Source organism: Nocardioides agri (genome assembly GCF_013778305.1).
Taxonomy (GTDB): Bacteria; Actinomycetota; Actinomycetes; order Propionibacteriales; family Nocardioidaceae; genus Nocardioides; species Nocardioides agri.
Genome location: NZ_JACEIC010000001.1, coordinates 52,719 through 104,699 on the forward strand (window position 1 = coordinate 52,719; position 51,981 = coordinate 104,699).

66 protein-coding genes and 1 other RNA gene (2 of these 67 running past the window's edge) are annotated in these 51,981 nt (G+C 71.6%); 30 read left to right on the forward strand and 37 right to left on the reverse strand.

Annotated features, from left to right (window positions below):
- The 23 genes from HZF07_RS00340 to HZF07_RS00440 all read right to left on the reverse strand — a co-directional run.
- Nucleotides 1-192, reverse strand: partial view of a DnaB-like helicase N-terminal domain-containing protein gene (locus HZF07_RS00340; RefSeq protein ID WP_396954795.1) — the beginning only. It extends 1,398 nt beyond the left edge of the window; only the first 192 of its 1,590 coding nucleotides appear in the window; its start codon is at nt 190-192; its stop codon lies off the left edge, out of view.
- Nucleotides 193-378: 186 nt separating this feature from the next.
- On the reverse strand, nt 379-1,035 hold the full coding sequence (locus tag HZF07_RS00345; protein WP_157346108.1) for a hypothetical protein: 657 nt from the start codon (nt 1,033-1,035) through the stop codon (nt 379-381).
- Nucleotides 1,032-1,253, reverse strand: a complete 222-nt coding sequence (locus HZF07_RS00350; protein WP_157346111.1) for a hypothetical protein — start codon at nt 1,251-1,253, stop codon at nt 1,032-1,034. Before HZF07_RS00350 ends, HZF07_RS00345 begins: the two co-directional genes overlap by 4 nt.
- Entirely contained in the window at nt 1,250-1,600 is a 351-nt protein-coding gene (locus HZF07_RS00355; RefSeq protein WP_157346113.1) for a MerR family transcriptional regulator, read from the reverse strand. Before HZF07_RS00355 ends, HZF07_RS00350 begins: the two co-directional genes overlap by 4 nt.
- Complete coding sequence (locus HZF07_RS00360; RefSeq protein WP_157346115.1) at nt 1,597-2,418, reverse strand: hypothetical protein; 822 nt, start codon at nt 2,416-2,418, stop codon at nt 1,597-1,599. The genes HZF07_RS00355 and HZF07_RS00360 overlap by 4 nt, the downstream gene beginning before the upstream one ends.
- Nucleotides 2,415-3,338 (reverse strand): ParB/RepB/Spo0J family partition protein, encoded by a 924-nt coding sequence (locus HZF07_RS00365; protein ID WP_157346117.1) that lies wholly within the window; start codon nt 3,336-3,338, stop codon nt 2,415-2,417. The genes HZF07_RS00360 and HZF07_RS00365 overlap by 4 nt, the downstream gene beginning before the upstream one ends.
- Nucleotides 3,338-3,469 (reverse strand): hypothetical protein, encoded by a 132-nt coding sequence (locus HZF07_RS23570; protein ID WP_258562466.1) that lies wholly within the window; start codon nt 3,467-3,469, stop codon nt 3,338-3,340. Before HZF07_RS23570 ends, HZF07_RS00365 begins: the two co-directional genes overlap by 1 nt.
- Nucleotides 3,466-3,657: a hypothetical protein gene (locus HZF07_RS00370; protein ID WP_157346119.1), complete on the reverse strand. Its 192-nt coding sequence runs from the start codon at nt 3,655-3,657 to the stop codon at nt 3,466-3,468. The genes HZF07_RS23570 and HZF07_RS00370 overlap by 4 nt, the downstream gene beginning before the upstream one ends.
- Nucleotides 3,654-4,007, reverse strand: coding sequence for a hypothetical protein (locus HZF07_RS00375; RefSeq protein ID WP_157346120.1), 354 nt, complete (start codon nt 4,005-4,007; stop codon nt 3,654-3,656). The genes HZF07_RS00370 and HZF07_RS00375 overlap by 4 nt, the downstream gene beginning before the upstream one ends.
- Nucleotides 4,007-4,561: a hypothetical protein gene (locus HZF07_RS00380; RefSeq protein WP_181644580.1), complete on the reverse strand. Its 555-nt coding sequence runs from the start codon at nt 4,559-4,561 to the stop codon at nt 4,007-4,009. The genes HZF07_RS00375 and HZF07_RS00380 overlap by 1 nt, the downstream gene beginning before the upstream one ends.
- Nucleotides 4,561-4,695, reverse strand: a complete 135-nt coding sequence (locus HZF07_RS23575) for a hypothetical protein (RefSeq protein WP_258562467.1) — start codon at nt 4,693-4,695, stop codon at nt 4,561-4,563. Before HZF07_RS23575 ends, HZF07_RS00380 begins: the two co-directional genes overlap by 1 nt.
- 67 nt (nt 4,696-4,762) lie before the next feature.
- Nucleotides 4,763-5,179 carry a hypothetical protein gene (locus HZF07_RS00385; protein ID WP_157346122.1) on the reverse strand — a complete coding sequence of 139 codons (417 nt, stop codon included), beginning with the start codon at nt 5,177-5,179 and terminating at the stop codon, nt 4,763-4,765.
- Nucleotides 5,176-5,397: a hypothetical protein gene (locus HZF07_RS00390; protein WP_157346124.1), complete on the reverse strand. Its 222-nt coding sequence runs from the start codon at nt 5,395-5,397 to the stop codon at nt 5,176-5,178. Before HZF07_RS00390 ends, HZF07_RS00385 begins: the two co-directional genes overlap by 4 nt.
- Nucleotides 5,394-6,311 carry a 3'-5' exonuclease family protein gene (locus tag HZF07_RS00395; protein WP_157346126.1) on the reverse strand — a complete coding sequence of 306 codons (918 nt, stop codon included), beginning with the start codon at nt 6,309-6,311 and terminating at the stop codon, nt 5,394-5,396. The genes HZF07_RS00390 and HZF07_RS00395 overlap by 4 nt, the downstream gene beginning before the upstream one ends.
- Nucleotides 6,308-7,420 carry a recombination directionality factor gene (locus HZF07_RS00400; RefSeq protein ID WP_157346128.1) on the reverse strand — a complete coding sequence of 371 codons (1,113 nt, stop codon included), beginning with the start codon at nt 7,418-7,420 and terminating at the stop codon, nt 6,308-6,310. Before HZF07_RS00400 ends, HZF07_RS00395 begins: the two co-directional genes overlap by 4 nt.
- A gap of 1 nt (nt 7,421) precedes the next feature.
- Complete coding sequence (locus HZF07_RS00405; RefSeq protein ID WP_157346130.1) at nt 7,422-7,670, reverse strand: hypothetical protein; 249 nt, start codon at nt 7,668-7,670, stop codon at nt 7,422-7,424.
- Nucleotides 7,670-8,698 (reverse strand): hypothetical protein, encoded by a 1,029-nt coding sequence (locus tag HZF07_RS00410; RefSeq protein WP_181644581.1) that lies wholly within the window; start codon nt 8,696-8,698, stop codon nt 7,670-7,672. The genes HZF07_RS00405 and HZF07_RS00410 overlap by 1 nt, the downstream gene beginning before the upstream one ends.
- Nucleotides 8,695-8,916 (reverse strand): hypothetical protein, encoded by a 222-nt coding sequence (locus tag HZF07_RS00415; RefSeq protein ID WP_157346133.1) that lies wholly within the window; start codon nt 8,914-8,916, stop codon nt 8,695-8,697. Before HZF07_RS00415 ends, HZF07_RS00410 begins: the two co-directional genes overlap by 4 nt.
- Complete coding sequence (locus tag HZF07_RS00420; protein WP_157346135.1) at nt 8,913-9,272, reverse strand: hypothetical protein; 360 nt, start codon at nt 9,270-9,272, stop codon at nt 8,913-8,915. The genes HZF07_RS00415 and HZF07_RS00420 overlap by 4 nt, the downstream gene beginning before the upstream one ends.
- Nucleotides 9,269-9,592, reverse strand: a complete 324-nt coding sequence (locus HZF07_RS00425) for a hypothetical protein (protein ID WP_157346137.1) — start codon at nt 9,590-9,592, stop codon at nt 9,269-9,271. The genes HZF07_RS00420 and HZF07_RS00425 overlap by 4 nt, the downstream gene beginning before the upstream one ends.
- The gene (locus tag HZF07_RS00430; RefSeq protein ID WP_157346139.1) at nt 9,589-10,044 is read right to left on the reverse strand and encodes a hypothetical protein; all 456 of its coding nucleotides are present in this window, start codon (nt 10,042-10,044) and stop codon (nt 9,589-9,591) included. The genes HZF07_RS00425 and HZF07_RS00430 overlap by 4 nt, the downstream gene beginning before the upstream one ends.
- A gap of 71 nt (nt 10,045-10,115) precedes the next feature.
- Nucleotides 10,116-10,373, reverse strand: coding sequence for a hypothetical protein (locus HZF07_RS00435; protein ID WP_157346141.1), 258 nt, complete (start codon nt 10,371-10,373; stop codon nt 10,116-10,118).
- On the reverse strand, nt 10,370-10,627 hold the full coding sequence (locus HZF07_RS00440) for a helix-turn-helix domain-containing protein (RefSeq protein WP_157346142.1): 258 nt from the start codon (nt 10,625-10,627) through the stop codon (nt 10,370-10,372). Before HZF07_RS00440 ends, HZF07_RS00435 begins: the two co-directional genes overlap by 4 nt.
- Before the next feature lie 271 nt (nt 10,628-10,898).
- Here HZF07_RS00440 and HZF07_RS00445 point away from each other — a divergent pair, with 271 nt between their 5' ends.
- The 4 genes from HZF07_RS00445 (at nt 10,899) to HZF07_RS00460 (ending at nt 13,246) form a co-directional block, all read left to right on the forward strand.
- On the forward strand, nt 10,899-11,618 hold the full coding sequence (locus HZF07_RS00445; protein WP_157346144.1) for a DEAD/DEAH box helicase family protein: 720 nt from the start codon (nt 10,899-10,901) through the stop codon (nt 11,616-11,618).
- 43 nt (nt 11,619-11,661) lie between these two features.
- Nucleotides 11,662-12,093: a hypothetical protein gene (locus HZF07_RS00450; protein ID WP_157346146.1), complete on the forward strand. Its 432-nt coding sequence runs from the start codon at nt 11,662-11,664 to the stop codon at nt 12,091-12,093.
- Nucleotides 12,090-12,419, forward strand: coding sequence for a hypothetical protein (locus HZF07_RS00455; protein WP_157346148.1), 330 nt, complete (start codon nt 12,090-12,092; stop codon nt 12,417-12,419). Before HZF07_RS00450 ends, HZF07_RS00455 begins: the two co-directional genes overlap by 4 nt.
- Nucleotides 12,420-12,550: 131 nt before the next feature.
- Nucleotides 12,551-13,246 (forward strand): DNA alkylation repair protein, encoded by a 696-nt coding sequence (locus HZF07_RS00460; protein ID WP_157346150.1) that lies wholly within the window; start codon nt 12,551-12,553, stop codon nt 13,244-13,246.
- Here HZF07_RS00460 and HZF07_RS00465 read toward each other — a convergent pair.
- Together HZF07_RS00465 and HZF07_RS00470 are read right to left on the reverse strand one after the other, a co-directional pair.
- Nucleotides 13,243-14,031: a glycosyltransferase gene (locus tag HZF07_RS00465; RefSeq protein ID WP_157346152.1), complete on the reverse strand. Its 789-nt coding sequence runs from the start codon at nt 14,029-14,031 to the stop codon at nt 13,243-13,245. The genes HZF07_RS00460 and HZF07_RS00465 overlap by 4 nt on opposite strands.
- A complete protein-coding gene (locus HZF07_RS00470; RefSeq protein WP_181644582.1) occupies nt 14,028-15,038 on the reverse strand; it encodes a GDP-mannose 4,6-dehydratase in 1,011 nt (336 codons plus the stop codon). The genes HZF07_RS00465 and HZF07_RS00470 overlap by 4 nt, the downstream gene beginning before the upstream one ends.
- A 146-nt stretch (nt 15,039-15,184) precedes the next feature.
- Here HZF07_RS00470 and HZF07_RS00475 point away from each other — a divergent pair, with 146 nt between their 5' ends.
- From HZF07_RS00475 to HZF07_RS00510, 8 genes are all read left to right on the forward strand, one after another.
- Complete coding sequence (locus tag HZF07_RS00475; protein ID WP_157346154.1) at nt 15,185-16,309, forward strand: glycosyltransferase family 4 protein; 1,125 nt, start codon at nt 15,185-15,187, stop codon at nt 16,307-16,309.
- 46 nt (nt 16,310-16,355) lie between these two features.
- On the forward strand, nt 16,356-16,745 hold the full coding sequence (locus tag HZF07_RS00480; protein ID WP_157346156.1) for a phage holin family protein: 390 nt from the start codon (nt 16,356-16,358) through the stop codon (nt 16,743-16,745).
- Nucleotides 16,746-16,785: 40 nt separating this feature from the next.
- A complete protein-coding gene (locus HZF07_RS00485; RefSeq protein ID WP_157346158.1) occupies nt 16,786-19,077 on the forward strand; it encodes an HAD-IB family hydrolase in 2,292 nt (763 codons plus the stop codon).
- Nucleotides 19,074-20,264 carry a zinc-dependent alcohol dehydrogenase gene (locus HZF07_RS00490; RefSeq protein ID WP_157346160.1) on the forward strand — a complete coding sequence of 397 codons (1,191 nt, stop codon included), beginning with the start codon at nt 19,074-19,076 and terminating at the stop codon, nt 20,262-20,264. The genes HZF07_RS00485 and HZF07_RS00490 overlap by 4 nt, the downstream gene beginning before the upstream one ends.
- 10 nt (nt 20,265-20,274) lie before the next feature.
- A complete protein-coding gene (locus HZF07_RS00495) occupies nt 20,275-21,858 on the forward strand; it encodes an NPN-dependent hydroxyacid isomerase, LarAH14/15/16 family (protein WP_157346162.1) in 1,584 nt (527 codons plus the stop codon).
- Nucleotides 21,859-21,925: 67 nt separating this feature from the next.
- Nucleotides 21,926-22,855, forward strand: a complete 930-nt coding sequence (locus tag HZF07_RS00500) for a lysophospholipid acyltransferase family protein (protein ID WP_157346164.1) — start codon at nt 21,926-21,928, stop codon at nt 22,853-22,855.
- A gap of 85 nt (nt 22,856-22,940) precedes the next feature.
- A complete protein-coding gene (locus HZF07_RS00505; protein WP_157346166.1) occupies nt 22,941-23,309 on the forward strand; it encodes a hypothetical protein in 369 nt (122 codons plus the stop codon).
- A 5-nt stretch (nt 23,310-23,314) separates the two neighbouring features.
- Complete coding sequence (locus tag HZF07_RS00510) at nt 23,315-24,148, forward strand: serine/threonine-protein kinase (protein WP_157346168.1); 834 nt, start codon at nt 23,315-23,317, stop codon at nt 24,146-24,148.
- A 16-nt stretch (nt 24,149-24,164) separates the two neighbouring features.
- On the opposite strand, the gene HZF07_RS00515 is transcribed toward HZF07_RS00510, so the two are convergent.
- From HZF07_RS00515 to HZF07_RS00530, 4 genes are all read right to left on the reverse strand, one after another.
- Entirely contained in the window at nt 24,165-25,178 is a 1,014-nt protein-coding gene (locus tag HZF07_RS00515; RefSeq protein ID WP_157346170.1) for an RDD family protein, read from the reverse strand.
- Nucleotides 25,179-25,400: 222 nt separating this feature from the next.
- Complete coding sequence (locus HZF07_RS00520) at nt 25,401-26,069, reverse strand: response regulator transcription factor (RefSeq protein WP_181644583.1); 669 nt, start codon at nt 26,067-26,069, stop codon at nt 25,401-25,403.
- Nucleotides 26,054-27,406 (reverse strand): sensor histidine kinase, encoded by a 1,353-nt coding sequence (locus HZF07_RS00525; RefSeq protein ID WP_309504149.1) that lies wholly within the window; start codon nt 27,404-27,406, stop codon nt 26,054-26,056. Before HZF07_RS00525 ends, HZF07_RS00520 begins: the two co-directional genes overlap by 16 nt.
- 31 nt (nt 27,407-27,437) lie before the next feature.
- The gene (locus HZF07_RS00530) at nt 27,438-27,815 is read right to left on the reverse strand and encodes a hypothetical protein (protein ID WP_157346172.1); all 378 of its coding nucleotides are present in this window, start codon (nt 27,813-27,815) and stop codon (nt 27,438-27,440) included.
- Nucleotides 27,816-27,902: 87 nt separating this feature from the next.
- Here HZF07_RS00530 and HZF07_RS00535 point away from each other — a divergent pair, with 87 nt between their 5' ends.
- From HZF07_RS00535 to HZF07_RS00550, 4 genes are read left to right on the forward strand one after another with little or no spacing between them, the layout of a single operon-like run.
- Nucleotides 27,903-29,447 (forward strand): AMP-binding protein, encoded by a 1,545-nt coding sequence (locus HZF07_RS00535; protein WP_157346181.1) that lies wholly within the window; start codon nt 27,903-27,905, stop codon nt 29,445-29,447.
- Between the two features lie 24 nt (nt 29,448-29,471).
- Nucleotides 29,472-30,590 carry a Nif3-like dinuclear metal center hexameric protein gene (locus tag HZF07_RS00540; protein ID WP_157346189.1) on the forward strand — a complete coding sequence of 373 codons (1,119 nt, stop codon included), beginning with the start codon at nt 29,472-29,474 and terminating at the stop codon, nt 30,588-30,590.
- Nucleotides 30,547-31,344 (forward strand): zinc ribbon domain-containing protein, encoded by a 798-nt coding sequence (locus tag HZF07_RS00545; RefSeq protein WP_309504152.1) that lies wholly within the window; start codon nt 30,547-30,549, stop codon nt 31,342-31,344. The genes HZF07_RS00540 and HZF07_RS00545 overlap by 44 nt, the downstream gene beginning before the upstream one ends.
- Nucleotides 31,341-32,519, forward strand: a complete 1,179-nt coding sequence (locus HZF07_RS00550) for a bifunctional RNase H/acid phosphatase (RefSeq protein ID WP_181644585.1) — start codon at nt 31,341-31,343, stop codon at nt 32,517-32,519. The genes HZF07_RS00545 and HZF07_RS00550 overlap by 4 nt, the downstream gene beginning before the upstream one ends.
- Here the strand turns inward: HZF07_RS00550 and yaaA are convergent, their stop codons facing one another.
- Nucleotides 32,520-33,275 (reverse strand): peroxide stress protein YaaA, encoded by a 756-nt coding sequence (gene yaaA / locus HZF07_RS00555; RefSeq protein WP_181644586.1) that lies wholly within the window; start codon nt 33,273-33,275, stop codon nt 32,520-32,522. It abuts the gene before it with no gap.
- 54 nt (nt 33,276-33,329) lie between these two features.
- On the opposite strand from yaaA, the gene HZF07_RS00560 reads away from it, so the two are divergent.
- From HZF07_RS00560 to HZF07_RS00575, 4 genes are all read left to right on the forward strand, one after another.
- Entirely contained in the window at nt 33,330-33,806 is a 477-nt protein-coding gene (locus tag HZF07_RS00560) for a carboxymuconolactone decarboxylase family protein (RefSeq protein WP_157346191.1), read from the forward strand.
- 40 nt (nt 33,807-33,846) lie between these two features.
- Nucleotides 33,847-35,295, forward strand: coding sequence for an RNB domain-containing ribonuclease (locus HZF07_RS00565; RefSeq protein ID WP_157346193.1), 1,449 nt, complete (start codon nt 33,847-33,849; stop codon nt 35,293-35,295).
- A 100-nt stretch (nt 35,296-35,395) separates the two neighbouring features.
- The gene (locus HZF07_RS00570; protein ID WP_157346195.1) at nt 35,396-35,671 is read left to right on the forward strand and encodes a DUF4242 domain-containing protein; all 276 of its coding nucleotides are present in this window, start codon (nt 35,396-35,398) and stop codon (nt 35,669-35,671) included.
- Nucleotides 35,672-35,739: 68 nt separating this feature from the next.
- Nucleotides 35,740-38,304, forward strand: coding sequence for a helix-turn-helix transcriptional regulator (locus tag HZF07_RS00575; RefSeq protein WP_181644587.1), 2,565 nt, complete (start codon nt 35,740-35,742; stop codon nt 38,302-38,304).
- Here the strand turns inward: HZF07_RS00575 and HZF07_RS00580 are convergent.
- The gene (locus HZF07_RS00580) at nt 38,200-38,583 is read right to left on the reverse strand and encodes a hypothetical protein (RefSeq protein ID WP_198346513.1); all 384 of its coding nucleotides are present in this window, start codon (nt 38,581-38,583) and stop codon (nt 38,200-38,202) included. The two genes, HZF07_RS00575 and HZF07_RS00580, sit on opposite strands and share 105 nt — an antisense overlap.
- Nucleotides 38,580-38,717 (reverse strand): hypothetical protein, encoded by a 138-nt coding sequence (locus tag HZF07_RS00585; protein WP_157346197.1) that lies wholly within the window; start codon nt 38,715-38,717, stop codon nt 38,580-38,582. Before HZF07_RS00585 ends, HZF07_RS00580 begins: the two co-directional genes overlap by 4 nt.
- Nucleotides 38,718-38,863: 146 nt before the next feature.
- On the opposite strand from HZF07_RS00585, the gene HZF07_RS00590 reads away from it, so the two are divergent.
- Nucleotides 38,864-39,448 carry a DUF6529 family protein gene (locus tag HZF07_RS00590; protein ID WP_157346199.1) on the forward strand — a complete coding sequence of 195 codons (585 nt, stop codon included), beginning with the start codon at nt 38,864-38,866 and terminating at the stop codon, nt 39,446-39,448.
- A gap of 141 nt (nt 39,449-39,589) precedes the next feature.
- Here HZF07_RS00590 and HZF07_RS00595 read toward each other — a convergent pair whose 3' ends face one another.
- Nucleotides 39,590-40,702, reverse strand: a complete 1,113-nt coding sequence (locus tag HZF07_RS00595; RefSeq protein ID WP_157346201.1) for a site-specific integrase — start codon at nt 40,700-40,702, stop codon at nt 39,590-39,592.
- Complete coding sequence (locus HZF07_RS00600) at nt 40,702-41,190, reverse strand: helix-turn-helix domain-containing protein (RefSeq protein WP_157346203.1); 489 nt, start codon at nt 41,188-41,190, stop codon at nt 40,702-40,704. Before HZF07_RS00600 ends, HZF07_RS00595 begins: the two co-directional genes overlap by 1 nt.
- Nucleotides 41,191-41,283: 93 nt before the next feature.
- On the opposite strand from HZF07_RS00600, the gene HZF07_RS00605 reads away from it, so the two are divergent.
- The 7 genes from HZF07_RS00605 (at nt 41,284) to HZF07_RS00635 (ending at nt 47,332) form a co-directional block, all read left to right on the forward strand.
- The gene (locus HZF07_RS00605) at nt 41,284-41,490 is read left to right on the forward strand and encodes a helix-turn-helix transcriptional regulator (protein WP_232523701.1); all 207 of its coding nucleotides are present in this window, start codon (nt 41,284-41,286) and stop codon (nt 41,488-41,490) included.
- A 60-nt stretch (nt 41,491-41,550) separates the two neighbouring features.
- Nucleotides 41,551-41,892 (forward strand): hypothetical protein, encoded by a 342-nt coding sequence (locus HZF07_RS00610; protein ID WP_157346205.1) that lies wholly within the window; start codon nt 41,551-41,553, stop codon nt 41,890-41,892.
- 8 nt (nt 41,893-41,900) lie between these two features.
- A complete protein-coding gene (locus HZF07_RS00615; RefSeq protein ID WP_157346207.1) occupies nt 41,901-43,955 on the forward strand; it encodes a bifunctional DNA primase/polymerase in 2,055 nt (684 codons plus the stop codon).
- Nucleotides 43,952-44,191 carry a hypothetical protein gene (locus HZF07_RS00620; RefSeq protein WP_157346209.1) on the forward strand — a complete coding sequence of 80 codons (240 nt, stop codon included), beginning with the start codon at nt 43,952-43,954 and terminating at the stop codon, nt 44,189-44,191. Before HZF07_RS00615 ends, HZF07_RS00620 begins: the two co-directional genes overlap by 4 nt.
- 470 nt (nt 44,192-44,661) lie before the next feature.
- Nucleotides 44,662-46,056 carry an HNH endonuclease gene (locus tag HZF07_RS00625; protein ID WP_157346211.1) on the forward strand — a complete coding sequence of 465 codons (1,395 nt, stop codon included), beginning with the start codon at nt 44,662-44,664 and terminating at the stop codon, nt 46,054-46,056.
- Between the two features lie 25 nt (nt 46,057-46,081).
- On the forward strand, nt 46,082-46,906 hold the full coding sequence (locus tag HZF07_RS00630; protein ID WP_157346213.1) for a hypothetical protein: 825 nt from the start codon (nt 46,082-46,084) through the stop codon (nt 46,904-46,906).
- Nucleotides 46,907-46,921: 15 nt separating this feature from the next.
- On the forward strand, nt 46,922-47,332 hold the full coding sequence (locus HZF07_RS00635) for an HK97 family phage prohead protease (protein ID WP_157346215.1): 411 nt from the start codon (nt 46,922-46,924) through the stop codon (nt 47,330-47,332).
- A gap of 2 nt (nt 47,333-47,334) precedes the next feature.
- Here the strand turns inward: HZF07_RS00635 and HZF07_RS00640 are convergent, their stop codons facing one another.
- Together HZF07_RS00640 and rnpB are read right to left on the reverse strand one after the other, a co-directional pair.
- Nucleotides 47,335-49,656 carry a hypothetical protein gene (locus HZF07_RS00640; protein WP_157346217.1) on the reverse strand — a complete coding sequence of 774 codons (2,322 nt, stop codon included), beginning with the start codon at nt 49,654-49,656 and terminating at the stop codon, nt 47,335-47,337.
- A gap of 285 nt (nt 49,657-49,941) precedes the next feature.
- An RNA gene (rnpB, locus tag HZF07_RS00645) (RNase P RNA component class A) lies at nt 49,942-50,342 on the reverse strand.
- Nucleotides 50,343-50,398: 56 nt separating this feature from the next.
- On the opposite strand from rnpB, the gene HZF07_RS00650 reads away from it, so the two are divergent.
- Both HZF07_RS00650 and HZF07_RS00655 read left to right on the forward strand, forming a co-directional pair.
- Nucleotides 50,399-50,947, forward strand: a complete 549-nt coding sequence (locus HZF07_RS00650; RefSeq protein WP_198346514.1) for a GNAT family N-acetyltransferase — start codon at nt 50,399-50,401, stop codon at nt 50,945-50,947.
- A gap of 17 nt (nt 50,948-50,964) precedes the next feature.
- Nucleotides 50,965-51,375 carry a tetratricopeptide repeat protein gene (locus tag HZF07_RS00655; RefSeq protein ID WP_157346219.1) on the forward strand — a complete coding sequence of 137 codons (411 nt, stop codon included), beginning with the start codon at nt 50,965-50,967 and terminating at the stop codon, nt 51,373-51,375.
- Here the strand turns inward: HZF07_RS00655 and map are convergent.
- Nucleotides 51,362-51,981 carry the 3' portion of a type I methionyl aminopeptidase gene (map, locus tag HZF07_RS00660; RefSeq protein WP_434063459.1) on the reverse strand. It continues 220 nt past the right edge of the window, so the window shows 620 of its 840 coding nt (coding positions 221-840); its start codon lies off the right edge, out of view; it ends in the stop codon at nt 51,362-51,364. The two genes, HZF07_RS00655 and map, sit on opposite strands and share 14 nt — an antisense overlap.

Consider the following 51,981-nt stretch of genomic DNA (forward strand, 5'->3'; position numbering starts at 1 on the left):
GGGGAGGATGACGGCGGTGACGTCGTCGATGGCCTGCGGGGAGATGAGCATGGCGCCGAGGCAGGACTGCTCGGCCGCCATGTCTTGGGGTGGCTGTCGGGTGTCGGCAGGGTGGTCGAAGCGCGGGTCGAACGGTGGTTCGTCCTGCCCGATGGGGTGGAGGTGACGGGTTGGTGGTCCGTCGTTGGTCACGTGGTGGTCCTCCCGACCTGGGTTGTGCGGTGTGGAGGGTCTGAGGGGGCAGGTGCGCCCGGCCTGGAAAGGTGGCGGGGAGCGGGCCGAAACAGGCCGTTGTCCTGGTGATCTGGCGTCCTTCGCCGGGGTTCAGCCACGGCTGCTCCCTCTTCCGGCGTTGACCCCCTCAGACCTGGCTGGTGGTTAGGCGGCCGGGCTCGGGTCGGGGTCGGGCGCGGCGAACGGGTCGGGGACGGTGGAGGGCTGTCGGGTGCCCTCGGGGCGGTCGTACTCCCAGGGCTCGGCGTCGGTGGCGTCGGGGAGCGGCTCGCCGGGCTCGGTGACCTCGCCGGTCTCCTCGTTGACCGCCTCGCCGGCGCCGGCCTGGTCGTCGTCGCCGTCGTCGGGGAGGAGGTCCTGGACGGAGTGGCGGGCGGCGGCCTCGAGGAGGCCGCAGACGTCGCAGATGGGGTTGTCCTCGGAGGCGTCGACGGGGAGGAAGGGGTGGGGCCGGTGTGCGGCGCCGGCGGCGACGACGCCCTCGACGGTGGGCTCGTCGCCGGTGAGCTCCTGGTCGATCGCGAGCTGGCCGTCGGCGTGCTTGCGGTTGAGGTAGACGGTGCGCTGGAGCTCGCGGAGGTGCTCGGCCAGGGTGTCGTCGAGGGCTGGCTCGATGCCGTCGATGACGAGGGTGACCTTGCGCTTCCCCTTGACGGAGGGGCCGTGCTTGTCGACGACCTGGAGGTCGACGATGGCCATGACGTGGGTGCCGACCTTGTGGAAGAGCTCGGCGGCGATGTCTTCGGTGATGCCGGTGCCGTCGAGGCCCTTGCTGTTGATGGTGGCCTGGGTGTCGGTCATGCGTCGTCTCCTGTCGAGGTGCTGGTCGGGTATGGCTGGAGGTCGGGGTGGGTGGCGAGGTGGTCGCGGCGGGCGAGGGCGGCGCGGTGCTCGCGCTCGGCCTCCTCGAGCTGGGAGCGGAGGTCGCGGGCTCTGGCGCGGAGCCGCTTCTCCTGGCGGGTGGCGACGGCGAGCGCTTCCTCGGCGCGTTGGCGGGGTGTCTTGGCCTGGCGGGTCATGCGGCGGGGTCTCCTGTCTGCTCGAGCACGAAGGTGATCCCCTCGCTGGTGGCGCGGCCGGTGGTGACGAAGTCGTCGATGATCTGGCGGATGACCTGCAGCGAGACGCCGGCGTGGAGCAGCTGGTGGATGGCGCGGGCGCGGGGAATCTGGTCTGCCGGGAGCCGGCGGGTCCAGCCGGTGCCGGGGTGGATGTCTTCGAGAGTGGCGAGCAGGCCGGTGCGGAGCCAGTAGTCGACCTGCCGGTAGGTCACGGAGGTCTCGTCGATGAGCTCGCTGGTGGTGACCCAGCCGCGGTCCTCGCGAGGGGGCAGCGGCTGGCCGATGCGGCTGACGTTGGAGATCACGCTGCCTCCTCGGTTCGGGACGTGTATCGCTCGGGCTTCCATCCGGTGAGGCGGGCGAGTTCGTTGAGGGAACGGCCGGTCTCCGGCCACCGGCGGACGATCTCGCGACGCTCGGCGGTGGTCGTGGGGACGCTGTCGCCGGCGAGCACCCGAAGGACGACGACCTCGTCGATCGCGGCTGCGTCGAGCAGTTCGTCGGTCAGGTCGGGGGCGGGGTCGCGGTCGATGTCGTTCCATGCGGCCGGGCTGGGGTAGCCGCGCTTGGCTGCTTCCCGTGCCGCGCGCGGGGTGGGCCCGGGCTTGCGGGAGAGCTCGCGGTAGAGAGCGGCGACCTTGTCGTGGGTGGAGCGGAGAACCCAGCGGCCTTGCTGGTGGATCAGCGTCCGGGACTGGATGCCGTGGCGGTGGAGGTCGCTGTGGCTGTACCCGATGGCCATGAGGGCCTGGAGTCGGCGGACGGTGCCGGTGCGGGAGACGAACGGCTCTCCGCGGCCCTGGGTGCGGGTGGGGAGCTGGTTGGGGTCGACGCTGAGGATGCCGGCCGCGTTCGCCGGGATGGCCCAGCGCTGGGTGCCGTTGCCGATGAGGCGAACGACATTGACGGTGACGCCGGCTTCGCCGGCGATCGCGCGCAAGGACCAGTCGTTGCCGAGGAGGGCGGCGATGTGGTGGCGGACGGGGGTGGCGTCGAGGTAGGCGGACTCGCCGCGGAGGCGGCGGACCGCGGAGGCCTTGACGCAGCGGCGCACTGCGATGACGCAGTCGGGGTGGTCGCAGTCGAAGGCGACCACGCCGTGGGTGTGGTCCTTGAGCTTCATGCTGCCCCCTCGGCGGTGGGGCGACGGACGTACCGGTGGACGTTCCAGCCGGTCTGCTCCTCCAGCGCCTTGAGCGAGCGGCCGCTGGCGGTCCACCGGTGCACGACCTCCACGCGGTCGGGAGGGGTCGCGGCGACGTTGTGCTGGCCGTCGAGGATCCGCTGAACGACGACCTCGTCGTAAGCGGGTTCGGGCATGGCCCCACCGGTGGCCTCAGCCCGGATGACTGCCTCCCAGCAGGCGCCGCAGGCCCCACTGTTCTGGACCTTCGGACGGGTGGTGTGGCCGCAGACCGCGGAGGCGTCGGCGAAGAGCGGGTGGTCGGATCCAAAGTGGGGTGGTTCGACGACCCGCGGGCGGCCGCGCTCGGGTCGGCCCGTGGTGGTGCGCTCGTGCTGCCGGGTCTCGCGGACGGCGGCGATCGCGTCGCCGGCGTTGAGTCGCCCGTCGCGGACGCTGTCGCGGGACGCCTCGTCGAGCTCGAGGAGGTTCAGCAGCGTGGAGATCGTCGTTTGGTGTACGCCGGTGCGCCGGGAGATCTCGGCGACGCTGAGGCCGCGGTTCCTGAGCGCGCCGTAGGCCTCGGCCTTCTCCATCGGCCCGAGGTCGCGGCGCTGACAGTTCTCGACGAGCATGATGACCAGCTGCTCGGTGGCGTCGTCGACGCCGTGGCGGATGATCACCGGGACCTGGGTGAAGTTCGCGAGAACGGCGGCCGAGAGACGCCGGTGGCCAGCGAGCAGGAGGAGGCGCTCGGTGTCGCCGTCGAGCTCGGTGGCGGTGAGCGGCTGGAGGATGCCGTGCTCGCGGATGGAGAGGGCGAGCTCGGTGAGGTCGCCGACGTCGGCCCGGATGTTGTCGGGGTGCGCGGTGAGGCGGCCGATCGGGACGACCGTGACGGTCTGCTTGTGACGTGCCATCACTCCTCCTCGGAGTTGACGTGGATCGGGGCGAGCTCGCCGCGGGCGATGGCGGCGTCGGCTTCGCGTGCAGCGGCCCAGCCGGCATCGGTGAGCCAGTAGCGGACTTCCTGGTCCGCGCAGGTGGTCATCGGCGTGCTCCTGCCTGGATGGCGGCGTCGATGGCATGCGGGTCGATCGAGATCGTGACCTGGAGCGGCTTCTCGGCCCGGCCGGTGAGGTAGGCGAAGGACTCGCGGATCTGCTCGGGGGTGCCGGCGTGCTGGCCGGCGGCGAAGCGGAGGAGCCGTGCGGTGTGGTTGGCCTCGGTGATGGTCACCGGCCACCTCCCGTCACATGCTGGCGAACGCTGAGCCACCCGCCAGCTACGGCGTAGGCGTCGTCGAACGCGATCTGCTCGCGGCCGGCGGCGGTCAGGTGCAGACGGCGCGGGCCTTGTTCGGTGTCGGAGTCGCCGACATAGGACCGGGCCAACCAGCCGCGCTCGACCGCGGCGTCGACGGTGCGGCGGCGCAGGCCGACCTCGGGAGCGCCGATGCCGTCGTCGTAGCCGCGGTCGATGGAGACAGCGACCTCAGCGAGGACCAGGAGTACGGCGTCGGAGGCGGCGGCGCGGCGCGGCTTCGCGGTCGGCGTGTAGCCCTCGAAGAGCGCGGGCTGAGCGGTCATCAGAGCAGCACCCCCTGTCCCGTCGTGGTGCCCGTGCTGGCCGCGGCGGGGGATTCCACGGCCAGCACGGGGTCGGTGAGGAGCGAGGTCGGGAGGGTGTCGGCCACGTAGACGCCGAGGGCGTAGGCCTGCCAGACGTCGGCGGCGAAGCCGTAGAACCAGCCTGGGGAGGCCTTGGTGCCCTTGCCCCTGTTGGGCTGGCCGGGGGCGAAGCGGTCGACTAGGGCCTGGGTGATGTTGGAGTCCTTGGCCTTCGCGCTGTGGCAGTGGTGGAGCTTCACCGGGTGGCGCTTCACCAGCTGGGGAAGCCGGTGCACCAGTTGCTGGTAGAACCGGCCGATCCACACGCAGGTCTCGAAGACGTCGGCGCCGACGGGCATCCCGTACGAGGCGACCATCTCGATGGCGACGGCGCAGTCGCGCTGAAGGCGCGGGAGCTTGTCGAGGAGCTCGTGGTTGCCGATCTTGTTGAACTCGAGGGGGCGGCGGGTGGCGTGGTCTATGACGACGTAGGCCGACTCGGTGTTGCCGGGGTCGATGGCGAGGATGCGCATCAGTAGTCGCCTCCTGGTTCGGCGTCGCCGGCGCTGGTCGAGGTGTAGGTGTGGCCGCCGGCGGCGTCGGGGTCGTGTGGGGTGGTGCGGTCGCAGGTCAGCGAGTCGCCGGCGAGGCGGTGGGTGCAGGTCATGGCTGGCCTCCTGGGAGGCCGAACCACATGGCGATGGCGCCGGCGGCGAGGACGAGGGCGAGGAGGATCACGACGGGTCACCGCCTGCCTGGACACCGGGCGGAGTGCTCAGCAGGCGGTGGATCAGCGGGTCACCGAACACGCCGTTCTCGGGCACGCCGAGAAGTCGCAGCGCGGCTTCCATCCCTGCCGCCTTGTCGCGGGCGCGCTGCGCCAGGCGGCGCGAGCCGCCTGGGTGGTCGAAACGGTCGGCCACACTCAGGAGGTTGTCGATGCGCTCCTGCACGCGCTCGATCCCGCCACCCTCGGCCGTTGACGCGGCAGTGGCGGCCGGCGGTGCGGTGTCGTCGTCGAGCCACTCGCAGGTCTCGGGGTCGTCCGGGTTGAACTTGTGGAACGGGTCCGTGTCGAGGTGGCCGGGCTGCTTGCCGCACGTGATGGCGCGGTTGCGGGCGTACCGCGCCCCGCAGAGCTGGGTCGTCATCGCGCACCGCCCCGCTCGCCCGCGCCGAGGATCCGCGCAGCGGCCCGGGCTGCCCGAGCCAGCCGGAACTCTGCGAGCCCGGGTTGCCCCTGGCGCACCAGACGCATGGCGTCCTTAACCGCGACGTCGAGAACGGCGTCAGCGGTCGCTCGGCGGTCGGTGGTCGCGACCCGCGCCACGGTCTCCTGACATGCCAGAAGGCTCACCTGGCCGGTCATGCCGCCACCTGCTCGCGGTGGGCCGACGCGCACGCGTCGGTGTGGACCGGCCACGACGGGCACATCCCGTCGTGCTCTTTGCCGACCTTGTCGAAGAACTCCCGCAGCCCGTCCTGCTGCGTGCGACGCCACGTCACCTGGTGCTCGTGCAACGTGCCGAGCTTCCACGCCGCCATCTGCGGCCACCCGGAGATCAGCTTGCCGAGCACACGAACCGAGGCGACCGCGTCCGCGGCCGCGTCGTGCGCGTCGGCCAGGACCACCCCGTAGTGCGCGCACAGGCTGGTCAGCGTCCGGTCCGTCGTCCCGCAGCCGCCGCACGCCCACTTCCCGCCGCGGCAGCCGCCGCAGACGTGGACGCTGTTCTCGCGGTCGCACTCGGTGCCGTCGGCCGCCTTCTTGTAGCAGGTCTTGCGCCACTGGTCGAAGGCCTTCTCGACGACCATCGGGTCCACGACGCCGCGGAGCCCGAACGGCCGGTGCGAGAGCGGGTCGACGTCGTAGCGGCGGGCCTCGTGCTCGAGGAGGGTGAGGTCGTACGGGGCGTTGTGGACGATGACCGCCTGCTCGCGGGCGATCAGGCCGCCGAGCTGCATGGCGATCTCGAAGATCGCGGTCTCGGCGGGGATCGGCCGAACCGCCCCGGTGGGCAGGAAGCGGAGCGCACCGCCGGGCTTCCCACCGTGCTCGGCCAAGAGCTGGGCGATCCGGTCGTTGGTGTAGCCGTGGACCTCAGCGGCCTCGGCGGGCACGTCGATGCCGGGGTCGACGAGCCAGCGCAGCGGCTGGGGACGCGTGCCGGTCTGCATGTGGACGACGGCGGCGGTGACGATCCGCGCGGTGGCGGGATCCTGGCCGGTCGTCTCGGTGTCGAACGCGCCGACCGGCTGCGCGTGCCACTTCGCCGAGCTCATGCCGCCGGCTCCTTCGTGAGCACCTGCAGGTACGCCCGGAGCTCGGCGGCCGTCGCCTCGTCGGGGAGCAGGCCGCCCATGCGGGCGGGGAAGTCGTCGCGGAGCTGCGAGGTCGTCATCCCGGCGTGCCCGGCGGTGGCGACGATCTGCTGCCAGATCGCGTCCGGGTCGTCCGTGCCCGCCGGGGCGGGCTGGTCCTCGACGACCTCGGCCTCGTACGCGCCGTCCGCGTCAGGCTGTGGCTCCGAGCGGGCGGGCGGCTCGGCTGTGGTCAGGTCGGAGACGCGCTGCTGCAGGTGCTCGGAGAGGCCCTGGGTCATGTGGCCGGCGGCGTTGGCCTGTCGCCAGAGGTTCCGCACGTCCTCGGGGTCGGTGAGGTCGGCGGCGATCGCCACGTAGTCCGGGCCCGCCGCGGCGAGCGCAGGGGTCTCGCCCACCGGGCCACCGGTGAGCGCCGGTGCAGCGACGCGGCCCTTGCCCTCCATCAGCTGGGCCGGGGTCACGTCGACCTCGATGATCGGCACGGCGTAGTGCCGGGTCTTCGGGCCCTGGTCGGTCTGCTCCACGCTGGTGCGCTGCTCGAGCGCGAGCCAACCGTTGACGTAGCCGCCGGCGGCCGCGAGGAACTCGGCGACGTCGGGGAGCTCGATGGCGGCGTTGAAGCCGTGGGACTCGACGCGCCAGACGCCGATGCCCTCGACGTCGCGGAGGACGACATTCAGGCGGGTGGTCGGCTTCTTGATGGCCTCGAGGTGCTTGGGGTCCTCGGGGTCGCAGGGCTCGTCGGTGAGGACGTTGGTGCGGCCGTCGCAGCGGTGCTGGCAGCCGGCCCGGGTCCAGAACTCGTACCACTGGGAGACGGGCTGCGGGGGGACCATGATCGGGACGCGGGCGGAGCCGGAGATGACCTCCCACTGCTGTGTGCCGCCAGCGGGGGTCCACTCGCGGACCTCGCCGCCGTAGAGCTCGGCGATCTTCTCGAGGAGGGCCTGGCTGTGGCTGGTGAAGCGGAAGCGGTCGAGCTTCTGGGGGGCGCCGTTGGCGGCCTTCTGGCCGAGGCGGATGCGGCCAAGGGTTCGGGCGCGCTTCTGGAGGTCGAGGATGGGCATGTCAGGAGGCCTTCCGGTCAGGTGCGGAGACGCCGGCGACGGGGAGGCGTTGCTCCCACCAGCCGTCGGTCGGTCGGTCGCAGGCGGGGCAGTCGCCCAGGTGGGCGCGGGCGGGGGAGGGGACGATGACGACGGCGCCGCACCAGGAGTGCTGAAGCACGCGCTGCGTGCCGGCCTTCATCGCGGGGGTGGGGTCGACCGAGAGCGGTTCCCAGCCGGGGATCTCGAGCACGAGCTGGTCGGTCGCCATCACGCCACCGCCTCAGCAGCGGCCTGCAGCGCGAGCGCCTTGCCGATCACGGGGTCGTCGGTCTTGGCGGAAGCGATCCGCGAGGACCACTCGTCGACCATCTGCGCGTGGCGGAAGTACGCGTACTCTCGATCGCCGCACCGCGCCGGGTAGAGCCGGTAGCCCTCCGGCCGCAGGTGCAGGACCACGCCGACCTCGGCGGTGGGCGGCATCGGCACTCGGGAGCCGTCACGCATCCACGCGACGGTCGCCTTGCGGTAGGCCGACATCTGCAGGCCGGCCTCCGGGTAGACCCCGTGCACGTGGCCTTGGGAGGTGACGCGGTCCCACTCGCCGCCGGTCTTGGTGTCGCCCATCAGGTCGCACGCGGGCGGAACGAAGTAGCCCCGGGACCGCAGCTCCTCGCCGATCGGGCCCTCGGCGCCGATCATGTAGTCGAGCGTCCCGGCGTATCCGTGCTCGGGGTTCGCCACGACCATCTCCGACGCGGTCCACCGCGGCCGCCACTCCTTCTCGAACCGGACCAGGTTTGCCAGGAACGGCGCGAGCTCGGGACCGTCGACCGCCCACTCGGTGTCGCCGACGCGGATGGACTCCGGCATTGGCGTGCCGAGGATCCGGGACTCGATCACCGAGTGGACCAAGGAGCCGACCTCGGCGCGCTCGTCCTTCTTCCGGGTGTGGGCCCGCTTGATCCAGTCCCGCAGCTCGGCGAGCTGCTCGGGCCGGCGCGAGGCCGCGACGAGCTGGGGAAGTGCCTCGATCGCGGCGTCGGTGCAGGTGATCGCGGCCCAGAAGAGGAGCGCAGGCTTGGGGACGCCGCCACCGAGGATGGTCGTGACGGACCGGAGCCGGTCGCCGGTGGCGTGGTCGGCGTAGTAGCCGTTGCCCTGCCGGGCCGGGATCGGGCCGCGGGTCCTCTGAGCCTTCTGCTTCTTGTGGTCCATCGGGCGACCCACGACCTCGGGGACCGACGGGTCGTCGATCCGCAGGGGGCCAGTCATCTCGTGCTGGTCGGGGGCGCTCATGCCACACCCCGCATCCCGGTCCCGGCGCACCACGAGCACAGCCGGTAGCCGGACTCGCCGTCGACGACGTCGACGTACATCCCCGTGCCGTCGCACCGACCGCACTCGTCGATGTCGGCCGGCCGGGTCTCGTCGAGTTCGTCGCAGCGGTCGTACGGCGACGGGGGCTCGGTCGGTGCCGGGGCGACCAGTGCCCGAGCCGACAGCGCCGCGGTCACGACGCACCTCCGGCGGGCTGATCGAGCCCGAAGACCCGCGCGAGGTTCGCGTCCGACCACTGCGGTCCGAACCCGGTCGGGCCGGCGGTGAACTCGACGGCCGGCTGCTCGCCCGAGCGGCGAACGGAGTCGACCAGGATCCCGAGGACGTCGACGAGGCCCGTGAGGTCGTCGACCTTCACGTAGTGCCCCTCGAACGCTTCGCGGGAGATGAGGTGGCCGATCCCCGGCTCGTGGACGTCGACGCGGACCAGCACCAGATGGTGGTCGGTGACCTCGCGGATCCGGTACCGGCGGCCGTTGCAGGGGTGCACGTAGACCGCGGCCAGGTCAGGTGTGGGGTCGGGGGCGTTCACGACGCGCTCCCGAGCAGCCGGAGGCCGGACGGCGCCAACACCACGGTCCACAGCTCGACAGCGACGTCGCCGATGGGGGAGGGCACGGTCGCCCGGTGGGTGAGGACCTGGGAGCCGGGCTGGCTGGAGACCGGCCGGCGCTCCTCGACCTGCAGGTTGGTGACGGTGTCCAGCCAGGCCTCGAAGTGCTCGGCGAAGATCCGAATCTGGATCGGGTCGCCGGTGTGGCGCGGGGCATCGACTGCGTCGAGGGCGAGGCCGTGGTCGGCGGCGTGCTGGGCGACCGCGAGCAGCGCCAGGGTGGTGACCGGGGTGCTCACGCCGACACCGCCTCGTCGGCCAGGAGCGGGTGGCAGCGCCACTCGACGACCTCGCGCTGCTCGGTGCGCTCGGGCTGCGCCTCGACGGCCGGGATCGTGACGGTCTCGCTGCCGGTGACGATGCGCTCACACAGCTGATCGCGATGCGCGAAGATCTGGAGCGTGATGCCGCCGTCGAGCGGCCGGGCGAAGTCGAAGCGGTCGTCCCACGGATTCTTGGTCCACTTCCCGCCGAGGGCGGCGATGATCGTCCGGGCGGCGTCCCGCTGGTTGTCCTTGTGGCCGTCGGTGTTCATCAGCTGCCAGGTGACCTCGACGTGGCCGCTGCCGGAGTACGCGAAGACGCATGGGGCAGGCAGGTCGGGGTGAGCGGCGAGGAGGTCGGCGACGACCTTGAGCCGGTCGGCGGTGGCCGCCGCGGTGTTCCTGCTGGTGGTGCTGGTCTCCGTCATGGGAGACTCCTCTCGTTCGTGGGGTCCGGTCGCTGCCGAGCGATGAGCCGGGCCCTGCGGGCTTTTCTGAGTCAGGCGGACTTCTTCGCGCGCCGGGCCTGGGCCGACTTGAGGGCGATGCGCTGGTAGTGCGCGCGCTTGGCGTTCTCCGCCCGCTTCGCGCGCTCCGCAGCGGGGAGGACGCGGTCGGGGTCGACCTGGTCCTCGAACTTCCGGGCCATCGCGTCACGCGCGGGCTGGGTGGCGGCCGACCGGTCCTCGGTCTTCGCCCACCGCTCGTTCGCCGCGATCCGCGCGATCGTGCTGCGAGCCGTGCTGCTCTTTCTCATGCCACCTGTTCCTTGCCGGTACGGCTAGCAGTGCTTGCCTGCTCGGGCACGAAAAGGACGTGGAGCGGGACGTCAAGCGCCTCCACGATGAGTTCGGCAGTACGCGGTTCACACGACTTCCGCCGACCGCTGGTGAGGTGGTTGATGAACGACGGGTGCTTGCCGGCGTACCTCGCCAGCTTGCGCTGGCTCATCTTTGCGCCCTCGTGGTCGCCGACCAGCGCCTTCAGCAACTGGCGGTTGGTGAGCTTCATGAACGTTCCCCTCGGCCATCTTCGTGCTCTGTGCATTGATCCTCCGTCGGTAGGTGCCTATCTGTCAAGCAGTAGTGGGCAACAGAGTGCCTACCGCTAGGCAGGCTGTCAAGAAATTCGATCGCTGTAGTTCTGCACGTCAACGCATCGACGCAGGTCAGAACGCACATTTCTGGTAGGCGCTAGGGCTACTCTGAGACGGCAAACAGCGGTAGGCGGGCGTCCCTAGATGGGGCTTGCCCGCACGTGGCAAGCGGTGGAGGGTGGCGGCGTGGACCTGGGCAGGCTCATCGACACACATCGAGGAGCCCGTTCGTACGGCGAGCTCTCCCGAGACTGCGGGGGCAGCCCGTCCAGCAAGAGGCTCCAGCAGCTGGTGACGCAACCGATCAAGAACTTCCCCGACCCACCGACCGTGAAGGCGCTGGCTCGGGGGCTAAAGCTCTCCGAGAAGGTCGTGACGCTGGCGGCCGCGGAGTCGCTAGGGCTGGACGTCTCTCAAGGGGAGGCCCGGCTGGTCGAGCTGCTGCCAGCTGGCACTCGGGACCTCACCGAGGAACAGGCGGCCGCTGTAGCTCACCTGGTTCGCACCATCGTTGATGCGACGACCGAGCGAGGTGATGGCGATGTCCACCGAGACGCCGCCCCCATGACGGAACCGAAGGGCGTCGTCTGGGCGCGCACAGGTAGCGGCAAGACGGCCACGATGGCGGCGGCCATTGCGAACTGGTACGCGAAGTACCCCAGTGGCCGTGTCGTCCTCGTGACGGGGCCGCAGGTCGAGGCCTTCAGCGAGGACCCGGACCTCGGGCAGAAGGTCCTCGATGCGTACCGGGCCACGCTCCCGCATGCGTTCGAGCTGACGGACGAGGTGTCCGATCTCCCCGGAGATGCCGAGGACCAGGTCTCCTGGGAAGAGTTCACCGCTGCGGTGGAGGACTACCGTCGATCTCTGCTCGACGACATCGCGGCCCGGACCTCGACGACGTAGAGGGACTGTCGCGATGTCGGCGGTGGTCTCTACGGTCCCGGCCATGCAGTACCACCCCTGGCGCCGGCTCCGAGAGCTCGTGCACGTCACGCTCCACTGGCACGACGACGGCCCCGCGGGCTGGTGCCGGCACTCCACCCAGGACGTGTCGATCCGGCGGGGGATGACGCAGGCCGAGCGTCGATCGACGGTGACCCACGAGGTGGTGCACCTCGAGCGCGGGCCGGCGGTGCGAGGGTTCAGCGAGCGCGAGGAGCGCGAGGTCGACAAGGAGGCCGCCCGCCGACTGCTCCCCGACATCCGCGAGGTGGGGGAGGCACTCGCCTGGGCGTCGTGCGTCGACGAGGCCGCCGATGAGCTGTGGGTCGACCGCGGCACGCTCCGGGCCCGCCTCGAGCACCTACACCCCGCCGAGCGGGCCTACCTACGGCGTCGGCTCGCCGACGATGATGTTCATCAGGAGGAGACGGCATGAAGCTTGCGACGATCGCGCTGACCCCCGTGCTTGCGGTACTCGCCGTCGGCTGCAGCAGCGGCGGCGAGGACGACGGCGGGGGAGAGTACGGCGCCAAGGACGTGTGCCAGCAGTTCGTGGAGGACCGGCTGAAGTCGCCGGGCACAGCGGACTTCTCCAGCGAGGTCGCCTCCGAAAACTCCGACGGCAGCTGGACGGTGCGAGGCGACGTCGACTCCGAGAACGGCTTCGGCGCGCTGCTCCGCAACAGCTACGAGTGCACCGTCCGGTACCAACCGAGCACCGAGCGCTGGAAGCTCGAGGACATGCAGACCACCGAGAACTGAGCCTCGGCTTGACCACCTTCCTTGATGCACAATGCTCGGGATCCGACGCCGTTTCCGCAGGTCAGCACAACGCATATCCGGCCATTCCTTACAAGGAGGTGGTCGGGGGTTCGATCCCCTCTGCGCCCACCATGGACCGCCCCGATGCCGACGACCTCGTGGCCGCCGTGCGGGCCGCGCTGGCGGCCGGCGGCGACCCCGAGCGCGCGGCCGAGCAGCAGCGCTACATGAAGTCCGAGCTGCCCTGCCGCGGCTACACCGCGCCCGAGCTCAAGGCGCTGCTGCGACCGCTGCTGGCCGGCTACCGGCCCGTCGACCGCGGCGCGTGGGAGACGTCGATTCGGACGCTGTGGGACGGAGCGACCCACCGCGAGGAGCGGTACGCCGCGCTGGCGGTCGCGCGGCACCGTCGCGCCCGGGCGTGGCTCGCGCCGCCGTCGGTGCCGCTCTTCCGCCACCTCGTCGTCACCGGCGCGTGGTGGGACGTGGTCGACGAGACCGCGCAGCACCTCGTCCGACCGTCGCTCGAGGCGCACCCCGCCGACCTCACCGCCACGCTGATGTCCTGGGCGACCGACGCCGACCTGTGGGTGCGGCGGGTGGCCGTGATCTGCCAGGTGGGCCGCAGGGGCGAGACCGACGTCGCCCTGCTGCGGCACGCGATCGACGCCAACGTCGACGACCAGACGTTCTGGCTGCGCAAGGCGATCGGCTGGGCGCTGCGCGACTACGCGCGCACCGACCCGGCATGGGTGCGGGCCGAGGTGGCCCGGCACGGCGATCGGCTCTCCGGGCTGTCGCGCCGCGAAGCCCTCAAGCACCTCTAGTCGGTCAGTGCCTTCGCCCGGTCGTTGAGCCGTTGCGCGGCCCAGCGGCTCGCGAGCCGGACGGGCACGTCCCACAGCGGAGCGAACGGCCGGACCCACGGGCGCAGGTAGCGGTGCTTGATCGCCTCGGACTCGGCGCTGGACAGGGCCCGGTTGGCCACCGTGATCGAGTCGGGGTGCCAGCGGAAGCACGAGGTGATCGTCGGCGTCGCGATGAAGCGGCCCTGCCTGCGCAGTCGCAGGAACACGTCCAGGTCCATCGCGTACTTCAACGACTCGTCGTAGGGGCCGACGGCGTCCAGGGCGCTCAGCCGGATCAGGGACGACGGCATCGGCACCAGGTTGGGTCCCCAGCCGAGGATCCGCGTGGCCCACGCACCGGCGCGGCTGACGCCGACCGATCGGCCGTCGGGGTCGATGTAGTCGCAGGCGCCGTACGCGACGACCGCCGAGGGCTGTGCCTCGAGCAGCCCGGCCAGGTGGGCCAGGGCGCCGGGCAGGAAGAGGTCGTCGTCGTTGAGCCAGGCGTAGAACTCCTCGCCCCGCCGGGCGTCGAGACCGGCGTTGACCGCGGCGGTCAGTCCGCGGCGCGGGTCGTCGACGACGTCGGCACCCAGCTCGCGGGCGACGGCGCGGGCGTCGACGGCGGCCGTCGGGACGACGAGCACGAGCCGGACGTCGACGCCCTCCTGGTCGAGCGCGCTGCGCATCGCGTCGGTCAGCGTCGCGGGACGCTCGCCGAGCGTCGGCATCACGACGAGCACCGACGGGCGGCTCGCCGTCATGCGTGCACCTCGCCGTCGAGCGCCGGGGTCGCCTCGAGCTCGTCGAGGTCGGCCTGCACCATGGTGCGCACGAGCTCCGAGAAGCTGACGGTCGGCTCCCAGCCGAGCTCCCGGAGCCGGGCGGCGTCGCCGACCAGCGCGCGCGGGTCGGCCGGCCGGTAGAGGTTCGGGTCGACGGAGACGTAGGACTCCCAGTCGTCGATCCCGACCACGGCGAACGCCTCGCGGAGGAAGTCGCGCACGCTGTGGGCGTTGCCCGTGGCGACGATGTAGTCATGCGGCTCGGGGGCGTCGAGGATGCGCATCATCGCGTCGACGTAGTCGGGGGCGTAGCCCCAGTCGCGCAGCGCGTCCATGTTGCCCAGCGACAGGTGGTCGAGCCGCCCGCGTGCGATCGCCGCCACGGCGGCGGTGATCTTGCGGGCGACGAACGTCGTGGGCCGGCGCGGCGACTCGTGGTTGTAGAGGATCGCCGCCGTGGCGTAGAGCCCGCGGTGCCGGTAGACCTGCACCATCGTGTGCGCGAAGTCCTTCGCGGCGCCGTACGGCGTGATCGGGTTGCGCGGCGTCCGCTCGCTCTGCGGGGCGGTCGCCGGGTCGCCGAAGACCTCCGCGCTCGACGCCTGGAGGAAGCGGATCTCGCGCCCGGTCCGCTCCTGCTGCTCCCACGCCGCGGCCAGCAGGCGCACCGCGCCGATGCCGATGGTGTCCGCCGTCTCGACCGGGGCCTCCCACGAGCGGGCGACGGACGTGGAGCCGGCGAGGTTGAACAGCCGGTCGGGGGCCGCGGCGTCGAGGGCACGCAGCAGGCTGTCGTTGTCACGCAGATCCGCGACGTGGATCTGCAGGCCGGGGAGCTCGGCCGAGATGCTGTCGACGACGCTCTCGTCCCGGACGATCCCGTGCACCTCCTGGCCCTCGGCGAGCAGCCGTCGGGCGAGGTACCACCCGTCCTGGCCGGTGACCCCGGTCAGGAGGGCCCGATAGCGGGGGTGCTGGTCTGTCACAAGACTCCTCGTCGTCGTACGAGCGCCCGGCCGCGGGCACGCGGCACAAGGCTAGGGCACGCCCCGGCGGCGACGCGGTGGGCCGGTACTAGCATGAGGCCTCCCCGCGCCGAGACCGACGCCGAGAGACGGAGACGACCGCCCGCATGTCCTTCTCGCCAGCGTCCACGGGCGCGTCCACCGGGCCCTCCGCCAGTCGTGTCGCGGTCGCCCTGCCGATGCTCAGCCTCGTCCCCGGCGGCATGGGCGGCAGCGAGACCTACGCGCGCGAGCTCACGCGGGAGCTGGCCGCGATGCCCGAGCTCGACGTCACGACCTACCTGCCGCGCGCTGCTGCGGGCTTCTCCGAGGGCGTGCGCGAGCACGTGGTCGAGCGGGTGGCGGGCGCGGACGGCACCCGCGGGCGGCTCGAGAGCCAGCTCCAGTCGCGGCGGAGCAAGGACCTGCGCCGGGCGCTCGCGGACGCCGACGTGGTGCACTACCCGCTGAGCGTGCCGGCGCCACCGGCCCCGCGCGGGTCCCGGGCGGTGGTCACGCTGCTCGACACCCAGCACAAGGACCTGCCGGAGCTGTTCTCGCGCGCCGAGCAGGTCTACCGGAGGTTCACCTACGACCGGCCGACGCGGCGGGCCTCGGCGGTGATCACGATCAGCGAGTTCTCCAAGCAGCAGATCGTGCGCCACTACGGCCTCGACCCCGACACCGTGCACGTCGCCCACCTGGGCGTCGACACCAGCCACTTCGCGCCGGTGGTCGGGGAGCGCGAGGACTTCGTGCTGTACCCGGCCCGCGGCTGGCCGCACAAGAACCACGGGCGGCTGCTGGAGGCGATGCGCCTGGTCCGCGAGGAGGTGCCGGGCCTGCGCCTGGTGCTGACCGGTGGCGGCCTCGACTCCCTCGGCGACGACCTCCCGGAGTGGGTCGACCGGCGCGGCCTCGTCTCGCGCGAGGAGCTGCTGTCGCTCTACCGGCGAGCCTCCGTCCTGGCGTTCCCGAGCCGCTACGAGGGCTTCGGCCTGCCGCCGCTCGAGGCGATGGCCTCCGGCTGCCCGGTTGCGGCCGCGAACGCAGGGTCGCTGCCGGAGATCTGCGGTGACGCCGCGGTGATGTTCGACCCCGACGACGCCCGCGCGATCGCGCGCGCCGTGCTGGACGCCCGGGCGCAGGGGCCCGACCTCGCCGTCCGCGGGCTCGAGCACTGCCGGGAGTTCACCTGGAAGCGGTGCGCCGAGGTGCACCGCGACCTCTACTTGTCGGTAGCAGGACGCTGAGACGGCAGGCCTTGCTGGACTGGTGATCGGTAGTAGGTTCTCGGGCATGATCCGGCTGCTGATCAACGTGGGCATCACACTGCTCGCGAACGCCGTGGGGCTGGGTGTCGCGGCGTACCTGCTCGACGACATGACCGTGACGGCCTCGGCGTTCCTGATCGCCGTCGTCATCTTCACGGTCGTCTACGCCCTGGCCCAGCCGATGCTCACCCAGATGGCGATCTCCGCGGCACCGGCGCTGCGCGGCGGCGTGGCGCTGGTCGCGACGCTGCTCGGGCTGATCATCACGACGCTGCTGACCGACGAGATGTCGATCACCGGCATCGAGACGTGGATCGCGGCCACGGTGATCGTCTGGCTGGCCTCGCTCGTCGGCGCGCTGCTGCTGCCGCTGGTGTTCCTGCGCAACCGCCGGGACGACCGCGCGCGCCGCTGAGCTCGCGCACGACCGAAACGACCGACCGAGGAGGACGTGCATGACGCAGGGCCCGAGGATCGCCGAACGGCTCGACGGACAGCACGTCCTGCTCACCGGCGTCACGGGGTTCGTCGGCGAGGCGCTGCTCCTGCTGCTGCTGAGCGACGTGCCCGGCGTGCGGGTGACCGTGCTGGTCCGGCCCAAGGGGTCCACCAGCGCCGCCGCCCGGACGGCCGCGCTGCTGCGCAAGCCGGCGTTCGCCGATGTCGTCGAGGCCGCCGGTGGCGTCGACGAGCTGATGGCCGCGCGGGTCGACGTCCTCGAGGGCGACCTGGCCGACGCGCCGGTCCTGCCGAGCGGCCTGCACGCGGTGGTGCACTGCGCGGGCGACGTCTCCTTCGACCCGCCGGTCGACGAGGGCTTCCGCACCAACGTGCAGGGCACCCGCGAGCTGCTGGCCCGGGTGCGCGAGGCGGGACCGGACCTGCACTACGTGCACATCTCCACGGCGTACGTCGCCGGCCGCCGGCGCGGCAGCATCCCCGAGGGCCCCGTCGACCACGACGTCGACCTCGAGGCCGAGCTGGCGTGGGGGCTCTCCCAGCGACGGGTCGTCGAGCACCAGAGCCGGAGCGCGACCGTGCTCGAGCGCGAGCGGCGCAAGGCCGAGCGCACCCACAGCCGCGCCGGCCTGCTGACCGCGGCCGCGGCCACCGAGTCCGCTCGCAAGGAGTGGGTGAAGCGCGAGCTCGTGCGGATCGGCTCCGAGCGGGCGCGCAGCCTCGGGTGGACCGACTGCTACACGTTCACGAAGGCGCTCGGCGAGCGGGTCGTCGAGCAGCACGCCCGCGACGCCGCCCAGCCGCGTCGGGTCTCGATCGTCCGGCCGAGCATCATCGAGTCCGCCCTGGAGCGGCCCTACCCGGGCTGGATCGAGGGCTTCAAGATGGCCGAGCCGCTGATCCTGGCCTACGGGCGCGGCGAGCTGCCGGAGTTCCCGTCCTCGCCCGACACCATCGTCGACATCGTGCCGGTCGACCACGTCGTCGCCGCCATCGTCGCGGTGCTGGCGCACCCGCCCGAGCCCGGCGACCCGGCGTACTTCCACGTCTCCTCGGGTGACCGCAACCCGCTCACGTTCCGGGTGCTCTACGACACCATCCGCGGCTACTTCGACGAGCACCCGTTCGCCGCGGGCGACCGCGGTGCCGCCCGGCTGCCCGACTGGCGCTTCCCGGGCGCCTCGTCCGTGGAGCGGCTGCTGACCACCAGCGAGCGTGCCCACAAGGTCGCCGACTACGTCGTGGGCCACGCGCCCCGCGGCGACCGGACCCGCGACCTCGCCCGCAAGCTCGACCAGCAGGGCCGGCGGCTGGAGTTCCTGCGCCGCTACCTCGACCTCTACCGCGAGTACGCCCAGGCCGAGCTCCGCTTCTCCGACGCGCAGACCCACGCGCTCTACCGGTCGCTGAGCGCCGAGGACCGGGCCAGCTTCGGCTTCGACACCGCCGTCATCGACTGGCCGCACTACCTCGGCGACGTGCACTGCCCGGCCGTCACCGCGCCGGTGCGACGGATGGACGAGGCGCGTCGCAAGCGCCGGGCCGCCAGCGACCCGGTGCTCAAGCCGGTCCGCGAGGGCTCGGCGGTCGCGGCGTTCTTCGACATGGACGGGACCCTGCTGTCGTCGAACGTCATCGAGACCTACCTGTGGCTGCGGCTGCGCGAGCAGAGCGGCACCGAGCGGTGGGGCGAGATCGGGCGGGTCGCCGCGAAGGTGCCGGCGCTGGTGCGCGCGGAGCGCCGAGAGCGCAGCGCCTTCCTGCGGGCGGTCTACCGCCAGTACGAAGGTGCGCGGCTCGCCGACCTCGACGCGATCGCCGACGAGCACCTGACCGACCACGTGCTGTCCCGGCTCTCGCCCGACGCCGTGCGCCGGATCCGGGAGCACCGCAACGCCGGCCAGCGCACGGTGCTGATCACCGGCGCGATCCGGCCGCTGACGCGTCCGCTGGCGCCGCTCTTCGACCACATCGAGGCCGCGGACCTGGCCGTCGACGACCGTGGCGTGTGCACCGGGTTCCTGGCGTCGTCGCCGCTGGTGGGGGAGTCGCGGGCCGCCTGGATGCGGTCGTACGCCGCGGCGCACGGCATCGACCTCGCGGCGTCGTACGGCTACGCGGACTCCCACTCCGACCTCCCGCTGCTGGAGGCCGTCGGCCGGCCGGTCGTCGTCAAGCCCGACGTCTCGCTCTACCGGCACGCGCGCCGGCAGCGATGGACGATCGTCGACTGGGCCAGCTCCGAGTCCAACGGGCGCAGCCTCAACCCGGCAGGTGGTCTCGGATGATGCTGGCGCTGGAGATGTTCCGGTCCGTGCCGCGGACCGTGGCCGGCAAGGCGATCGGCGGCCGGATGCCGGGCGTGCTGTCGGGCTTCGCCGCGCCGCTGCGGCTCGTGACGCTGGACGAGCCGCGGGTCGACCGGCCCGGGTGGGCGCGGCTGCGCACCCGGCTGTCCGGCATCTGCGGCTCCGACCTCGGCGCGCTGTCGGGGCGGACCAGCCTCTACTTCTCCGCGGTCGTCTCGCTGCCCTTCGTGCCCGGCCACGAGGTGGTCGCCGAGCTGCTCGAGGACTGCGAGGACCTGCCGAAGGGCACCCGCGTGGTCGTGGACCCGGTGCTCACCTGCGCGGCGCGCGGCGTCGAGCCGTGCACGCACTGCGCCAGCGGCCAGACCAACCGCTGCGAGCGGATCACCGTCGGCCACCTCGCCCCCGGCCTGCAGACCGGCTTCTGCAAGGACACCGGCGGCGGCTGGGGCCAGCAGCTGGCGGCGCACCGCAGCCAGCTGCACCCGGTGCCCGACGGCTTCTCCGACGAGCAGGCGATCCTGGTCGAGCCCCTCGCCTGTGCGGTGCACACCGCGCGGCGGGCCGGCCTGCGCAGCGGCGACCGCGTGCTGGTGAGCGGCGCAGGATCGGTCGGGCTCTTCGCCACGCTCGCCCTGCGCGAGCTCACCGACGCCGGCGAGATCATCGTCGTCGCCAAGCACGCCCACCAGCGCGAGCTGGCTCGCGAGTTCGGCGCGACCGAGGTGGTCGCGCCCGGCGAGGTGCTCCGGCGGGTACGCCGCGCGACCGGCGCCTTCCAGCTCGAGCCGCAGTTCTCCTCGCCGTACCTGCTCGGCGGCGTGGACGTCGCGATCGACGCGGTGGGCAGCAAGCAGTCGCTCGAGACCGCGCTGCAGGCGACCCGGGCGGGCGGCCGCGTCGTGCTGTCCGGGATGCCGGCCGCCGCCGACCTGTCCGCGGCGTGGTTCCGCGAGCTCGAGGTCGTCGGGACCTACGCCTCGGCGCAGGGCGACGAGGCCTTCGACAAGGCGATCGAGCTGGCCGCGACCGACGCCGTCCAACAGCTCGCCAAGACCGTCACCGCCTATCCGCTGCACCGGTGGCGAGAAGCGCTCGACCACGCCCACTCGGCCGGCCGGCTCGGCACGGTCAAGGTGGCCTTCGACCCCCGCTCGTCACAATGAGGAGTTCGCAATGAGTCGCCCTGGATTCGTGCTCGAGGTGGACGACCGCACCCCGCCGCTCGTCGTCCACGAGGGACTCGGCTTCCGGCTGGAGGACTCCTTCCCCCTCGGGACCCGTGTCGTCTACCCGCCCGAGTCCCTGCCCGCCGTCCCCGACGTGGACGCGGCGATCCGTGAGGCGCTGCTGCACCCGGTGGACTCCGACCCGCTGCCGACGCTGCTCTTCCCCGGCATGCGGCTCACGATCGCCTTCGACGACCTGTCGCTGCCGCTGCCGACCATGAAGGCGCCCGACATCCGCGGCCGGATCATCGAGCACGTGCTGACGATGGCGGCCGAGGCGGGCGTCGACGACGTGAAGCTGATCGCCGCCAACGCGCTGCACCGGCGCATGACGGCGGCGGAGCTGAAGCACATCGTGGGGGAGCGGGTGTTCCGCTCGTTCTACCCGCAGGGCGACCTCTACAACTTCGACGCCGAGGACCGCGACGACCTCGCCCACCTCGGCACGACCGACAAGGGCGAGGACATCGAGATCAGCAAGCGGGCCGCCGAGTCCGACCTGCTGGTCTACGTCAACGTCAACCTCGTCGCCATGGACGGCGGCCACAAGTCCGTCGGCATCGGGCTCGCGTCGTACACGTCGCTGCGCCACCACCACAACGCCAAGACGATGGTGCACTCGCGATCGTTTATGGACCACAAGCACTCCGCGATGCACCACTCCGCCTGGCGGATGGGCCGGGTCATCAAGGAGACGGTCAAGGTCTTCCAGATCGAGACCACGCTCAACAACGACATCTTCCCCAAGCCCTACGAGTTCCTGCAGAAGCGCGAGTGGGAGTGGTCGGTCAAGGACCAGGCCACGATGCTCGGCGTACGGCGGGGGCTGTCGGTCGCGCCGCAGAAGCTGCGGCACAAGATGTTCCACGACATGCGCTCGGTCTACGGCCTCACCGGCGTCAACGCCGGCGAGGTCGAGGCGGTGCACGAGCGGACGCTGCAGAAGGTGCACCAGCAGCACCTGGTCGAGGTGCAGGGCCAGTCCGACGTGCTGGTGATGGGGATCCCGTACGTCGGGCCCTACAACGTGAACTCCTCGCTCAACCCGATCCTGGCCACCTGCATGGGCCTGGGCTACTACTTCAACTCCTACCTCGGGCAGCCCGTCGTCCGGAAGGGCGGCGCGGTGATCCTCTACCACCCGCTCAACGAGGGGTTCAACCAGCTGCACCACCCGTCGTACGTCGACTTCTACGAGGAGGTGCTCGCGGAGTCGACCGACCCGGCGGTCGTGGGGGAGAAGTACGAGCAGCAGTTCGCCGAGGACCCCTGGTACCGCCACCTCTACCGCACTTCGCACGCCTACCACGGCGTCCACCCGTTCTACATGTGGTACTGGTCGGCGCACGCGATGGACCACGTCGACGAGGTGATCTGGGTCGGCGCGGACCGCCGCGCCGCCGCCCGGCTGGGCTTCCGGGCCGCGACGACGCTCCAGGACGCGCTGGAGATGGCGTCGGGCACCGTCGGCTCGTCGCCGTCGATCACCTATCTCCACAACCCGCCGCACCTCCTGGCGCACGTGCGATGAACCACCCCACTCGATTCTCGAGCTCCCCCGCTTCGCTCCTCCGCCCGACAATCGATCGGGGACCCCGATGAGCAGCTTCATCAAGGAGTCGGTCGACGAGGTCCGCCTGGTCGCGCGCGGGTGGCGGTGGGGCCGGCGCAGCCAGGTGCCGCGGTCCGCCGAGGAGTGGGTGCCGGCCGCGCACTCGACGGTGTTCCGCACGGAGTGGTCGCGGCGCCGGCCGGCCATGGCGGCCCGTGAGGTGGCCCAGAAGGCCGGGCTCGAGCCGCTCTTCCGCTCGCAGGTGCGCGCCCGGGTCGAGGGTCTCGACGTGCTCGAGCGGATCGACGGTCCGGTGATCTTCGTCGCCAACCACGCCTCGCACCTCGACACCCCGCTGATCCTGCTGTCGCTGCCCGACGCGTGGCGGCGGCGCACCGCGGTGGCGGCCGCGGCCGACTACTTCTTCGACACGTGGTGGCGCGCGGTCGGCTCGTCCCTGCTCTTCAACACGTTCCCGATCGACCGTCGCGGCGGCACGATGGCCGCCACGCCGGGCGAGGTGCTCGCCGACGGCTGGAGCCTGGTGATCTACCCCGAGGGCACCCGCTCGGTCGACGGCTGGATGGGCAAGTTCCGGATGGGAGCCGCGTTCCTGGCCAAGGAGCACGGCGTCCCCGTCGTCCCCGTCGCGCACCGGGGCACCTACGCCGCCATGCCGCGCGGCGCCGGGTGGCCCGCCGCCGGCCGGCGGCAGCTGACGGTCCGCTTCGGTGAGCCGCTCGTGCCCGGCGAGGACGAGTCCGTGCGTGACTTCGCGCCCCGGATCAAGGACGCGGTCGCCGCGCTGCTCGACGAGGACCGCACGACCTGGTGGGAGGCCCGGCGCCGGGTCGCCGCCGGTGCCGTGCCGGACCCGTCGGGGCCGGACGTCGCCCGCTGGCGGCGCGTCTGGGAGCAGTCCGAGTCACCCGTCGCCGACGCGCCCGCCCGGAGGCTGACCGCCTGGCGTCGGTGAGAGGAGTCTCATCCGGGGCTCATGGCCGCCTCACCGCCGGCCGGGATCGTCGTCCTCGTCGCAACACCGAGACGAGGAGACGACGATGAGCAAGCTGATGACCACCGGTGCCCTCGGGCTGGCCACCATGGTGACGACCGGGCTGATCGCCTGGCAGGCGCCCGCGGCGTTCGCCGACCACCACGACAAGAAGACCGCGTTCAAGCGCGACGACGACAGCCAGGTGCTGGTCACCACCGTCGACGACGACGATGACGACGACACCGGGCTCAACCACCAGACCCGCACCCGCACCCGCGGCGGCGACGACACCGGCACGCACACCCGCACCGGCGGCGACGACAGCCGCGGCGACCGGGTCCGCGACCTCACCAGCGACGGCCCGGGCAGCGGCAACGTCGACCGCTCGCGGCACCACACCAACGACGGCACCCGCCACAACACCCGGGGCTGACTCCGATGGCAGAGGCCACCTGGGGCTTCGCCGAGGGTGACCCGATCACCGCCGAGCTGACGGCCGTCCGTCGGCTCGGCGGCGGGTCCGCCTACGAGGCGTACCTCGCGTTCGACGACACCACCTACGGCCCGGTCGTCGTGAAGGTCGTGCGACCCGACCAGGTCGACGACGCGCGGGCGCTGCGGGGACTGGCCCGCGAGGTGGACGCGCTGGCGACGGTGAACCACCCGGTCGTCGTACGCGGGCTGCGGCACGAGCTCGCGGGTCCACGCCCGCACGTCGTGCTCGAGCAGATCGACGGGCCGCGGCTGTCCTCGCTCGTGCGTCGCTACGGGCCGCTGCAGGAGCTGCAGTACCTCCCGCTCGCCGTCGAGCTCGCCAGCGCCCTGCACTACCTCGCGCACCTCGGCTGGGTGCACCTCGACGTGAAGCCGAGCAACATCATCATGGGCGCCCCGGCCCGGCTGATCGACCTCTCGATCGCGCGGCCCGCAGCCGACGCCGTGGGGTCGCGGCGACTCGGCACCGACGCCTACATGTCGCCCGAGCAGTGGGACCCGGACGCCTACGGCGAGCCCTCACCCGCCTCCGACGTCTGGGGCCTGGGTGCGACGCTCTTCGAGGCGGTCGCCGGGCACCGCGCCTACCGCGTGCCGACGGAGGAGCCCGCGCGGCTCCCCGACCGCGTGCCCTCGGACGTCGCCAAGATCGTCGACGCCTGCCTGTCGCCGCGCTCGGGCGACCGGCCGCTGCCGCGGGAGGTCGCGGAGGCCCTCGAGCCCGTGCTGGACGGCCAGCCCGCGGTGCGGCTGGGTGGTGGTTTGCGCACCCGCTGACCCGCTGTGGGGCGGATCAGCGCTTCGTGATCGTGATGCTGCCCCGGTAGCCGCACGTCGCGGTGCCGATCGTGCCGGCGGCGCTGTCGAGGTAGATCGACGACCGAGCGCGCTCGTTGTCGACGCGCACGCAGAAGGCACCGCTGCCGTTGCGGGCGAGGGTGATCGTGATCGCGTCACCGGGTCTGGGCTCGAGCCTCGCGTCGCCGACGACGCCGACGGTGCCCTCGTCGATCACGATCGGGAACGCGAGGGTGCCGTGCGCGGCCACGAGGGTGCTGGCGGCGGCTTCGGCGTCCTGCCGCATCTGGACGTCGATCGCCTTGTCCCGCTGGTTGAGGAACACCGGGACGACGATCGCGGCCAGGATCGCGACGACCATGATCGCGGCGACCACGCAGGCGAGCGAGATGAGCACGACGGTGGCGGCCGAGGGCGGCCGCCTGTTCAGCATCGGATACCCATCCGCGGGCGACCAGTCCGACCGCACCACGCGGGTGCCGGACGCGCGGTCGTGGACGGCGCGGCGCTCGGGGGAGTCGGTGCCGGCGACGAGGAGGTTGATCAGGGACCCGAGCGGGACGACCTCGAAGCACACCTGCACGAGGCACCGGACGGCGCCGTACCCGTAGCCGGGAGGAGTGACGAGATCGTCCGCCCGCACCACGCGGATCCCGAGGGCCGCCTTGCCGAGCGTCCGGCCGGCCCGGGCAGTCGGCACGTACCAGTAGAGCGCGACGACCGCGACCCACCCGAAGAACATCACGGTCCCGGCGACGTCGTCGTTGCCGCCGGCGAGGGCAGCCCCGAGGAAGCCCGCCGCGATCGCGAGCACCGACATCAGCACCCCGTCGAGCAGGTAGGCCACGACCCGTCGGCCCAGGGAGGCGAACGGGTCGCGCGCGGGCGGGCGGACCGGTGGCCCGGGCCAGGGTCCGGCCGGGGTCGGGGGGTAGCCGTAGCCCACCTGCGGCGCGGCGTACGGCGTCGGCGCGGCGTAGGGCGTCGGCGCGGTGATGGGTGCCGTCACCGGTTGCGGTCTCGGGGCGGCGCCGAGCGTGTCCCACGGCTCGACGCGAGACCGGTAGCTGGGGACAGGGACGGGCTCGGCGGCCGGCGGGACCGCACCCTCCGGGGCAGGGCCGAGCTTGTCGCAGTCGACGCAGAGGGCGGGGAGCAGGGTGAAGTCCCCGCACCGCTGGCAGTTCGGCATGCCGGGGTATCGGTCGGAGCGACGGGTGACTTGACGCGCTCAGCGGGCGAACCGGTAGCCCATGCCGCGCACGGTGGCGATGCTGTCGGCGCCGAGCTTCTTGCGCAGGTAGCCGACGTAGACGTCGACGACGTTGGAGCCGGGGTCGAAGTCCAGGCCCCAGACGTGGTCGAGGAGCTGCTCGCGGGAGAGCACCTGGCCGGGGTTCGTCATGAACATCTCCGCGAGCGCGAACTCACGCGCTGACAGCTCGACCTCGCGATCGCCGACCGCGGCCCGCCGGGTGCGGAGGTCGAGACGGACGCCGCCGTGCTCGAGGACGTCGTCGCGCGACGCGGCGCCGCCGGCGGCCGGGCGCAGACGCAGCCGGATCCGGGCGAGCAGCTCGGCGAAACGGAACGGCTTGGGCATGTAGTCGTCGGCGCCGCCCTCGAGGGCCGAGACCGTGTCGCCCACGGAGTCGCGGGCGGTGAGCACGATGACCGGCACCCGCGAGCCCTGGGCGCGGAGCTGCTCGAGGACCGAGAAGCCGTCCAGGCCGGGCAGCCCGATGTCGAGCACGACCAGGTCGAAGTCGCCGCTGAGCGCCCGGTCCAGGCCCACGTGGCCGTCGGCCGCGACCGCGGTCGTGTGCCCGTCGGCGCGCAGGCCCTTGGCCACGAACGACGCGATGCGCTCCTCGTCCTCCACGATCAGGATGCGGGCCACTCGTCCTCCAGCTTCGTCACCCGGGGCAGGGTCAGCACGAACCGCGCGCCCGGTCGTGCGTCCTCCACTGCCACCGTGCCACCGTGCGCCCGCACGATCGCGCCGACGATGGAGAGGCCGAGCCCGAAGCCCTCGTCACCAGGAGGTACGGCGGAGCGGCCGAATCGTTCGAAGATCAGCTGACGATCTGCCGCCGGCACCCCCGGGCCGGTGTCGCGGACCCAGATGCGGACGTCGGCCCCGGTCGTCGCGGACCCGATCGCGACCGGGTCGCCCGGCGCGGTGTGCTTCACGGCGTTGTCGGCGAGCTGGAGCAGCGCCTGGGTGAGCCGCTGCTCGTCGGCCTCGACCTCGGCGTCGGCGACCGCGTCGACGATCCACTCCCGGTCGCCGAGCCCGCGGGCCTTCGCCACGACGTCGGCGGTCAGCGCGCCGACGTCGACCTGCCTGGGTCGCAGGAAGTCCGGGCGGTCGCTCTTCGCGAGCAGGATGAGGTCGCCGACCAGCCGCGCCATCCGGTCGATCTCGTCGAGCAGCAGCAGGCGGGTCTCGGCGACGTCGTCCGGGTTGTCGGGGTCGAGCAGCTCGAGGTGGCCGCGGAGCACGGTCAGGGGCGTCTTGAGCTCGTGGCCGGCGTCGTCGAGGAACTGCCGCTGCCCCACGAACGCGGCCTCCAGCCGGTCGAGCATGCCGTTGAACGTCCGGGTCAGCGCGGTGATGTCGTCGTTCCCGGTCACCGGCAGCCGCTGCGAGAGGTCGGTCTCGGTGATGTCGTCGGCGGTCTCCCGCAGGGTGCGCAGCGGCGCGAGCAGGCGGCCGGACAGCCAGAACGCCGCGGCCGTGACGAGCAGCAGCACCAGCAGCGCGACGATCGCGTAGGTGCGCATCGTGTCGTGGAGGCCGTCGCGTGCCCGGTCGAGGTTCGTGACGACCACCAGCGCGCCGGTCTGGTCGCCCTGCTCGATCGTCTGCACGGCGACCTGGAGCTCGCCGGCGGGGGAGTCCACCCGTGCGGTGCCGTTGTCGTCGAGCAGGGGGCGTACGACGTCGCGCAGCTCGGCGCGCGACAGCGGCAGGTCGCCGACCGACTGGGCACTGACGTCGTCGTCCCACCAGCCGAGCAGCAGCTCGTCGTCGTCGGGCACGTTGCGCTCCAGGAAGAGCCGGATCATCGCCTCGACGCTGGCGAAGGGCCGGTCGCTCGCGCGGTCGAACTCGCCGAGCTCGGCGAACTCCTGGTCGACCTCCGCCGCGATCTCCTGGTCGAGGCGGCGCGACTCGATCGTGAAGACGACGACGCCGGCCAGGACGAGGCCGGCGAGGACGAGGACCGCCACGGTCGCGGTGATGCGAGCCCGGACGGAGACGCTAGTCGTCCTCACCGCCGCCGGGTCCGCTGTGGTCCTCGCCGCCGCCACCGCCGCCACCGCCACTGCCGTGGCCGCTGTGGTCCTCGCCGTCGTCGTCACCGTGGTCGTCGCGGTCGTCGGAGTCCTCGTAGTCGGGGACGATCACCTCGACGTCGTCGTCGTCCGGCGTGGCCGACGGCGCGGGCGGCTCGGTCGGGGGCGTGGGGGTCGGTCGCGGCGTCGGACTGCTCGGCTGGGTCGGCTCGGGCTCCTCGATCACGATCGTCTCGCGCGGTGCCGGCTCCTCGGTGGCGGACGCCGCCAGCGAGCCCACGACGTACGCCGTCATCGGGGCGACCACGGCCACCCCGAGCAGCACCTTCCAGATCGTCCTCATGTCGGCACCATCCTCCCCGATCGTGGGGCGTCGGTGAGAGGTCGATGAGAGGACTCTCATCGGCCGATGCTGGCTACAGTGACGGACATGATCGTGCCGTTCAGCGTGTCGGACTTCATCGACCGGGCCGTGCAGGTCTACGGAGACCGGATCGGGGTCGTCGACGAACCGGACCAGCCCGCGTCCTCGCTCGGCGAGATGACGTACGCCGAGGTCGGGCAGCGGGCCCGTCTGCAGGCCGCGATGCTCGACAGGCTCGGGATCGACGTCGGCGACCGGGTGGCGATCGTCAGCCACAACAGCGCTCGGCTGCTCACCGCGTTCTTCGGCGTGTGCGGCTCCGGACGGGTGCTGGTGCCGGTGAACTTCCGGCTGCGCCCCGACGAGGTGCGCTACATCGTCGAGCACTCCGGCGCCCGGGTGCTGTTCGTGGACCCCGAGCTGGCCGAGTCGCTGGGCGACGTCGAGGCGGAGTTCACGTTCGTGCTCGGCGATCCCGCCTCGATCGACGTGCCGATCGACGCCGAGCCGCGGCCCTGGGAGCCGGACGAGAACGCCACCGCGTGCATCAACTACACCTCCGGCACGACCGCCCGCCCCAAGGGCGTGCAGATCACCCACCGCAACATCTGGGTCAACGCGGTGACCTTCGCGATGCACGCGACCGTGAGCGACCGCGACGTCTACCTGCACACGCTCCCGATGTTCCACGCCAACGGGTGGGGGATGCCGTTCGCGATGACCGGTCTCGGGGTCAAGCAGGTCGTGCTCCGCAAGGTCGACGGCGCCGAGATCCTGCGGCGGGTGCGCGACCACGGCGTGACGGTGATGTGCGCGGCCCCGGCGGTCGCCGCGGCGGTGCTCGACGCCGCGCAGACGTGGGAGGGCGAGATCCCCGGCCGCGACCGGGTGCGCATCATCATGGCCGGCGCGCCGCCGCCCACGAAGACGATCCGGCGGGTCCAGGAGGAGCTCGGCTGGGAGTTCATCCAGATCTACGGGCTCACCGAGACCTCGCCGCTGCTGACCTTCAACCGCACCCGCGCCGAGTGGGACCACCTGCCGGCCGAGGAGCGGGCCACGCTGCTCACCCGGGCCGGGGCGCCCGCGCTCGGCGTACGGCTCAAGATCTCCGAGGACGAGCAGAACGAGGGCGAGGTGCTCGCCCGGTCCAACGTCGTGCTCGAGGGCTACTGGGAGCAGCCGGAGGAGAGCGCGCGGGCCCTCGCGGACGGGTGGTTCCACACCGGCGACGGCGGCACCATCGGCGACGACGGCTACCTGACGATCTCGGACCGCAAGAAGGACGTGATCATCACCGGCGGCGAGAACGTCTCCTCGATCGAGGTCGAGGACGTGATCTTCTCCCACCCGGCGGTCGCCGAGGTCGCGGTGATCGGCATCCCGAGCGAGAAGTGGGGCGAGACGATCCTCGCGCTGGTCGTGCTCGCCGAGGGCGAGCAGGTGACCGAGGCCGAGCTGATCGCCTGGTGCAAGGAGCGGGCCGCGGGCTACAAGGCGCCGACGGTCATCGAGTTCCGCGACGAGCTGGCCCGCACGGCGACCGGCAAGCTGCAGAAGTTCAAGCTGCGCGCGCCGTACTGGGAGGGCCGGGACCGGCAGGTCAACTAGGCACCGGGCCGATAGCCTCGACCCATGCCCGCGCTCGAGGACGTCGTCGACCTGCTGCACGGGTGGTACCCGCCCGCGACGGCGGACTCCTGGGACGCCGTCGGCCTGGTGCTCGGCCACCCGATCGACCAGGTCGGCAAGGTGCTCTTCGCGGTCGACCCGACGATCGAGGTGGCGCGCGAGGCGGCGGGGTGGGGTGCGGACCTGCTGGTCGTCCACCACCCGCTCTTCCTCAAGCCCGTCCACGGCTTCGCGGCCACCACGCCCAAGGGCCGCACGCTCGCCACGCTGGCGGGGGCCGGCTGCGCGCTGCTGACCGCACACACCAACGCCGACCAGGCGGTGGCCGGGGTCTCCGAGTCGCTCGCGCTCGCGATCGGGCTCACCGACCTCGAGCCCATCCAAGCGGCGCCGGCGGCGCCGATGGACAAGCTCACGACCTACGTCCCGGCCGCCGACGCCCCCGCGATGCGGGTCGCGCTCGCCGCGGCAGGCGCCGGCCGCATCGGCGACTACGACCACGCGTCGTTCTCGACGCCGGGTGAGGGCCGCTTCCGGCCGCTCGAGGGCGCGAACCCGACCATCGGCACGGTGGGCGAGGTGGAGACCGTCGCCGAGGAGCGGGTCGAGGTCGTGCTCCCGCGGTCCCGCCGCGCGTCCGTCGTCCGCGCGATGCTCGCCGCCCACCCCTACGAGGAGCCGGCCTTCGACGTCGTCGAGATGGTCGACCCGGGCACGGCGCCGACCGGCACCGGGCGGATCGGCGACCTCGCCCCGACCACGCTGCGCCGGCTGGCTGAGACGGTGGCCGCGGCACTGCCCGAGACCGCCCATGGCGTGCGTGTCGGCGGCGACCCGGAGCGCGTCGTACGCCGGGTCGCGGTGTGCGGCGGGGCCGGCGACTTCCTCCTCGACGCGGTAGCGCGCACCGACGCCGACGTCTACCTGACCAGCGACCTGCGGCACCACCCGGCCGCGGAGTTCCTCGAGAAGGGCGGCCCCGCACTGGTCGACGTGGCGCACTGGGCGGCCGAGTGGACCTGGCTGCCGGTGGTCGAGGCGCGGCTGCGCGAGGCACTGGGCGATACTTTGGAGACCCGTGTCAGCACGATCTGCACGGACCCCTGGACGTTCCGTAGCTGAGGAGAACCCCCTGAAAGCCGACCCCGCCGCCCAACTGAAGCTGCTCGACGTCCAGCAGCTCGACGCCACGATCGACCAGCTGCGCCACCAGCGGGCCACGCTGCCGGAGATCGCGGAGATCGCCGAGCTCCAGGCGAAGCGCACCGATGTCGAGAACCTCGCCCGCGACGCCCGGATCGTGGTGGACGACCTCACCCTGGAGCAGCAGAAGGTCGACACCGACGTCGAGGCCGTCAAGGCGCGACGCACCCGCGACCGCGACCGCATGGACAAGGGCCTGATCACCAACCCCAAGGATCTGGAGCGGATGGGGCACGAGCTCGAGTCGCTCGAGCGCCGGATCTCGACCCTCGAGGACGAGGAGCTCGAGCTGATGGAGCGGCTCGAGGAGGCCCAGGCCGGGCTGGCCAAGCTCGAGGGCATGGTCGCCGAGACCGACGAGCGGCTCGTCGCCCTCGCCGCCGCGCGGGACGAGAAGCTCGGCGATCTCGAGGAGCGGCTGCAGGAGGTCCAGGGCCGACGCGGGCCGGCGGCCGAGGGGCTGCCCGAGGACCTGCTGGCGCTCTACGGCCGGCTGCGGGAGCAGAAGGGCGGCGTCGGCGCGGCGGCCCTGCGGGCGCGCGAGTGCGGCGGCTGCCGGCTGACCATCGACTCCGTCGAGCTGACCCGGATCAAGGGCCTGCCTGACGACGAGGTGGTCCGCTGCGAGGAGTGCCAGCGGATCCTGGTGCGGACCGCCGAGTCCGGGCTGTGACCGGCCCCCGCGCCGTCGTCATCGAGGCCGACGGCGGATCGCGGGGCAACCCCGGTCCGGCGGCGTACGGCGCGGTGCTGCGGGACGCGGAGACCGGCGCCGTCATCGCCGAGGACGGCAGCACGCTGGGGATCGCGACCAACAACGTCGCGGAGTACTCCGGGCTGATCGCCGGGCTCAAGATGGCCGCCGACCTCGCCCCGGGCGCCGCGGTCGAGGTGCGGATGGACTCCAAGCTCGTCGTCGAGCAGATGTCCGGTCGCTGGCAGGTCAAGCACCCGGGCATGAAGCCGCTGCACGCCGAGGCCTCGCGCCTCGCGCCGGCCGGCACGGCGTACACCTGGGTGCCGCGGGCGCAGAACGCGCACGCCGACCGGCTCGCCAACGAGGCGCTCGACGGCACCCGCGACGGCGTCACCGTCGCCTGGGAGCAGGAGCCGGAGTCCGTCGCCGAGGCGGTGCAGGACCCCGACACGCAGCCGCGGTCGATGCAGGAGCAGGCCCGCGGCTGGTCCGGCGGCACCGACCGGCCGACCACCGTCGTCCTGGTGCGGCACGGCGTCACCCCGCACACGAAGGAGAAGCGGTTCTCCGGCGGCCTCGCGTCGGCCAACCCCGGCCTCAGCGACGAGGGCCGGGCGCAGATCCGGGCGGTCGCCGACTGGCTCTCGCCGATCGCGGACCGCGTCGACGCGATCGTCGCCTCGCCGGTGCGTCGGACGCGGGAGTCGGCCGAGATCATCGCCGAGGTGCTCGGGCACGCGGTCGAGGAGGAGCCGGGCTTCGCGGAGATGGAGTTCGGCGCGTGGGACGGGATGACCTTCGCCGAGGTGGGGGAGCGCTACCCCGACGAGCTGACGACGTGGCTGGGCTCGCTCGACCACGCGCCCGGCGGCGGGGAGTCCTTCCGCACCGTCCAGGAGCGCGTCCGCGCCGGACTCGGGCGGCTGCTGGAGGCCCACGCCGGCCGCACGGTCGTGGTCGTCAGCCACGTGACGCCGATCAAGACGCTCGTGGCCGAGGCGCTGGACGCCCCGCTGGAGGCGGTCTTCCGGATGGAGCTCACGCCGGCGTCGGTGACGGTGCTCGCGTGGTTCGGCGACCGGCCGTCGATGCGGATGTACAACGCGCTGCCGCCGGGCAACGACCTCTTCTCGACCGCCTCGACCTGGTGACTACAGCTCGCTGACGACGACGTCGAGGCGCGAGCCGTCGACCTCGACCACCCAGCCGAGGTCCCGGAGCGCGTCGGCCAGCCTCCCGGGGGTGCGCGGGTCCGCCCCCGCCTCGAGGAGGGCCCGGACGATCCGCCCCTTCGTGGCCTTGTTGAAGTGGCTGACGACCTTGCGGGTGCCCTGGTGCTCGTGCAGCACCCGCACGGTCGCGGCGCGCACGCCCGCCGGCCGCCAGAACGCGACGTACGTGCCGCTGCGCAGGTCGACGAGCAGCCCCGAGCCGACCGCGTCGGTGATGACCTCACCCAGCTCCTCGCGCCAGACGCCCGCGACCGCGCCGAGGCCGGGCAGGGTGGTGTCGCCGGAGAGGCGGTACGCCGGGATCCGGTCGCTCGGCCGCACCAGCCCGAAGAGGCTGGAGGTGACCGCGAGCCGCGCGGTCGCGCGGCGCTTGGCCGCCGTCGAGAGCGTGGCCACGTCCAGGGCGTCGTACAGGACCCCGGTGTAGACCTGGTCCGCGCGCGCGGTCGGGTTGCCGCGCAGGCCGCGGTTGAGCTCGACCAGGTCGAGCTGGGTGCTGCCGATGCCGAGCGTCTTCGCGGCGACGTCGGGGTCGCCCTCGCACAGCTCGACGAGCGCGTCGAGCACCCGCCCGCGGGCGGCGGTGAGCGGGGCGAAGTCGAGGCCGGCGAGGTCGAGCGGCTTGCCGCGGCGCGGCGCGGCCTTGCCCTCGCTGGGCGGCAGCAGGATCAGCACCGGAGGAGTCTCCCAGAGGTGTCACAGACCGCCCGCGGCCGGTGTCTTGATGGCATGACCGAGACACGATTCGACCTCTTCGGCTCCGAGCTCATGACGGGCTTCGTCCGACGCTTCCAGGGCGCCTCGCGCGTCGTCACCGAGTCCACCCTCCCCCCGACCGTGCAGGAGCTGGTCAAGGTCCGCGCCAGCCAGGTCAACGGCTGCGGGATGTGTATCGACATGCACGTCAAGGACGCGCTGGCCGCCGGCGAGGACCAGACCCGGCTCTTCCTCGTCGCCGCCTGGCGCGACGCCACGGTGTTCACCGAGGCCGAGCGGGCCGCCCTCGCGCTGGCCGAGGAGGGCACCCGCCTCGCCGACGCCTCGACCGGCGTCAGCGAGGAGACCTGGCAGGCGGTGCGCAAGCACTACGACGACGAGCAGGTCGCCGCGCTGATCGCGATCATCGCCGTGATCAACGCCTGGAACCGGCTCAACGTCATCGCCGGCACGCCCGCCGGGGGCTACCAGCCCGGGATGTTCGGCTGACGGGCGTTTCGCTCGGCGTACCGATGGCTAGGGTGCCGGTATGCCGAGCAGCCGCGTGGTCCGGGTCCGGTCCGTCGATGACGGGGTGGCCGGTGCCGCGCTGCGCGAGGGCATCGAGCGCATCCAGTCCGAGCTCGGGGTGTCGGCGTCGTTCCCGCCGGACGTGACGGCGGCGGCGGAGGCGGCCGCGGCGGCGCCGCGGCTGCCCGACCTCGACCGCACCGACCTGCCGCTCGTGACCATCGACCCCGAGGGTGCGCGGGACCTCGACCAGGCGCTGCACATCGAGCGGTCCGACGACGGCTACGTCGTCCACTACGCGATCGCCGACGTCGCCGCGTTCGTGCAGGCCGGGGATCCGGTCGACCTCGAGGCCAACCGGCGCGGCGAGACGCTCTACGGCGCGGACACGAAGGTCCCGCTGCACCCGCCGGTGCTCAGCGAGGACGCCGCGTCGCTGCTGCCGGACCAGGTGCGGCCGGCGCTGCTGTGGACCATCCGGCTGGACGCCGAGGGGGCCCGCACCGACGTGCACGTCGAGCGGGCCGTCGTACGCTCCACGGCGCAGCTCAGCTACGTCGAGGCGCAGGCCGCGATCGACGCGGGCACGGCCGTGGAGTCGCTGCTGCTGCTGCGCGAGGTCGGCGAGCGCCGGATCACCCGCGAGGCCGTCCGTGGCGGCGTCTCCCTGCCCCTGCCGGAGCAGGAGGTCGACATCGACGGCGGCCGCTGGCGGCTGGAGTTCCGCAAGCAGCTGCCGGTGGAGCTGTGGAACGCGCAGATCTCGCTCCTCACCGGCTTCGCCGCCGCCGACCTGATGCTCTACGCGCGGATCGGGCTGCTGCGCACGCTGCCGCCGCCGGACCCGCACGACGTGCAGCGCCTGCACCGCACCGCCCGGGCGCTCGGCATCAGCTGGCCCGCCGAGCAGCTCTACCCCGACTTCATCCGCACCCTGGACCCGTCGATCCCGGCCCACGCCGCGATGGTGAACGCGTGCACCCGGCTGCTGCGCGGCAGCGGCTACGTCGCCTTCGACGGCGAGACCCCCGAGCAGCCGCTGCACTCGGCGCTCGCCGAGGAGTACGCCCACGTCACCGCCCCGCTGCGCCGGCTCGGCGACCGCTACGCCGGCGAGGTCTGCCTCGCCCTGTGCGCGGGCACCGAGGTGCCCGACTGGGTGCGCGCAGCCCTGCCCGGGCTGCCGAAGACGCTCCAGGCCTCGGGACAGAAGGCGCACGCCTACGAGCGAGCGGTGCTCGACCTCGTCGAGGCGGGCGTGCTCGCGGACGAGGTCGGCTCGGAGTTCTCCGGGGTGGTGGTCGACATCGACGAGGACGACGCGCGCCGTGGCGTGGTCGTCGTCCACGACCCCGATGTCGAGGCGCGGGTCGTGGGGGAGCGGCCGCTGCCGCTCGGCACCGACGTGCGGGTGCGGCTCACCGTCGCCGACGTGGCAACCCGGCGGGTCGAGTTCGAGCTCGTCTGAGCGATAGATGGGTGGCTGCTCCCCATGTGCCGCGGCGCGCGCGGCGGGAGTGTTGGAGCACCGACGGCACGAGGCCGCGGACCAACCCGAAGGAGTAGTCATGCAGCGTTTCATCATCGAGCGGGAGATCCCCGACGCGAAGGACCTGACCCAGGACCAGATGGCCGAGATCGCCCGCACGTCCAACGCGGCCGTCGAGTCACTCGGTGTGCCCTACGAGTGGGTCGTCAGCTACGTGGCCGGCGACAGGATCTACTGCGTCCACGACGCCGTGGACGCCGACGCGGTGCTCGAGCACGCCCGGCGCGGGGGCTTCCCGGCCAACAAGGTCACGCCGGTCGCGGCGGAGTTCGGCCCGCACACGGCCACGCTCTGACCCGACGCCGTCCCGTGACGACCAGCAACTCGCCTGGCGTCAGCCCGGAGGACACCTACACTCAGGCCGTGCGGCTGTTGGAGCGCGACGCCGAGACGGGTGTCCTCCGGGCAGCGCTCGGGAGCGCCCGCGACGGCGAGGGCAGCATCGTGGTCATCGCCGGTGAGAGTGGTGCCGGCAAGTCGTCCCTGGTCGACGCGCTGGTCTCCGAGGCCGACGGCGTACGGGTGCTGCGAGCGCACTGCGACCCGCTCGACACGCCACGACCGCTCGGTCCCTTCCGCGACCTCCGGCTGGTCGACACCTCCGGTCGGGAGGACGCCTCCCGCGCGGAGCTCTGCGAGCGCGTGTACGACGCGGTCCGCGACGAGCCCGCCCTGCTGGTCGTCGAGGACCTGCACTGGGTCGACGCGGCGACGGTCGACGTGCTGCGGTTCCTGGCGCGGCGCGTGGAGTCGATGCCACTCCTGCTCGTGCTCACCTATCGCGACGGCGAGATCGACCCGCGGCACTCCGTGCGGCCGCTCCTCGGCGACGTCGCCTCGCTCGACGGCATCGTCCAGCTCGCGCTGGCCCCCCTCTCCGTCCACGCGGTCCGCGACGTCGTCGCGGGCACCCACCTCGACGCCGAGCGCGTGCACGCGCTCACCGGCGGCAACCCGTTCTTCGTCACCGAGGTCGCCAAGGAGCCCGACCGGCCGCTCCCGAACTCGGTGCGTGACGCGGTCCTGGCGCACATCGCCGACGTGACCGATCACGACCTCGAGGTCCTCCAGCTGATCGCGGCCGCGCCCGACCGGCTCGACAACCGGGTGCTGCCGCACCTGGGCGTCGACCTGCCGACCCTGCGCCGCCTCCAGGACACCGCCCTGCTGACCCGGACCGCCGAGGGCCTGGTGTTCCGGCACGAGCTGGCGCGGCAGGCCGTCGAGAGCACGGTCCCGCCCGGTGGCGGACCGCGGCTGCACGCGCGGCTGCTCGAGGCGCTGCAGACCATCGAGCCGGCCGACCCCGCCGTGTTCACGCACCACGCGGTCGCCGCGCGCGACAACGCCCGCGCTACGGCGTACGCGTGCCAGGCCGCGGAGGAGGCGAGCACGGCGGGCTCGCACAGCGAGGCGGCCGCGTTCTTCGAGATCGCGCTCGAGCACCTGGAGTCGCGCGACCCGGTGGAGCGCGCCGGGCTGCTGCTGCGGCTCGCCTACCAGCAGTACATGACCAGCCGCCTCGCCGAGGCGATCGCCAACACCCGCGCGACCTTCCGGTTGTGGGAGGAGGCCGGGGACGACGACGGCCTCGCCGCCGCACACGACGCCGTCGCGCTGTACGAGTACTACAACGCCCACCGGGCCAAGGCCGAGCACCACGCGGACACCGCCGCTCGGATCGCGCAGGGCGCCGGCACCGCGTCGACCTATGGCGCCAGCCGCGCGACGCGGGGATTCATGGCCTACATGCGCAACGACCTCGACCAGGCCCGAGCACTGGCGACCGAGGCGCACGAGGTGGCGCGGCGCAACGAGCTCGCGCAGCTCGGCCTGCGCAGCGAGGTCGTCGCGAGTGTCGTCGACCTCGTCAGCGGCGACGAGTCCGCACGACCGGTGCTGCTGACCCAGGTCGAGGCCGCCCGGGACCGCGGGTGGGACGAGCTGGCGTCGACGGTCTACTCCCAGGTCGCCAGCCTGGACGTCGAGCACGGCCGGCTCCGCGACGCGGAGCAGGTCCTGCAGGTCTCGATCCCCTTCGCCGACGCCCGCGACATCCCGATCTGTCGGCACTGGCAGACCGGCGTCCGCGCGCGTCTCCAGCTGCTGCGGGGGCGGTGGGAGGCGGCGCTCGAGGACGCGGCCGCGGTCGTCGCGGACGACGGGATGCCGCTGGCGCTCGTGTGGCCGCGACTGGTCAGCGTGCTGGTGCCGCTGCGCCGGGGCGAGCACGCCGACCTCGGCGTCCTGGACGACGCGTGGTCGCTCGTCGAGCAGATCGACGAGCCGCTGCGCCGGCTGGCGGTGCTCGCGGCGCTCGCGGAGGCGGCGTGGATGACCGGCCGGCACGACCCTCGGGTGTCCGAGGGCGCCGTGGCTCACCTCGACGGCCTCGCGTCGCGCCCCGGGGCGGAGTGGGGCGCCGGGAACTGTGGCGCCTGGCTGCGTCGGATGGGGCTCCCGGTCCCGGACGTGGCCCGCAGCGCCACGCCGTACCGACTGGTCGACGAGGGCAGGATCGCCGACGCCGCGGCGTACTGGGCGCGGGTCGGTGATCCGTTCGCCGAGGCGATGACCTGGACCGACTCGGCGGTCCCGGAGGACCGAGTGACGGGGATCCGGCTGCTGGACTCGATCGGCGCGATCGGGACCGCCGATCGGCTCCGCGTGGCGATGCGCCAGGAGGGGAGCGTGGTCGTGCCGCAGCGGCCCCGAGAGAGCACGCGCGCGAACCCCGCCGGGCTCACGAACCGGCAGCTCGAGGTCGCCCGACTGGTCGCCCGCGGGCTGTCCAACAGCGAGATCGCCGCGCAGCTCTTCATCTCACCCAAGACCGCCGACCATCACGTCTCGGCCATCCTGACGAAGCTCGGCGTGCCCAGCCGCCGCGCGGTCGTGGTCAACGCGGAGCAGCTCGGCCTGACGTGATCCGCGGCGTCGGGCCCAGATCTCGAAGCGCAGGTACCAGGCCAGCATGAAGGCGGTGCTGACCAGGTGGAACGTGTGCAGCACCCACAACGGACCGGGCGCGAGGCTGAAGACGTAGACGGAGTGCACGCCGTTGCCGACGTTCGCCAGCGTCAGGTTGCCCAGGCTGTAGGAGCCGAGCTCACGGGTGCGCAGCGCCTTCCCGAGCATGGGCATGGTGCTCGACGCGAAGATCACCGTGGAGGCGACTCCCGCGAGCACCGGCACGGCGGCGATCACGTGTCCACGCTCGGTGGACGTCTGCGCGCGCGGCGCGACGTGCGCAGCGTGCGCACGGTGCGGCTCCGCTCGGCCGCGGCGATCAGCTCCTGCTGGCGCCGACGGATCATGTCGAGCTGGTAGGGGTTGTACATGGCATCACCTCGTCGTGTCGGTCGTGGACACGACAAGGCTCAGGTCCCGGGCCTACCCAGGACATCGGAGGAAGTCCCCATGTTCCGCCCGAGTCAGCCCGGGATGCGGCCTTCCCACGCCGCTGGTCTCGGGCCATGCTGACGAGATGGCCGACAGCACCGGTCAGAAGAGCCTGGCCGTCCCGCTCACGGCGTTCGCCGCGGGTGCGGTGGTCGCCGTGCTGCTCGGCGTCTTCGGGAAGGCGCACGACCCCACGCTCGACGGCACCACCTCCCTCGGCTTCGACACCGTCATCGGGATGAAGGTCGTGTTGTCGGTCGGGATCGGCGTCCTGGTCGTCGTCCAGCTGTTCAGCGCGTTGTGGCTCTACGGCAAGCTGCCGGGCCGGCCCCCGCGGTGGCTCGGCACCGCCCACCGCGCCTCCGGCACGATCGCCCTGCTGCTCGCCGTCTTCGTCGGCTACCACTGCCTCTGGGCGCTCGGCCTCGAGACAGGCCACCTCCACAACGGCGAGAAGGTGCCGCTGCGCACCGTCGTCCACGGCGTCCTCGGCTGCGCCGTCTTCGGCGCCGTCATCGTCAAGGTCGTCGCCGTCCGCTCCCGCCGCGCGCCCGGCTGGTTCCTGCAGGTCGCCGGCGGCCTGCTGTTCACGCTGCTGGTCGTCGTCGTGCTCACCTCGGCCGGGTGGTACCTCTCCGAGAAGGGGTGGCCGGACTCCGGCGGCTATTGAGCCGGTGGGTGCGAATGGGCTGGCCTGTAGGCCGGGAACGTCCCATCCTGAGAGAGAACTCGCCTCTGACCTGCGGGTATTGCGTGGCGGTGATGCGCCCGCCGCGCCCGTGTGCACACTTTGTGCACACGGGCCAGGTCGTCAGGCCGACAGATGCCCGATCGCGGCCTCGGTGGCGCTGACTGAGCGTTCCTCGTCGTTGGGCCACAAGTGGGCGTAGGTCCGCAGGGTCTCGGCGACGTCGGCGTGGCCGAGCCGGTCGGCGACTGCCCGAACCGACCGCCCGTCGGCGATCAGGAGCGACGCGTGGAAGTGCCGGAGATCGTGCCAGCCGCTGCGCGCCGGTAGCCCGAGGTCCGCGGCGACCCGCTGCCAGACACCACCGGCTGCTGACCGTTCGATCGGACCGCCGACCCGCGAGCTGAAGATGAGCCCTTCGGGTCCCGTGCCGTAGGTCTCCAGGTGCTCCACCAAGACCTTGATCGTGGAGACCCCGATGGTGACCAGCCGATCCGCACGCGGAGTCTTCGGCGGCCCGAACTGTGGCACGCGTTCGCGGGTCCTGATGAGCTGACGGTCAACCGTGATCGTCACCGTCTCGGGCATCCTCAGGCCGCGCGGGAAGAGCGCCGGGCTGATCCGGTCCAGGGTCAGGCCACGCAGTTCGCCGGAGCGCATGCCCGTGGCGGCGCCGACTATCGCCATCGCCCGGTAGCGCTCGGGCAGCGCGGCCACGATTGCTTCAAGCTGTTCGATCGTCAGCGGCGAGACCTTCTTGTCGACCACCTCCGGCAGGTTGATCCTCACGCACGGCGTGCGAGCGATGTGCTGGTCCATCACGGCCGAGTTCAGGATGGTGGCGACCAGGCTGTAGATCAGCCGGACCGTCGAGGGCGCCAAGGTCTTCGACGCCGTCGTCACCACCGTCTGTATGTCGGTGCGCCGCAGGGTGCCGATCTGGCGGCCACCGATCACGGGGTAGACGTGCAGGCGCAGCCGGCTCTCGATGTGGTCGGCGGTGCCGTCGCGATGGTGGAGCTGCGCGGCCCGCCACTTCTCGGCGTACGCCCTGAAGGTCACCTTCGACGCGCTGGGGTCGACGTAGTCCCCGCGCACCAGTGCCGCGACCTGCTCGTCCAGCCAGTTCTGCGCCTCCTTACGGAGCTTGAACCGCTTGGCGACCTGCCGACCGTCGCCGTCGCGGAATCGAACCTGGTACTTGCCGTCGGCGAGTTTCTTGATCGTGCCGGCCATTACCGCTTCCTTCCGAGTCCGGTGAGCAGCGAGGCGACGGCTCCGACCTCCGCGAGCTGCCGGTCGATGCTCACGATGAACGCCCGCTCCGCCGGCGTCTGGCGTTTCGCGTCCTTCACTTCCCGCTGCCACACCCGGTAGGCGTCGGCGAAGACTGACGCCTCGATCGACAGCGTCCGCAGCTCGGTCGTCACGTTGAACGCCGCCTGGCGAATCTCGGATCGAATCCCAGACCGGGGGGACACCAGATCGTCCAGCAGAACCCCGAACACCGCGGCGAAGGCGCTTGCTTCCATAAGCCGGACAGCTCGGTCCCCGCGTTCGGTCTTCGCGACCTGCGACTGGTTCATCTTGACGCCGTGCCGGGCCAGTTGCTGGACGAGTTCGCGCTGGCTCCATCCCTTCGCCTCGCGGAGCGTCTTCACCGCTTGGCCAAGGTGTCGTTCGGCGTCGTGGGCCGGCCATTGCCCGATCGGGTCAGTCTCCATGGGAATACATGATGCAGCGGCTAGAGAATCAGGTCAAGCAGTAGCACCCTAGTCCCGTCGGGCATCAACAACGATTCTCCCTGGAGGCTGATGATGGAGCGACTCGTCACAATCGCCGATCTGGCGGGGGACAAGGGCGGCAGCACACCAGTCCCCGAGGGCACCTGGCGCTACTGGCGCACGAAGGGGATCGGTCCGCCATCGGTTCGTATCGGTCGCCGCGTCTTCTACCGCGCCATCGACGTTGAGCGGTGGCTCGAAGACCAGTTCGCCGATGCCGAGCGCGACCGTCCTAGTTAAGGCAGCCGAGCACCGGAAGGGCTCGACCGACCGTCACCACAACACGAGAGGAAGAGGAAGATGGCAGTCCAACGAAGCCTCTGGGATGACCCGCGGGTCAAGCCGAAGGGCGCACGGTTCGCCAAGTTCAACGACATCGGGGACGAGCACGAGGGCGTCATCGCCGAGGTCACGATCCAGCTGTTCGACGAAGGCCGGGACACGGAGAAGGCGGTCCCCAAGCTGATCTTCGAGGACGGGACCGAGGTCACCTGCTCGGCCAGCAACCTGCACCGGATGATGTACGAGCAGCGTCCCGAGGTCGGTGACCACATCCGCATCAGGTATGTCGGTGACGATGATGCCGACTACAACCGGAAGCTGTTCGACGTCGACATCGTCCGCGCCGACCCGTCGTTCTGAGGCCCACGGTGACCGCGTCCGAGCCCACCGACACCACCACGCGGCCGGGGGTTGTCCTCGAGGCCGCCGCCATGCTCGCCGACGCCGGGTTCCACGTCTTCCCGGTCGAGGGCAAGGAACCCCGCGTCCGGTGGGGGAGCGCAGCCACCCGCGACGCCGAGCAGCTCCTCGCGTGGTGGCGTCGGTGGCCGGATGCCGGCGTAGCGGTCGACTGCGGCAGGTCCGGCGTCGTGGTCGTGGACCTCGACGTCAAGGACGGAGTCGACGGGGTGACGGCATGGAAGGAGTTGGCCGACGGGAGAGCGCCGGCCACCTTCTGCGCCGTCACCCCGTCGGGCGGCCGACACCTCTACTACCGCGATTCAGCCCGGTCGTACCGGAACAGCGCGTCGCAGGTAGCGCCCGGCGTCGACGTCCGCGGCGTCGGCGGGTACGTCGTCGCACCACCGTCCCCCGGATACGCGTGGCACGCCGAGATGCCGCTGTCCGTCGATGACCTCCCGGCCCTTCCTGACGGCTTGCTTCCCATCTCGACCGGGACCAACGCCGGGCACTGGCGGCGACTCGACCTGGACCGCCTCGACCATCGGGACCGTGCCGCGCTTGCCGAGCTCCTGCGGCTCGGCGGGCACTCCGCGTATCAGGCCGACGGGTACATCGCGATCACTAGGCCGGGGAGGATGGCCGGGTTGTCGGCCTCAATCGGGCACATCGGTCCCGGGGTGGCGAAGGTCTTCACGCCGCACTGGCCGCCGCTGACGGCAGGCGGCAGATACTCGGCCGACGACCTGGTCCTTCTTTCTCGTCCAGATGTCGCCGCAACCGTGCAACCGGCGCTGGCCGCCGAGCACCGCATCCTGGACAAGTTCGGCGAAGCCGTCGCCGGACAAGGTCTCGTCGGCGAAGACGCCCTCGCCAAGCTCCTGTACCTCACGGTCACCAGCAGGCTCCTCGACCGGCAGGTCTCGGCCGGCGTCAAGGGCCACTCCGCGTCCGGGAAGTCCTGGACCGTCGAGGTGGTGCTCCGCTTCTTCCCTCGCGACGCGTACCTGACCTTCACCGCGATGTCGGAGAAGGCGCTCATCCACTCCGACGAGGAGTACGCCCACCGGACCATCGTCATCTACGAGGTGGTCGCCCTGCGCGAAGGCATTGAGGATGACCTGACCTCCTACCTGATCCGGTCCCTCCTGTCCGAGGGCCGCATCGAGTACCCGGTGACCGTCCGCGACCCCAAGGGCGGGTTCACCACCAAGACGATCGTCAAGGAAGGCCCCACCAACCTGCTCTTCACCACAACCAAGACGCGGGTCCACGCCGAGAACGAAACCCGCGTCTTGTCCCTGAACACCGACGACTCCACCGAGCAGACCGCTCGGGTCTTCCTCGAGCTCGCCAACGACGACGCGATCGCCCCGCACGGCGACCTCGACCCGTGGATCGAGCTGCAGCGGTGGCTCGAGAACCAAGACAACCGGGTCGTCATCCCATACGCCCGCGACCTCGTCGCACGCATCCCCGCCGTCGCGGTCCGGCTGCGCCGCGACGTCGGAGCCCTGTTGTCGCTGATCCGAACCCACGCACTACTCCACCAAGCGACCCGCCGCCGCGACCACGACGGCCGACTCGTCGCCACCCTCGACGACTACGGGACCGTCCGGGACCTGGTCGCCGACATCCTCTCCGAAGGCGTCGGCGCAACCGTCTCGGCCACCGTCCGCGGCACCGTCGGCGCGGTCGCGACGATCACCACCGGCAGCCGCGAGGCCAGCGCCCTGGACGTCGCCCGCCAACTCGGCGTGGACAAGTCCAACGCCGGCCGCCGACTCCGCGCCGCATCTGACGGCGGGTACGTCCGCAACCGCGAGGACAAGCACGGCAAGCCGGGCCGCTGGGTCCTCGGCGACCCGCTCCCGGAGGCCGTGGCGCTCCTCCCGACGGTCGAGGAGCTGCGGTCCGGTTGCGCGGTTGCGCCGGTTCCTGGGGCAGAAAGAGACCCGCGCCCAGCGAGCGTCGGCCCTCCGACGGAGACCAGGCGCGCAGGCGAGGGGAGGCCGGCATGACCACGCCCACCGGCATCAGCCGGCGGCTGCTCACCCTGCACCAGCTCGCCCGTCGAGCCGCAGACACCGCCGAGCTCGCCTACGCCGCCCACGACCGGGACCAGCAGGAGGACGCACTGCCGTACCTGGCCGACATCGCCGAGGAACAGACCCGTGAGCTTTACCTCCTCGCTCAGCACCTCCACAAGCTCGGTCTCCTCGACCACGCCGCCGGCTGGTCATCAGGGTCCGCATGACCATCGCCGGAAGTCCGCAACCATGGGGAGGCTCGCACTCCCGACGCATCCGCGCCTACTGGCAGACGCGGCTCCCCATGCCCTGCGGAGTCTGCGGCATCACCATCCGACCCGGGGACCTGTGGAACGTCGGCCACATCGAGTCCCGAGCCGCGAGGCCCGACCTCGTCTACGTCATCGCCAACACCCGACCTGAGTGCCGACGTTGCTCCGACGCGGGCGGTCAACAAGGCGTCCGGGACAAGGCTCGCGCCGACACCCTGCGGCAGTACGGCCTCCCACCCGAGACGACGACACCGCCGCGATCCGGAGGGCGCCGACCGGATTCTTGGGGGCCACCGTCTACGACGGCAGTCCCCGCAGTCTCGCGTCTCTCCGACCAGGAGACCGAAGGTCGTCGCATCCCTTGGGATGTGCTCGTCGACAGGCCCTGGTTGGTCGGGTTCGCGGAGGTTCCGGCGGAGTCGTCGGTGCCGCTGCTCATGTCCCCGCCGCATCCGTCGGCGACCGGCAGTTATGGGGAGCTGGCGGCGAAGTGGGCGGAGGCGGAGCTCGGTCTTCGGTTGCGGTGGTGGCAGCGGTTGGCGCTCCGCCGGCTGCTCGAGCACGACGCCGAGGGGTCGCTGTGCTGGACGACCGCGCTCGTCTCGACGCCGAGGCGTGCTGGGAAGTCGACGCTGCTGATGGTGCTCGCGCTGTGGCGGATTAGCCACGGCGACCTGTTCGGCGAGCCGGTGCAGTCGGCGATTCACTGCGCAGCGGACAAGCAGGCGGTCGCCGAGGTGATGCGCAAGAGTTTCGGGTGGGCGCAGACGAACGGGCACGCCGTGCGTCGCGCCAACGGACAGGAGGCGGTCGAGCTGACGACCGGCGGCCGCTGGCTGCTCCGGTCGACGTCCGCGGTCTACGGCTACGAGGTCGACCTCGGCATCGTGGACGAGGCATGGGCGGTCGACCCCGAGACGGTCGACGACGGACTCGAGCCCGGGCTCGCGCACCGACCGTCCCCACAACTGTTGGTCACCTCCACCGCACACCGGCGTGCGACGTCGCTGATGCGCCGCCGGCTGGCGGCCGCGACCGCGGGCATGGGTGAGGACACGTCCACGTTGGTGCTGCTGTGGGGCGCGCCCGCGGATGCGCCGCTCGGGGAGGTCGGGACCTGGCGCGCCGCGAGCCCGTTCTGGACCGTCCAGGTCGAGCGCCTCATCTCGGACCGGTGGGAGCGCGTGCAGCGCGGCGAAGCGGACCCGGCGGCCGACGACCCAGACCCTGTCGAGGGGTTCGCGGCGCAGTACCTGAACAGGTGGCCGCCGACCGACGCGGTCCCGGTGCGGCGCGAGGAGCCCGCGGTGCCGGCCGAGCTGTGGACCGGCGCGCTGACCGAGGACGGAACCCCGTCCGGGCGACCGGCGGTCGCCGCGCTCGAATCGTGGTTCGCCGTCGGTCCGGCGCTGGCGGTTGCATGGGTCGACGAGGCCGGGCGAGCCGTGGTGTCCGCCCGCCAAGCCGACACACTCGCCGACGCCGCCGACCTCGTACGGACCGCAGGTGCTCCAGTGCTGCTCGTCGGGAAGTCGCTGACCGACGACGCCGCCCTGACGACTCTCGCCGGGTCGGTCACCATCGAGCCGACGGGAGGGACGACCTGGAACGTCGTCTCGGAGCTGCGGCGGTACCTCGACGAGGGACGCCTCCGGCACGACGGCTCCCCGCTGCTGGCCGACCAGGTCGCGGGGCTCGTCGTGGTCGACGCCGCAACTGGTCCACGACTACGACCCGGAGCGGTCGTCTCCGCGGTCAAGGCCGCCGTCTGGGCCGCCCGCCGAGCACTCGCGGCCACCGAGCCGCCGCGCATCTTCTAGTTCCAACACACAAAGGAGAACCACCATGAGCATGACGGGACTGCCCCCCGCCCCCGGCTTCATGGCCGCACCCGCGGTCCCGCTGCGACCCGCCAACCTCCCCGACGCCGCGTACGTCGCCGCCATCGCCGGCGCCGACCTCGCCGAACCCCTGACCCGGATCAACGCCGCCTACGCGGCGGCTTCGACTGCCGTCGTCGCGCTCGACGCCGCACGCCCCGGCGGCAACCGGTTCACCGCGGAGCTCGCCGCGGACGTCGCCGACCGGGTCGCGGGCAGGACTGCTAAGACCCTCCGCGTCGACCGGCTCGTCGAAGGCGACCGCGAACGGTGGGCAGAGACGGCGATCGCCTGCAAGGCCGCGCCGGCCATCCAGCGCGCCGAGCTCGCGAACCTCGACAAGACCGCCATCGGCAAGGCTGCCCGGAAGGCAGCGGACCAGGCCGCCGCCGAATGGGCTGCCGCCGCTGCGTCGGGGTGGATCGAACGCGCCGACCACCTCGTCGCATGGACCCACCGACGCGCCGGCGAGGAGGCACTCGGAACGTACGGAGCGGCGTCGCGACTCTGGGAATGGTGCACCGGCGCGCCGGGACGCACGCCGCCCACTGTCCGGCTTCAGATCCCCGACGTAGACGCCCTGCCGCCGATCCCCACCGCCCGCGGCCAATGGCTCGCCCTCGAACGCCTCTTGCGCCCGACCACCTGGCTCAACCTTCCAACCGAGGGCATTGTCTGGCCCGACGACGCCCCCGACATCGCCCAGGCGCTCCCCGAGACAGGGCGACAGTTCGCCGACCTCGCGAACCACGGATCGTGGCCGGTGGTCCCCGAACCGCAGGGAAGGTAGACGATCAGGATGCTGATGGGTGTCATCCCGCTCGGCGGGCACGTCGAGCTCCGAGGAGGGCGGCTGCTAGAGATCGTCCCCGAGACCCTCGAGGACTTCCTCGACGACGGTCCGAGCGGTACGACGCCTGTCCTCCTCGAACACGACCCGACCCGACCGCTCGGCTGGGTCACCAACGTCCGCACCAAGCATCATCGGCTGCTGGTCTACGGCGACCTGGACACGGCCTACCCGTACGCGAAGGCCGCCGAGCGGCTCATCCGCTCGCGCACCATGTACGGCTTGTCGCCGATGGTGATGACGCAGAACGCCGACCGTCTGTACGCGCCGACCGGCGCGTGGGGGCGCGGACTCGTAGCGTCGGTCCCGGAGGTGTCCCTGGTCTGGCGGCCCCGAATCATTGGTGCGGCGTGGCACCTAGGCTGATGTCACTTGAGCAGCCCGTAGTGCCAGAGCTTGGGGGCGATCACGTCGGCGTGGTACCGAGCCACAAGCGCCTTCAGCGTCTTCAGTTCGCCGTTGAGGATGGGGTAGTCGTAGACCGTGGTCGGCTTTCCGCCCACTACGACCCGCTTTGACGTGTTCAGATCTGCGGCGATCTGAAACGGGCCGTAGCTTCGGGTCGGCGTGTAGTTGGCAGTCTGCTTCGCCGCGTCCAGCACCTTCGCCCACTGCTTAAGCAGCGTTTCTTCCACGGCCGTCAGTGAGTAGTTGTCCAGGTCCTTCTGCGCCACGGTGTCGCCGTCAAAGCACAACTCGTTGCGGTAATCGCGGCCGTCCGAGCCCAGGAACGAACGGCACTTGTTGTGGTACGCCAGGCACGTATAGATCAGGCAGGACTTCAAGAAGTCGGGGTCGCTGGAGAAGTTGTCACCGTTGTCGGCGGAGCGGTTCACCACGCCACGAATCCAGAACCGCCCCTCGGACGGGTAGCGGCCCACGACGAAGAGCGGCAACTTCGTCTGGTAGTTGTCGCTGCGGAGCGGGAAACCGTTCGTGGCACTGAAGACGGACACTCGGGTGAGCACCGTTCGCAGGTCGGTGTTCTCGAAGCCGGCCGCGTCCGCGACCAGGTAGCCGATGATGTCCGGCCCCCACAACGCCGACTTCGCGTAGCGCTTGCGCGACGTTTCGACGCCGTTCGGCTCGCATACGATGCCGGGCTCGTCTGTCGGCAGAGACCGGGTGTCGTAGAGCGACGAGAGCAACTTGTGCGTCGTGCGGACGACGATGTTCCCAGGCCCGGGGTTCTCCTTGTGCGCCGCGCCCTTCACGAGAGCACCCGTCTTGCGGTTGATGTCGAAAGGCGCCAATGGGTAGCTGTTCCGGCGTCGCTTCGGGTCCTCGTTCGACCACAGGATCACGCTCACACCTGCGTCCTTGCGGGCGTGGAAATGGCGGCGATTGAAGAGGAACCCTCGGACGAAGGTCTTGTTCACGAGGCCCTGCGACTTGAAGTACTTGGTCGGCGAAAAGAGGACGTAGGAGTCCGTCGGCTGTCGCAGGTAGTAGCGGAATCCAGACCAGATGAAGAGGTTGGTCAGTTCCCGCAGGGCGCGGTTGTTGGCGTTCTTCGTCGACTTGCCCCACTCCGCTTCCATGCGCTTTCGCACCCAGGAGTCCTTCCAGCCGAAGGACTCGCGGCCCGCGAACTTCTGAGACTCCATTCCGGCGACGTCCGCGTACGGCGGGTTCTCGAAGAGAATGATCGTGCACTCGGGGTTGTCGAGGTACTGCTGGATCACGTTCGGAACGCGGACGCCCTGCTTATTCAGTCCGCCCAGCACGAAGCGGTCTGACAGTGCATCTCCATTGAGAAGGAAGCCCCTCTTCGGGTCGCCGGCCTTAAAGGTCGGCGGGATGACGGCTCGCACCTGCTGGCCGAACTCCCGGGCCAGTTCCAAGTACTCGAACTCCTCGTATGTGTTCACGATGACGTGGGAGAGCTCGTCCTCCGTAAGGAAGCGCTGCAGGTTCCCGGTCCCGGCACAACGGTCGATGATCACGTAGTCGTTCCCTGCGGGAACGCGCCGGATGGCCTCGCGAAGCAGTTCGTGTGACTTCTTGACGTACGGCTCGGGGGTGTAGAACGCGCCCAGCTCGATCTTCTTCAACTTGTCGTTGAGCCGATCGAGGATGTAGCTGAACTCGGCGTACGAGTCGCCTGGGTAAGGGTGGATCAGGCCCTTGAACTGACGCGGGTCTTTCAACTCGCCGAGCGGTCCCTTGGCCGGGTCGTTGTTGAGGAACGCCGCTTTGTCGGAGCCTCGGACCTCGCGGTAGAAGCGTTCTGCCCACGCGACCACGCAGTCCTCGGTGATGCGGATCGGAATGAAGCACTCCTCCTTGAGGAGGTCGACGATCGCCTGCGCACCTGTGTCCAGGTAGTCCTTGATGACGACCGGCTTCCCCTTGGCCCGGAAGCCCTTGTTGTCCCTGCTGGCCGCCGTCGTGTACGGCTGATGAAGCTCCTCGACGTAGTCGTTGGAGTCGAACTTGTAGACGGTCAGGGCGTTGAGGTCGACCAGGAGGATGTTCGCGGGGACGTTGTGGCCATTGATCCGCAGTCGCGACAGGTACTTGATGGCCTGGAACAACACTTGGTTGACGTCGGCGATCGAGGTCTTGAACTCCAGCAGGTTCCCGTTATGGACGCCGTCGGTGTGGAGAACGATCGCCGTGGCAGGGATCTTGAACTCCTTGAAGAAGTCCGCCTGTCCCTCGGCTTCGTTGGCGTACTCCTGGATCATTCGCTGCCCTTCGACGTCGTACCCGGCTGACGCCCGATCTTGTCACCTAGAGCCTGTTGCGTCCTGTCATTGACACCCGCGCCGGACACACAACCGTCACGGATCGCGGCTGCCGAGCGATCACCTGCGGATGGACCACGACGGCACGGGACGTGTGCACATCTTGTGCACACGATTTGTGCACAAGACACTCAATAGCCCCCATCTGCCGTCATCATCACTCGGTCGTCGAGGCGGCATTACCGCAGGTCAGAGGGGGTTTTCGCAGGTCAGAGGGCCGAGGGGCGGATGGGCTGGCCTGTAGGCCGGGTTCTGTACGCCGAAGCGTGGCGACCATCCATCTACGACGACCGTTGCCGGCCGCCTCCAGCGGTCTACCCGCGCACTCGGGCGGGCCGCCCTCAGTCGTGCGCGCGTCCGGGGCCCGAGGGCTCCGGACTTCTTGACCTTGCTCCAGGTGGGGTTTGCCGAGCCGGCCGGGTCGCCCCGGTCGCTGGTGGTCCCTTACACCACCGTTTCACCCTTACCTGCCCTGCCGCCGAAGCAGCCGGGCAGGCGGTCTGTTCTCTGTGGCACTTTCCCGCGGGTCACCCCGGGTGGGCGTTACCCACCACCCTGCCCTGTGGAGCCCGGACCTTCCTCGGCACCTCCCTCTCGGGCGGTGACGCGGTCGCCCGGCCAGCCCATCCGCGTGAAAAGGATAGGGCAGAGGGGGCGATGCCGGGACGACTAGCCTGGCGACGTGCTGGCGGAGGGGTACGAGATCAGGCCGATGCGGGCGGGGGACGCGCCGGCGTTCGCGGTCGCCTACCGGCGCAACCGGGCGCACCTGGAGCCGTGGGACCCGGACCGTCCGGAGTTCTTCTGGACCGACGAGGGCCAGGTGGAGAACGTCGCGAGCGGGCTCCGCGCGGCCGAGGAGGGTCGCACCTTCACCTACGTCGCCTGGTACGGCGACCAGGTGGTCGGCCGGGCGATGCTGACCAACATCGTGCGCGGTCCGCTGCAGAGCGGGACCGTCGGCTACTGGGTCGACCACGAGCACACGGGCAAGGGGCTGGCGACCGCGCTCACCGAGCACGTCGCGGTCGAAGCCCTCGGCCTGGGGCTGCACCGGCTCGAGGCGGGCACAATGGTCGAGAACGTCGCCTCGCAGAGGGTGCTCAAGCGGGCGGGGTTCACGGAGTACGGCACCGCGGAGAGGTTCCTCTTCGTGCGCGGCGAGTGGCGCGACCACGTGCTCTTCCAGCGCATCCTGCACGACGACCCGCCGGGGAATCCCGGCGCCTGAAGGGCGGTTGAGGGGACATGAACGACGACATGCTGCCGGTGCCGCGGGTCGTCTTCCCGGACCAGGCGGCCCCCGAGTCGGCCTACCGCACCGCCTACGACCTCCTCTCTCGACGGGCGCCGAAGGAGGCGCTCGAGGTGCTGGAGCCGGCGCTCGCCGACGAGCCCGACAACACCGGCCTGCTCGCGCTGCGCGCCTGGGCCTACCTGATCCGGGCCCAGCTCCAGCGCGCCGAGGCGGACCTGGAGCACCTGGTCGAGGAGAACCCGGCCGACGACTGGGCCCAGCACGCGCTCGGCCGCTGCCTCGAGCGGCAGAGCCGGTTCGAGGAGGCGCTGCCGCACCTCCGGCTGGCGGCCGCGATGAGCGGCGACCCGGACCACGGGCTCGCCGTGCTGCGGGTCGAGGAGCACCTCAACAGGTCGTGAGGATCTCCGCGCCCTCGGGCGTGACCAGGATCGTGTGCTCGAACTGAGCGCTCCTGCGCCGGTCGCGCGTGACGACCGTCCAGCCGTCGTCCCACATCTCCCACTCGTGGGTGCCGAGGTTGAGCATCGGCTCGATCGTGAACGTCATGCCGACCTCGATGAGGTCGTCGTGCTCGGGGTCGTCGTAGTGCGGCACGATCAGCCCGGAGTGGAACGACGTGCCGATCCCGTGGCCGGTGAACTCCCGGACCACGCCGTAGCCGAAGCGCGCGGCGTAGGACTCGATGACCCGGCCGATGACATTGATCCGACGACCCGGCTTCACGGCGCGGATGCCACGCGCGAGCGCCTCCTCCGTGCGCTCGACCAGCAGCCGCGTCTCCTCGTCGACGTCGCCGACGAGGAAGGTGGCGTTGGTGTCGCCGTGCACGCCGTCGAGGTACGCCGTGATGTCGATGTTGACGATGTCGCCGTCCTCGACCGGGCGGCTGTCGGGGATGCCGTGGCAGACGACCTCGTTGACGCTGGAGCACAGCGACTTCGGGAACCCGCGGTAGCCGAGGGTCGACGGGTAGGCGCCGTGGTCGCAGAGGAACTCGTGGCCGA

What these genes read in the sequence shown, in the direction of transcription:
- HZF07_RS00345 (WP_157346108.1), bottom strand. Translation starts at nt 1,035, where the DNA reads ATGACCGACACCCAGGCCACCATCAACAGCAAGGGCCTCGACGGCACC.
- HZF07_RS00350 (WP_157346111.1), bottom strand. Translation starts at nt 1,253, where the DNA reads ATGACCCGCCAGGCCAAGACACCCCGCCAACGCGCCGAGGAAGCGCTC.
- HZF07_RS00360 (WP_157346115.1), bottom strand. Translation starts at nt 2,418, where the DNA reads ATGAAGCTCAAGGACCACACCCACGGCGTGGTCGCCTTCGACTGCGAC.
- HZF07_RS00365 (WP_157346117.1), bottom strand. Translation starts at nt 3,338, where the DNA reads ATGGCACGTCACAAGCAGACCGTCACGGTCGTCCCGATCGGCCGCCTC.
- HZF07_RS23570 (WP_258562466.1), bottom strand. Translation starts at nt 3,469, where the DNA reads ATGACCACCTGCGCGGACCAGGAAGTCCGCTACTGGCTCACCGATGCC.
- HZF07_RS00375 (WP_157346120.1), bottom strand. Translation starts at nt 4,007, where the DNA reads ATGACCGCTCAGCCCGCGCTCTTCGAGGGCTACACGCCGACCGCGAAG.
- HZF07_RS00380 (WP_181644580.1), bottom strand. Translation starts at nt 4,561, where the DNA reads ATGCGCATCCTCGCCATCGACCCCGGCAACACCGAGTCGGCCTACGTC.
- HZF07_RS23575 (WP_258562467.1), bottom strand. Translation starts at nt 4,695, where the DNA reads ATGACCTGCACCCACCGCCTCGCCGGCGACTCGCTGACCTGCGACCGC.
- HZF07_RS00385 (WP_157346122.1), bottom strand. Translation starts at nt 5,179, where the DNA reads ATGACGACCCAGCTCTGCGGGGCGCGGTACGCCCGCAACCGCGCCATC.
- HZF07_RS00390 (WP_157346124.1), bottom strand. Translation starts at nt 5,397, where the DNA reads ATGACCGGCCAGGTGAGCCTTCTGGCATGTCAGGAGACCGTGGCGCGG.
- HZF07_RS00395 (WP_157346126.1), bottom strand. Translation starts at nt 6,311, where the DNA reads ATGAGCTCGGCGAAGTGGCACGCGCAGCCGGTCGGCGCGTTCGACACC.
- HZF07_RS00400 (WP_157346128.1), bottom strand. Translation starts at nt 7,420, where the DNA reads ATGCCCATCCTCGACCTCCAGAAGCGCGCCCGAACCCTTGGCCGCATC.
- HZF07_RS00405 (WP_157346130.1), bottom strand. Translation starts at nt 7,670, where the DNA reads ATGGCGACCGACCAGCTCGTGCTCGAGATCCCCGGCTGGGAACCGCTC.
- HZF07_RS00410 (WP_181644581.1), bottom strand. Translation starts at nt 8,698, where the DNA reads ATGAGCGCCCCCGACCAGCACGAGATGACTGGCCCCCTGCGGATCGAC.
- HZF07_RS00430 (WP_157346139.1), bottom strand. Translation starts at nt 10,044, where the DNA reads ATGACGGAGACCAGCACCACCAGCAGGAACACCGCGGCGGCCACCGCC.
- HZF07_RS00435 (WP_157346141.1), bottom strand. Translation starts at nt 10,373, where the DNA reads ATGAGAAAGAGCAGCACGGCTCGCAGCACGATCGCGCGGATCGCGGCG.
- HZF07_RS00440 (WP_157346142.1), bottom strand. Translation starts at nt 10,627, where the DNA reads ATGAAGCTCACCAACCGCCAGTTGCTGAAGGCGCTGGTCGGCGACCAC.
- HZF07_RS00450 (WP_157346146.1), top strand. Translation starts at nt 11,662, where the DNA reads ATGCAGTACCACCCCTGGCGCCGGCTCCGAGAGCTCGTGCACGTCACG.
- HZF07_RS00455 (WP_157346148.1), top strand. Translation starts at nt 12,090, where the DNA reads ATGAAGCTTGCGACGATCGCGCTGACCCCCGTGCTTGCGGTACTCGCC.
- HZF07_RS00460 (WP_157346150.1), top strand. Translation starts at nt 12,551, where the DNA reads ATGGACCGCCCCGATGCCGACGACCTCGTGGCCGCCGTGCGGGCCGCG.
- HZF07_RS00465 (WP_157346152.1), bottom strand. Translation starts at nt 14,031, where the DNA reads ATGACGGCGAGCCGCCCGTCGGTGCTCGTCGTGATGCCGACGCTCGGC.
- HZF07_RS00475 (WP_157346154.1), top strand. Translation starts at nt 15,185, where the DNA reads ATGTCCTTCTCGCCAGCGTCCACGGGCGCGTCCACCGGGCCCTCCGCC.
- HZF07_RS00480 (WP_157346156.1), top strand. Translation starts at nt 16,356, where the DNA reads ATGATCCGGCTGCTGATCAACGTGGGCATCACACTGCTCGCGAACGCC.
- HZF07_RS00485 (WP_157346158.1), top strand. Translation starts at nt 16,786, where the DNA reads ATGACGCAGGGCCCGAGGATCGCCGAACGGCTCGACGGACAGCACGTC.
- HZF07_RS00490 (WP_157346160.1), top strand. Translation starts at nt 19,074, where the DNA reads ATGATGCTGGCGCTGGAGATGTTCCGGTCCGTGCCGCGGACCGTGGCC.
- HZF07_RS00495 (WP_157346162.1), top strand. Translation starts at nt 20,275, where the DNA reads ATGAGTCGCCCTGGATTCGTGCTCGAGGTGGACGACCGCACCCCGCCG.
- HZF07_RS00500 (WP_157346164.1), top strand. Translation starts at nt 21,926, where the DNA reads ATGAGCAGCTTCATCAAGGAGTCGGTCGACGAGGTCCGCCTGGTCGCG.
- HZF07_RS00505 (WP_157346166.1), top strand. Translation starts at nt 22,941, where the DNA reads ATGAGCAAGCTGATGACCACCGGTGCCCTCGGGCTGGCCACCATGGTG.
- HZF07_RS00510 (WP_157346168.1), top strand. Translation starts at nt 23,315, where the DNA reads ATGGCAGAGGCCACCTGGGGCTTCGCCGAGGGTGACCCGATCACCGCC.
- HZF07_RS00530 (WP_157346172.1), bottom strand. Translation starts at nt 27,815, where the DNA reads ATGAGGACGATCTGGAAGGTGCTGCTCGGGGTGGCCGTGGTCGCCCCG.
- HZF07_RS00535 (WP_157346181.1), top strand. Translation starts at nt 27,903, where the DNA reads ATGATCGTGCCGTTCAGCGTGTCGGACTTCATCGACCGGGCCGTGCAG.
- HZF07_RS00540 (WP_157346189.1), top strand. Translation starts at nt 29,472, where the DNA reads ATGCCCGCGCTCGAGGACGTCGTCGACCTGCTGCACGGGTGGTACCCG.
- HZF07_RS00560 (WP_157346191.1), top strand. Translation starts at nt 33,330, where the DNA reads ATGACCGAGACACGATTCGACCTCTTCGGCTCCGAGCTCATGACGGGC.
- HZF07_RS00565 (WP_157346193.1), top strand. Translation starts at nt 33,847, where the DNA reads ATGCCGAGCAGCCGCGTGGTCCGGGTCCGGTCCGTCGATGACGGGGTG.
- HZF07_RS00570 (WP_157346195.1), top strand. Translation starts at nt 35,396, where the DNA reads ATGCAGCGTTTCATCATCGAGCGGGAGATCCCCGACGCGAAGGACCTG.
- HZF07_RS00585 (WP_157346197.1), bottom strand. Translation starts at nt 38,717, where the DNA reads ATGTACAACCCCTACCAGCTCGACATGATCCGTCGGCGCCAGCAGGAG.
- HZF07_RS00590 (WP_157346199.1), top strand. Translation starts at nt 38,864, where the DNA reads ATGGCCGACAGCACCGGTCAGAAGAGCCTGGCCGTCCCGCTCACGGCG.
- HZF07_RS00595 (WP_157346201.1), bottom strand. Translation starts at nt 40,702, where the DNA reads ATGGCCGGCACGATCAAGAAACTCGCCGACGGCAAGTACCAGGTTCGA.
- HZF07_RS00600 (WP_157346203.1), bottom strand. Translation starts at nt 41,190, where the DNA reads ATGGAGACTGACCCGATCGGGCAATGGCCGGCCCACGACGCCGAACGA.
- HZF07_RS00605 (WP_232523701.1), top strand. Translation starts at nt 41,284, where the DNA reads ATGGAGCGACTCGTCACAATCGCCGATCTGGCGGGGGACAAGGGCGGC.
- HZF07_RS00610 (WP_157346205.1), top strand. Translation starts at nt 41,551, where the DNA reads ATGGCAGTCCAACGAAGCCTCTGGGATGACCCGCGGGTCAAGCCGAAG.
- HZF07_RS00620 (WP_157346209.1), top strand. Translation starts at nt 43,952, where the DNA reads ATGACCACGCCCACCGGCATCAGCCGGCGGCTGCTCACCCTGCACCAG.
- HZF07_RS00630 (WP_157346213.1), top strand. Translation starts at nt 46,082, where the DNA reads ATGAGCATGACGGGACTGCCCCCCGCCCCCGGCTTCATGGCCGCACCC.
- HZF07_RS00635 (WP_157346215.1), top strand. Translation starts at nt 46,922, where the DNA reads ATGGGTGTCATCCCGCTCGGCGGGCACGTCGAGCTCCGAGGAGGGCGG.
- HZF07_RS00640 (WP_157346217.1), bottom strand. Translation starts at nt 49,656, where the DNA reads ATGATCCAGGAGTACGCCAACGAAGCCGAGGGACAGGCGGACTTCTTC.
- HZF07_RS00655 (WP_157346219.1), top strand. Translation starts at nt 50,965, where the DNA reads ATGAACGACGACATGCTGCCGGTGCCGCGGGTCGTCTTCCCGGACCAG.